This window comes from Methanococcoides sp. LMO-2 (assembly GCF_038432375.1).
Classification (GTDB): Archaea; Halobacteriota; Methanosarcinia; order Methanosarcinales; family Methanosarcinaceae; genus Methanococcoides; species Methanococcoides cohabitans.
The window spans coordinates 57,672-102,046 of the sequence record NZ_JBCAUS010000005.1 but is presented as its reverse complement, the minus strand read 5'-3'; the positions used below and the strand labels follow the sequence as shown (position 1 = coordinate 102,046).

Sequence of the window (44,375 nt, the reverse complement as noted above, 5' to 3'; positions counted from 1 at the left end):
GGAAAATCAAAAATCACAAGGCTTCGTCCTAAAAAGGATATCGAGTATCCGTTAATCCGCCTGCCACAATCACACGCACATTTGGCGGGAGAAACCGCCTTCATCTTTGAAACAGAACATAATGGGAAGCCTTTATTCATAGTTTCTTTGGATGATGATTTCGATGGAGATATAAAAGTTATACAAAAAAGTGATAATTTATCCCTTGAAACAAGAGTTAAAGCATTAGAAGAACAACTCAATTCCCTGCAAAAAACGCTATCAGAAGGGGATGCGACTGCCGTGATTCGAACACGGGTCCCAAGCTTGGGAAGCTCAGATCATAGCCCCTAAACCACAGCCGCACTCTGTAACCCTATCTTCTTTTATTCTTTTTAGAATTTAGCTGTTTTGGTCTTCTGTTAGTGCTTTAGGCAGTGTTGCAACTAACACCTAGTTGAAAATAGAAAGGAAAGAGAAAGTGAGGCTAACCTCACTCGTATTTCTGGATGATCTCATCGAAGGAGTCTGCGATGAAGGAGAGATTCTCCCTGCCGACTCCGAAGGTGCTGAGCTTGAAGAATTTTGTGAGGCCGGCCTTGATACCGTGGATCTTGCGGGCCTTGAGCTCTTTGTAGAGGAAGTATCTTCCTTTTTTGACCTTTGTGGAGATCTCGTAGAGGTTGGGGGCCTCGAAGAACATGAGGTCGTGGTTGTGGGGTCTGTCTCCCATCTGGATGAGGCCGAGGTCTTCGAGCTTTCCGGAGAACCAGCGGGCGTCTGCTACCTCGTTGTCCCAGTTGCGGGTACGTTTGACGACCTCAGGGAATGATCCGATCATGGTCATCAGGGTGGCACTGCGGGCTGTGCAGCCCAGAAGCTCTATTTCCTTGTTCTTGTTAGTTGGGGATTTCCTGAACACTGTCTCGGCATAGTCGCCGTTGACACCCAGGACTCCGATAGGTCCGCAGCTTGCCATTGACTTGTGTCCGCTTCCTGCGATGAAATCCACGCCCAGTTCCTTGGCATTTACAGGCATTCTTCCCACGGAATATGCACAGTTGAGCAGGATAGGGACGTCATACTCGTGGCAGATGGATGCGATCTTCTTGGCATCTGCGAGGTTTCCGTAATTGCCGTCCGGGTATGTCAGGAGTGCCAGTGCAGGAGCCTTGCCGGTTTCACTGATGGTTTCCTCGATTGCAGTGCCGTAGCCTTCAGGATCGATGTAGTAGTCCGGGCGCTCGGTGGATGGGACCTTTTTGATCTCCATGCCCACACGCTGTGCAGCCACCACTGAGGAGTAGTGTGCAAGGCCGTCCATTACGATGGTATCTCCTTCCTAGCCCACGGCATGCATCACAGCGAACTTTGACTCACGAGCGCCGTGGGTGACACGTGCCTCGTCCACTCCCAGGAACTCCGGGAGGGCGTTGTGCACGAATTCCTGTACCGGGGGCTTCTTGATCAGGTCAAGGACGCCGCCACAGTTGTCGCAGATGGAGTAGCCGTCTCCCCATTCCACAAGGGCACGTCTGGCATCCTCTGTCAGTATTCCTCCGGTCTGCAGGGGGTCGATATTGATCAGACCCTTCGCAGGGCGTTCGATAAATCCAAATTTCTGTAATGATGCATCATCAAGTGTCATATATTCACATCAGCTTCATGCTGTTAGTACAGCAGTATTTTTTATAAAGTCTCAACTAACGCTGTAAGTTACCAAAAAATAAAAAAGGTTCATTCTACAGCCTTGTTAAAGACTGAGATGAACTCGTCGCACTCTGCGATCAGTACTGCAACAGCATCCTTGATAACATCTATAGGATCAGCGTTCTCTGTCTTGATGAACAGGACAGGCTCACTGATTGTAACGTGTTTCATGTCATATGATGCTGTGTGGACACGCTCGTCTTCCAGAAGAATGCTCTTGAGCATGTTCAGGAGAGTGTGACTCTCCCCTGCGATCTCAAGTTTCATTTCATCGTCTGATTTCTCTAAGATCTTAAGTTCCATTTAATGATCTCCTGTGATGATTATGTGATCCTCAAATAATTCCTGTGCCATAGCCTGAAGACAGCTTGCGTGATTCAACATGTCCGCATTCAGGGCACTTTAGTCTCTTATCATCGAGCTTAAGTGTTGCTCCACAGTTGGAACAGCTTGCAGACATTACTCCAAGTTCATCTCCAGCTGTGGTCATCCTCATGTTATCGGTGCTGATCACCTTTGCCTTAACGACATCTGAAACAGAGAACTCCTGTGACATTTCCTTCACGTATGATTCCTTGACATTGGATACGTGGATAGCAGCGATGCCCGGATTGATGAACTCACGTCCGTCGTTTCCTTTAATGCCGCCGATCTGGACAAGTGCCATGGAGTCGCGCACGTTCATTATCGTTCCGACAATGACATCTCCCCTATCAATGGTTGGAGGTGTGCTGGTGACCGGCTTTACAGAAACCTTCCTGCGCTTCTTGTTGACCATCACATGTCCGGTAGCCAGTGAGTGGATGTCTCCCCTGACCGTAAATGTGTTGTCGCCTGCTTCGAACTCCTCTGTGGTTCCGATAAGGTCTCCCGGCAGTACAAAGGTCTTCTCTTCAGGGGATATGTGCTCGAGTTCCTCGACCTCAGGCTCCGGTTCTGGTTCCTGCTTTTGTCTAGGCCTGCCCCTGTTGTCTTTCCTGGAGTCCCTTTTATCTCTTCTTTGGCCTCTGCCGTCCTTTCTGGAATCTCTGGAGTCTCTGTTATCTTTCCTTGGGGCGTTCTCTCTCTTAGGAGCCCTGTTGTTTTCCCTGCCCCCGGTCTTCTTTTCTGCCACTTCTTCCTTTTCACTGGCAACTTTTACTGTTTCTTCTTCGACCTTTGTTTCTTCTTCCTTTGAAGATTTAATGTTCCTTCTGGTCGTTTTCTTTCGGTTTCTTATTCTAATAGGAATCCCTCGTGTAGATTAGATATGCCAGGTTATTTTCTCATTCACCCTGGTCATTCTCCTTTATAATCCTGTATATTTCTACCTCAATTCTTTCTACATCTTTTTTATGGAATTTAAAGGTTCGTTTTATCGGGAACCCTGTATTATACCATTCAGTAATAATTGCGGGTTCTATAAATTTTTTAATAAAGGCCAGACTTCCGCTGTTATGTATGGAATACGTGACATCCCCTACCTTCAGGGCGGTCTTAAGGAATGGCCTGTCACTTCCCTTCACCTGTGCACCAAAGGGCGGGTTCATCACAACGGTATGTGCATGTCCCCGGACCTGCCTGATATCCATGCACTCAAACTCTACCTCCACACCAAGTTTTTCGGCGTTCTCCTTCGCTATCTTGAGTGCGGCAGGATCGGAATCAAAGCCGACGACCCTCTCGGCCCCCAGGATCTTGGCACCAATTGCCAGCATCCCTGTGCCGCAGCCCAGGTCGTAAACGGTGTCCGTAAGGTCACCTTTCATGTACGCAAAATGAAGCAGTTCCGCAGCAAGTAACGCCGGTGTGGGATACTGTTCCAGCGTAACATCTGGGGAATCAAAACCTCTTACCTTCTCAAGAAGGATCTCCAGCTTGCGTTGCTTCATATCTTCCTTACTCTCCCCTTATCTCATCAAAGGTCAGTTCTTCCCACTCGCGCTCTCCGATCACGATCTCGAACTCAGGCGGGGTAAGCATAGGTGCGGAGAACCTGCCAACCTCATCAATTGCAAGTCTCGGGCAGGCGGTGCTCACAAAAGCATCCACCCTGAACTGCAACATCTGGTCAGGTGTTATCAGGTCCATTGTAAGTATGTAAGCCGTCTTGCCATGTTTTTCAGCAAGTTCCTTCAACTGCCTGGCAAGCTCCATCCTGTACTGCCCGGGTTTAGTGGATACAAGTATCCCGAAGGTCTCGGCATCCAGTGAGTTTGCAATGACCGCACTGCGCTGTTTCATTATCTTCCTTGGATCTACCTCGCGAACCTCGTTTGAGAACGGATCCGCTATCAATACCCTCTTTCCAGTGGCAAGGGATACTCCCAGAGGGTGGAACTGTCCGCTTCCGATGTAGAGGTACTCGTCACAGTCGAGCCCGTCGGCAACCGAGAAATTGCATCCCAGAACCTGTCCCGGGTAAGCTATCTTGCTATCCCCACGTCCTATCAGGCATTCCTTACCTTCGGCCTCGAGGATCTCACAGGCATCAGGCAGTTTTCCTATATGCTGCACGGTGGTCATCACACCGATGCGCTTGCCGGTGATCTCAGGGATCGCTTTCCTGACAACCTCCGTCACGTCCGTATCGGAACGGGTCTCAATAAAAATGACCTTCTCACTGTATTTATTATCATCAAGTTGTGCATGCCCGAAGTGGAAAAGTATGTCAACATTGTCAAGGATGGCAACATCGAGGTCGCATGCACCATAACATGGATTTGCAGATATCAGTATTTCAACGCCGGTGGCTTCACTTATCCGGTCTGCGATAGCTGTTCCCCTTCTCTTAAAACCTTCAGGGAACTGCAACCCTACAACAGAGGGCTGTGCATCCTTTATTGTATCAATGATGTATTCGATCCTGAAATCGAAAGGTTCACTGCTGCTCACCAGCCACCTCCAGGATGGAGACTCCGTCGTGGTCGACATCTATTTTCACAAGTGTATCGACCTCGTAGCCCATGTCCCTCATCTTTGCAGCGCCATCTCCCCTGCTGATCACAACGATCACGTTGGTTATCTGTGCTCCCATCTTCTCAAGGGCAGGCAGGAGTGCTTTCAATGTACCGCCTGTGCTGATAACGTCATCCACCACAAGGACTTTCTCGCCCTTGTTCACTCCATTGATGAAAAGTTCTCCCTTTGAGTATCCGGTGCTCTGGGACAGTATCATCTCTCCCTCAAGACCGTACTGCCTCTTCCTGACAATGGAGACTGGAACACCTGTCTTCAAGGACAGTGCAGTCGCAAGAGGAATGCCCATAGCCTCGATGGAAACGATCCTGTCATAATCGGTACCTGCAATGTTTATCATATGCTCGGCGATCTCGTCGAGCAGTTCTGGTTCCAGCGAAGGTACACCGTCAGATATCGGGTGTATAAAATAAGGGTATTCGCCTCTGTTCACAATAGGTGCTTTCCGGAGTGATTCCTGAAGAACTTCTAACATATTATCTTGCCCTTTTGATTTAGGTCAGGCTGCATCAGCAGCCATGTTTCGTCACGATCATACAAAGATCAACCGGAAGAAGCAGAAGATGCGATATCCGTCAGATCGTCACGTTCCTCTTTTATTGCAGAATAAAGTGTTTCCTTACTTAAAAGTACTGGATGGTAATACCTGCCGCCTGCAACCTCTGCCAGCTCCCCGGCAAGTTCACTTCCATCGTTGCTGATATCAACGACCAGCATGTTGACCTTCTGGTCTGCGATCCTCTTGCACACCTGCATGAGTTCTCTTTTGATATTCCCTCCAAGACGCAGAGGCACATTTGCCGTTCCATCGGTGACAAGGATCATGATCGGGACAGCAGCAGGTTCACGCTTCAGTTCCTGTAGCAGTGTCTCAAGTCCTGTGAGCATTCCCGAGGCCATCGGGGTGGTTCCGCCGAAAGGTACCGTTTCCAGATACCTCTTCGCAGCTTCAACCGATGAAGTGAAAGGCAGCACAAGGCCTCCCTCCCTTCCGCTGTATGTGACCAGTGATACACGGTCCCTTCTCTGGTATGCGTCCTTCAGTAACGCAAGGACAACATCCGTCGTGACCTTTATCTTCTCGCTCTCATCCATGGACCCGGATGTGTCAAAGACGATGTTGATCAGCGTGGAGATCCTCCTCCTTCTGATCTTCTCCCTGATATCTCCCTTTGTTATCGTGATCTTCCCGTCCACAGCACGGTGTGCTGCAGCCCTTATGGTCGGAGCAATAGCAATGTCTGTGATCTTCTCCCCTGGCATCCTGTATCTCACATACCTGCCACGCTTGCTCTTGGTAAGCACTTCCGCACGCCTGCCTGATTTGAGCCTGCCTGATACCACCTTCTTTTTTTGCTTGTTCCTGGCAAAATCGGTGAGTATCTTGCTGACCACCTTTTCATCTTCTTGATGGTCTTTTTTCTCTGCAGCCACTGGCCTTTCTTCTTCGGGTTCGCTTTCCGCTTCAGAACTTTCTTCAGTTTCCGATGCCGGCTCGATCTGCTGCTCTTTCTCCACAGCGTCCTCTTCAGGTGATCTCACCTCAACATCCTGTGTATCATCCGTAACGGTTCGGACTTCTTTTTCAGGAGCCTGTTCAATTGATGTTTCTCCTGTCCGGGTATCGTCCTTTTTGATAAGTACCGGGGCATTTTTCCTTATCCTTCGGGGTCCGCTACCGACACAGGGTTCGTATTCCTTTGGAACGAGGTCCACCCGGATGTCCTCTTCAATGCACTCTGCAGCTTCTTCACCGACCTCTATGTTCATTACCGATATCGGGTCATCTGCAGTCAGAGGTGCAATTTCTATTTCTGCTTCAGGTTCCACTTCAACTTCCATTTCAGAAATTGTCGGGACATCAACCTCCTCTTCCATAGATGCAAAGAATGAGGCCGGGTCAACAACGACATGGTCATTGTCCGAGATGATGAAAACGTCTTCAATATCTTCATGACCCAGCTTTTCATTCCTGGAAAGAAGTATCTCATGCACAGCCTGTGTATCTTTCCCACTGATCTGTGAGAGTTCCTCTAATGGTAACCTTATACTGAGAACGAGCCTTCCGGGGTTGAAGACCTGTATGTCATAATCCCGGTCAAGGTTCCTTCGCATACGGGAAGCGGCAGATCTGTCCTTCATAGGTTATACCCTTGTCAGACCGTTCCGTTCACAACAGCACGCAACTGCTCTGCACTGAACTCCTCTTCTTCGAAAGGCTTCTTTCTCATCCTGTGCGGGAGCACCATCTCGGCTGCTTCGATAATATCCTCGTTGGTTATCCTTTCCCGGTTCTCGTAAGCAGCATTTGTGCGTGCAGTACGCTCGATCATGATGTCTGCCCTGTGGCCGTCCACATTGAATGCCATGCATATCTGTGCGATGGTCCTGAGGTTCTCACGGGTGGTGGTGATCCTTCCGAGGATTTGCTTTGCTTTTATGATCCTCGTACGGAGCTTTTCCTGCTCGCTCTCAAAGTCCCTCCTGAACTGCTGAGGGTCCTTGTTGAAGCGGTTTCTTCTTTCAATGATCTCCACACGTTGTTCGATGTCGGAAATTCCTTCAACTTCCACCTGCAGTGCTATCCTATCCAGAAGCTGCGGGCGCAGTTCTCCTTCTTCAGGGTTCATGCTTCCCACAATTATGAAGTTGGCAGGATGGCTGACACTGACACCTTCCCTCTCGACAGTGTTCACTCCCATTGCAGCTGCATCCAGCAGGGCATCCACAACGAAGTCGTCCAGCAGGTTGATCTCATCCACGTACAGGAGGTTCCGGTTGGCCTTTGCCAGTATACCGGGTTCAAATGCCTGTACGCCTTCCTTGACTGCCTTTTCGATGTCAAGGCTGCCCACTACCCTGTCCTCAGTGGCACCCACCGGCAGGTCCACCACTTTCATTGGTGACTTGTCGATCCTGATCATGCCTTTCTTCTGCTTGTCCCTGCACTCCCAGCAGAACTTCTCTGTGTCCAGTGGGTCACAGTTGTACTTGCACCCTTCAATTATATCGATCTCCGGAAGGATCTCTGCCAGTCCCCTTACAGCGGTTGATTTTGCAGTACCCTTCTGTCCTCTTATCAGCACTCCGCCAATTGAAGGATTGATGGCATTGAGGATAAGGGCGCGAAGCATCATCTCCTGTCCTACGATACCGGAGATCGGATACATTACCCTCTTTGTTCTTGTTTCTGTTCTCTGTATGTCCTCAAAGCTGGCCCTCTTCTCCTCTTTAGGCTTCGGGACTTCCTTTATGCTGCCTGTGATATTGGTAAAGCTCATGATATCCTTGTCCTGTGAATTTTAGCATAGTCGTCTCATTGGTCACATGTATCTCAGGATCAGGGCGGAGGTCAGTGCTATGAAAAGCAGTATAAGCCCGATGATGAACATTATGAAGACGATTCGTATCCTGGGATTCTTATTCGGTTTGTTCAATGCATTCAGTTCTATCAGGGAATAGAACATGGTTATCAGGAACACTATCGAAGAAAGTAGCAGCAATGACCCTGCCACGACAATGAATTCCGCGGTCCATGTAAGGTCGTTTGCATTTATCAGATCTAAAAAAAAGCTCTTTCCATGGCGTTCATAGGCGGAGGTGATCCACATCATCGTGTATGCGATCTCCGCAGCACCCAGTATCGCAGCACATATGGAGGTTGCCACAAGAGTGGCCATGGCCCCGATATCCGGTAGTTTCAGGTCGATCTCCCATTCATTTTCCACTTTTTCACCTTTCTCTCTTGTTGTAAATGAGCTCTTCATCCCCTGAGCCCTCATTATAATTATCAGTAAGTTACTTCATTTATATTGTTGAATTAATAAAACTTTATCCGTATATTGCCCAATTTTGCAGCTTGCACTACTTATTTATCCGTACGGACCTTTGGAACTACTGTGAGCATACCTGAAGATTTTTCCCTGTTAGAAAAGATCGAAAATATCAAAGGAGCGATAGCTGAAAAAGAAAAAGTGCTTGTCGCTTTCTCCGGGGGCGTGGATAGCACGACGCTTGCAGCCCTTACTTTTGATGTACTTGGGGATGATGCCCTTGCGGTGACGCTCAACTCCTGTGCGATCCCGCAGAGTGAACTGGATGATGCAAAGAGGATCGCTGAACAGATCGGTATCCGGCATATGGTGATGGAACACGACATGCTTTCCGATGATATGATCAGGCATAACCACAAGGATAGGTGCTATTTTTGTAAAAAGCTCGTAATGAGCACACTGAAAGACGTGATGGAAAGGGAAGGTCTGAACGTGATCGTAGAAGGCACCAATGCTTCCGAGATCACCGGCCGCAGGCCGGGCTGGGCTGCCATCAATGAGGCTCGAGGGATGGTAATGACACCTTATACGGAGTTTGGTGTAACAAAGAGCGAGGTCAGGCAGATTGCCCGCCATCTCGGTCTCGATGTCGCCGACAAGGTCTCAAATGCCTGTCTCCTATCAAGGTTACCCTATGATACGGAAGTAACCCCACAATCCCTCCGGAGGATCGAACAGGCCGAAGACTTCCTTTTCTCTCTTGGCATTAGCCATGTCAGGGTCAGGGATCATAACGGCATTGCACGTATCGAGGTGTTGCCGGCTGATTTCCCTGTCGTTAATGAGAACAGGAAAGAATTGCTGTCGCGTTTCATGGAACTGGGCTATTCCTATGTTACACTTGATATGGAAGGGTTCAGGAGTGGAAGTATGGATGAGGTACTATAATGTCTGAATACGTTGACGTGGCTATCAGGGAAGCGGATGAGGAAGACGGGGAGCATGTGCAGTGTCTTCTTTCAACTTATTTCCTCGATATGGATGAGGTTCCTATAGACGATTTCATTGTTGCGGAGGCCAACGGTAAGATCGTTGGTGTTGCAGCTCTAGCGGACAGGAACTGCTGTGAGATCCACTCCATTGCGGTACACCCCAATTATCGTGGTAATGGTATCGGTTCAAGGATGGTTTCCTCCATTTTTGAAACGGTGGATAAGGACAGGATCTATGTCAGGACCAGTTCTCCCATCTTCTTCAGGAAACTGGGATTCATAGAGCTTCCCATGGCCGAAAAGGCCAGCCTGTGGGAGGATTGCCGGGAATGCGACAGGTTTGAAGGATGTAAACAGCACGTTATGTGCATTCAACTGGATGAGAGGTCTGAATCTTGTTAACACTTGGTATTGTGAACACTTATGATAAAATAAAGGTGCTTGATGCCCATTACCGCGCGATCGCAAGGGCGGCACCAATTTGTTACGCTTATGGTTTTACACTTTGTCTTTTTGATTTTCCTTTCAAGATGACACCGGAAGAGCTCGTAGAATATGTGATGGACAAGACTACCATCGGTGAGTCTGGAAAATATCTGAAACTGCTTCACGAAAGCAATCGCCTGTTCGTCTTCGATCTCCCCAAGAAGGGCTTCCAGTCCCAGTTCGGCACTCCTGTGATCACCAGCTCAAAGCCGGAGGAGAAATATGTTGTAACTCCCGAGGAGATCGCAGACGGAGTGGAACGCAACAAGTCCTATCTTCTGCTTGTGGGACTTGGCAGGAAAGGTCTCCCTAAGAAATTGTTTTCATTCTCGGATCACCATCTTGACATTACATGCAACGGGATCTCTCTTGAGACCTGTACTGCTATCGGTACCATTCCATCATACATCATGGGGATCGTTGATACTAGGAAGAAAATAAAGAAAAACAGTAGGAACAGGAGCTATTAACAGGGATGAACCCCGGGAACAAAGTATCCATAGTCCGTTGTGAAGATTATTCGAATGCCAGGGAGGCGGTCAGGGAAGCAATTGACCTTATCGGTGGACTTGATTCCATCATTTTTCCCGGTGCAAGGGTACTTTTAAAGCCTAACTTACTTGCAGCTGAACCTCCCGATAATGCGGTCACCACACACCCTGCCATTGTATCTGCAATGTGTGAGCTTGTTTTGGAGGCAGGTGGAGTTCCCGTTGTAGGTGATGGGGCAGGTATTACACATCCGGGAGTTACCGATGAAGCCCTGGATATGTCCGGTATAAGGGAAGCTGCCCAAAAGACCGGTGCTGAGGTCCTGAGCTTTGAGACCTCGGGGTATGAGGTCGTAAATGTTCCTGATGCCTCTCATTTTTCTCAGCTTTACCTTGCGAAACCGGTGAGGTATGCGGATTTGGTTATATCCCTTCCAAAACTCAAGACCCATGAACTGACCCTTTTTACAGGTGCTGTCAAGAACATGTTCGGTGGCATCCCATTAAAGTTACGTAAAGAAGCACATCTGCTCGGAAAAAAGAACCTTTTCTCAGAGGCAGTAGTTGATATCTATTCCGCAAGGGTGCCTCATCTTGCATTAATGGATGGTGTTGTGGGGATGGAAGGCAATGGTCCGGCAAGGGGCACGCCTGTGAACGTGGGTGTGTTGATGGCAAGCTATGACTGCGTATCTCTGGATGTTGTAGCTTCAAAGCTGATCGGTCTTGATCCGATGCAGGTTCCTACAAATGAGGCAGCGATAGCGAGGGGCTATGGGACAAAGGATCCGGAAGTATGCGGGGTTCCTCTGAATGAGGTTACTGTGAAGTTCAGGCTTCCGGGTACGACACTCGTGGGAAGTGCACCACCTTTTCTTGTTAGCAGGCTCGGTAAGCTGTTCACAATCAGGCCAGTCATTAATACCGTACAGTGTACCATGTGTGGTGCCTGTGTTCTTAACTGCTCGGCACATGCCATTGAACAGAATGAAGGGATGCTGAAGATCAATGACAATAAATGTATTCTCTGCTATTGTTGCCGTGAGCTGTGTCCTTCAGGAGCTGTGAAAATGAAGCGTTCCCTTTTTGCAAGTATACTGATGAAGGTCCGTAACCGCGACTGATGTAAGATGTTTTATAAAGGACGAATCAAAAATAGGTTCAAGCGGCACAGAGGCCGCTCATGTAATGTGTTCTATTAATCTTTTAACTGGCAGACCTGACTCTTGCGCAGCCATTCGATGTCTGACTGGTAGAGTTCACGCAGGTCCTTGAGGCCGAGCTTGAGCATTGCTACACGGCTGACACCAAGACCCCATGCAAGCACAGGCTGCTTTATACCGAGAGGTTCGGTAACTTCCTTACGGAAAACTCCGGCTCCACCGAGCTCAACCCATCCGAGTCCGTCAATATATACCTCGGGTTCCACACTTGGTTCTGTGTATGGGAAGTATCCCGGCCTGAACCTGACGTCCTCGAATCCCATCCTGTGGTAGAACTCTTCAAGGCAGCCAAGCAGGTTTGCGAATGACATGTTCTCGTCCATGATCACACCTTCGAGCTGTTCGAACTCAGGGGTATGGGTAGGATCGATTGTCTCACGGCGGTATGCCCTGTCGATACAGAATGCCTTAAGCGGTGGATTTGGGTTGTCTGCAAGGTACTTGATGGTGACTGCGGTGGTGTGTGTCCTCAGTACATCGCGCTTTGCAATATCCTCGCTCCATTTGCCTCCCCAGCCAGTGGAATCGATATCTCCGCCACGCTCGTGCATGTCCTTGATGCCGTCCTTGTATTCCTCAGGGAGGTCTGAACGACTGGACAGGTGGAAGGTGTCCTGCATCTCTCTTGCAGGGTGGTCCTGTGGCTGGAACAGTGCATCGAAGTTCCAGAATGAGCTCTGCACGACATCGCCCTTGATCTCGGTGAATCCCATCTCAAGGAATATCTGGCGCATCTGGTCGATGAGGCGCTGGTATGGGTGTACCTTTGCACCGTACAATGGTTTTGGTGGTGTCTGGATATTGTAAGGCCTGAAGTTCTTGTTCTTCCATTCACCGCTCTTGAGTAATTGTGATGTGATCTGTGTGATCTCCTCTTCGATGGTGATGCCTGCTTTTACAAGCTCGGTACCTGCATCTGTAATGGAGACTATCCGGTCCTTTTCCTCGGTCTTTGAGACGAGCTTTCGTTTGATTAGGTCCTTTATGGTCTTGCCATCTGTCCCAAGCTCTTCAAGGGTGCTTGCTTTCTCTGTGAAGCTGGCAAGTACCTTCTCGTCCTCGGTTTCATCTGCATCTCCTGATGGCACCATCATTCCGTTCTCGATGCTTGCCCAGCCTTTCTTACGAAGCCATCCGGTTGCAATACCCACCATCTTTGGTGAAAGGTTCTCTTTGAGCTCATCGATAGCTGTTGGCTCGGAGAGCGCGCGGATCAGCTGGCGCTCGGGGAGTCCCTCTTTTGCATAGGTAAGACCTTCGTCTGTTAGTGAGTACAGTTCTGTAACGGTATCGTTCACTTCTGCCAAGCCGTTCTCTGAGAGCAAAAAAGCGGATTGCATTGCAGTTTCCACTTTCATGGATGCTTTTTCTGCAAGCTCTTCCGGGGTTGTGGATGCAAGTTCATCCAGTGCGAGCAGCACGTTTTTCTCATTCGTGGTAAGGTTATAGTTGCTCATGTCGGTCAGGGTCCTTTTAGGTTTATAATCCGTAATCGTCCAGCCGGTCCTTTGCCAGCTCACGCTTCTCCTGGTGTTCTGTCAGGAATTCGGTCATCAGTTCTGCAGCAAGGGATTTGCAGCTTCCGCACATGCGTTTTCCGCAGATACATTCATTGTAGATCTCTTCCAGTTCCTTATCGTCTTCCACGAGGTGGAACATAAGGAGCTCGAATGCGGAGCAGTTGTTCGGATCTCCTCCAAGCTTTTTCTGCTCCTCAAGTGTCATCCTGCCGCCGGTCTTGGCACGCTTGACCTTCTTTGCAGCGGCCTTTGGATCTTCCTTTAGTGAAATGATGCTCTCAGGAACACTGCTGGACATCTTTCCGCCCTGCAGTCCTGACATGAACCTGTGGTAGGTGGAAGATGGAGGTACAAATGCGTAGCCTCCATATTCGATCTCAACTTCCCTTACGGTGTTCAGGAGCTTGGTGTAGTTATCAGCACCAAAGACATCCACATGTCCTTCGAAAAGCTTCGTATCCCATGGGAGCCTCTCTGCGATATCCGCAAGTGCGCCTTCAGGGGCAGCTTTGCTACGAACGCTGAAGTACTTGTTATCGTTCTTGTCCTCACGGCCTTCGATCCTGAACATGTTCATCTTGTGTGCGATGCCACGTGTCAGGCGCATGTGTGGGTCCTGGTCTGCACCCACCGGGATTACCGTAGGCTTCGGTCCGCCAAACTCAGAAAGCTGGGGGTGAAGAATATCGGCACTCTGGGACAATGTGCTCACCATGTGGGATACACTGGTCTCTCCGCTGAACCCGTAGATAGCACTGAGCTCGGAGAAGTTCGTCTTTGACCCCAGTTCGAAGGTAAGTTCTTTGACGTTATCGGATTCTGACTGGAAGTATATGTGGCCGTCAGGTTCAAAACCAAGGGCTATCAGGCTTACAATGTAATCCTCAACACCGATCTGGCGGCATTTTTCCCATGAGACCCCTCTTACGGAGTATGCTTCACGGTCCGCAATTCCCACAAAGGCATCAGCACCCATCTTCTGGTGCCAGATGATCTCTTCCATGACCATTTTGTGCCCCAGATGCCCGCCTCCGGTAGGCATGAAGCCGCTCATGACCGAAAAAGGGTCTTTGTTCTTCATTGCATCTGTTATCAGGTCATAGCTCCTGTGGCCGAAGATTATCTTCCTTCGCATGTACCTGTGTGGGTCAGGGAGTTCAGAGCAAATGTCCTCGAATGGCAGGATGCCAAACTCGTCGAACAACTTTGAGTAATCGTCAATATTGACTGAACCCCAGGGGTCAAGTTTCGTATTCATGTGCTGCCTCTGTCAAATTCCGCTTAAAGATTGTTATTATCCTTGAATCACTTGAATGTATATATCGGTTACCTGATAAGGTCGAAGTCATAGGGGACCTCTGCATCATCAGGTATCTTCGATACCAGCTTCAGGTAATCCTTTTCCTGCATCAGGCAGGAGTGCCTCTCTCCCTTGAAATCGCTGACTTTGCGTATCCTTCCCCAGATGGTCCTGAGGGAGTCGGTATTGATATTACCGAAACTGAATGGTATGTAAGGGCATGGTTTTACCGACCCTTCCACGCAGACATGAAGCCAGCGCTGTCCGGCAAGACATCCCAGCATCTCACCTTCAAAGTAGGTATTTGCGAAGATCCTTGGTCCATCCTCTGAGGCATTTATCCTGTGGTACATATCCATGATTACTTCCCTGTCCTCATCGGTGATAATAGGGTCCTCAGGTTTCTTTGGTACTGATTCCCACAGTGAGAACTCGTGCACTCCAAGTTCTTTTGCAAGCTGGTACATGGATGTCAGCTTTTCCATGTTCTTCGGGGATACATGGGTGCACATGGTGACGAGTAGTCCTGCGTCAAGGCCGTACTTTATTGCACCGGTAGCCTTCTCAAAGGCACCTTCCAGTTTTCTCACATCATCGTGCTCTTCCGGAACCGTGGAATAGATGCTCACCAGGAGGTTATGGAGTCCGACCTCCTTTAGCCGTTGAGCGACCTCCGGTGTCATATCCGTGCCAGGGGTGTACATGTTAACGATGGCACGGTCCTTGTCAACGTAATCGATAAGTTCGAATATGTCCTCGCGAAGCAGTGGGTCCCCTTCGGTGAAAGTGATGACCACGGCACCCATGTCCAGAGCCTCGTCGATGGTCCTTTTTACGGTATCCACATCAAGGTCGCCTCCGCCACCGCTGATCAAACAGTGGTCGCATTTGCATTTGCAGTTCCTTGTGATCTCAAATGAGACTGTCTCAGGGATGTATTTCCCAAGTGCGATCTGGGTTTCTGCATAGAGTAGCCTTTTGAAGACCTTGCCGGGTATAGGGGGCAGCCATGTGGATGCTATGACCCTGTCCTTTTCGACCAGGGCGGGTTTCTCAGCTTCAAGGGTCGCATTGATCTTTTTCAGGAAAGGTGAGCAAACTCCTCGTAAATGTCCCTTCGCTTCCAGTTGCAAGAACCCGTTCAGATGCTTCAGGTCAATTGTAAGGCCTGGCAGGGAAAGTACTGTTATGTCCTCTTCAGGCTGGTCCGTATCTGTTTTTTCGTAAGTGTCAGGCATCTTAAAATCCTCTTTGATCAGGTCTTACAACCTCTGTCAGTTTATCTGTATAGGCCTCAGGCTCTGTGGTGTTGACATTTGTTCCATGTAAAAAATGAATTCCGAAACCGGATCTTGCCAGTTCCGTTCTCCCCTGTGGGGGCACCAGGTCATTGTTTGGGAAACCGCTTCCAATGAATCCAATAGCTTCTGGTCTTGAAATTGGTTCCCTGTACATCTAAACCCTCTTTTAAGATCGTTCTTTTCTTCAATATCTTCCCCTGTATAGGATCAGTCAGGGAAGATATTTCAGAAAGGGTGTAGACCAATGATCGAAATAAAGAACGCGGATCAAACGCGTTCTGCAAATGCAAGATTTCCGCTGATCCTCTTTATCTTGACCTTTACCACGTCACCCTTTGCAGCGCCAGGGACAAATATGGTGAATTTTGCAAGTTTGGCGATTCCGTCTCCTTTTGAACCAACGGCATCGATCCTTACCTCGTATTCCTCGCCTTCTTCAACTGCATCGCGTGGGGTTGCAATTGTGGTTCTCCTCTTCTTGACAGGACGGTGTGCACCACAGGCGGCGCATTTGAGAACCATTATCCTGCCTTCCTTTACAAGCTGGGTATCCGGACGGTTGCATTCGGAACAAATGACATATTCCTCAACGTAGGCGTCGATATTTGCTTTGATGCTCTCTTTTGGGAACTTACCCTGGAAGATTGCACGGCTCCCATCAAGTTTACCGGCTGTACCCATTTCCCTTGTGAGGTATTTCATAAGGTGGTCAGGTTCTCTGTTGAGTACGTCCGCAATGTTCCCAAAGTTATCCAGGACGGTGGTCTTACCTTCCACAAATATCTTGGGTTCGGGAATTACGAAACGAACATCCGTAGTTTCCACATCAGGGAGATTTTCAATTGCCCTTTCCAACAGCGCTTCGTAATCATCCATTTTGATACCCTCTTGTTTTGATCAATGTTTATCTTACTGTACCAGTTCCATACCCTGATCGACAACGATCCTTACAGGGGTTGGGAGTTTCTGGCCAGCTTTTCTCAGAGCATCTTTTGCCATTGGGAAATGCTCTTTGTTCACGGAGATGGTGAATACCTTTTGTCCTGCAGAAACTCTTGCTGCAGTACCTACATTCTTGCCCCATGCTGCTCTCATTCCACTTGAGACACGGTCTGCTCCTGCTCCAGTAGCCTGTTTGTTCTCCCTGAGGACCTCGTGAGGATATACCCTGAGCTTCATGTGGTAGCCGGTACGGCCTGCTCCTGATGTCATTGTTCTGTTTGCAGTGATACGTGCAGCTTCGAGAGCTTTGTGCTGGATCTGGCATTTCTCATCTGCAATCAGTGTGATCTTCACCGGGAATTCAGCTTTCTTGTTTCCATCATCGTAGTGGATTACGTGGCTACCTGGAACACCACCCATGTATTTTCTTCTTGTGTTTGAACGTGATTTTACGTTTCTGTACATACTTGCTGGTTTTCTTACCATGAGATTGAACCTCCTTAATATGATCAGTGTGATCTTAAGAACGCATTGTGTGTCCTGCTTTTTTGATCTGTTCAGCAGATCTCTTTTTCGGATCTGTTGGCAACGCGTCTTGAAAATCTTTACTTTGTAAATGTGTCAATGGTGCATCCCCCTACTACTTAGGGGTTTATAAGTCTTATCAGTAGAAAGTGAATTTTCATTTTTTATGTGAAGTTTTAACTTACACTTTATATATGTGATTTTTGGCAAGTCATCCTTTTCAATTTGTGGTCGCAATGCTCCAAAAACCAATATATACTGCATATCTATATTTCATACATGGACTCTGTTACGCAAAAACACAAGAAGGATGTAAAAAAGAGCCTTGGTTTTCATATTATTTCAATATCTTCTTCAAGGTTTGCCACATATGGTTCAGTCCGCTCTCCCTCAGATGCCGATGATGTGTCCGGTGAGCTGATGGAAGATCTTGTGAAAAAAAGTGGGCATAATGTCCTCGGATATGAGCTCGTCTCCGATGATCCGTCGACTATAAAGATGGCTGTAATGGATGCCCTCCAGAAGGAGGCAGATATTATTGTGACGACCGGCGGTACCGGACTGACTCCTGCCGATATAACCATTGAGACACTTGCTCCAATGTTTGAAAAGCAGATGCCGGGGTTTGGCGAACTTTTCAGGTATAAGAGCATTGATCAGATAGGTTCTGCAGTGATACTGACCCGTGCAGCTGCCGGGACTGTAGGGGATAAAGCTATCTTCTGTTTGCCCGGGTCTCCCGGTGCAGTGGAGCTTGCTCTCTCGGATATAATTCTCCCTGAGGCAGGGCATGTTATAAAGCACATAAGATAATTCCTAATAGGATGTAGGGGCATGCCTCCAATATATTTTGACAGTCACTACAAAAGATATATTATAATATGACTATCTTCTATATTGTGTCTATAATGTGGGTGAACCGGTGCGATATTATATTTATTTGATCACATCTGGTTGCATTTTGGTTCCCTGTAAATAAACAGGATAACTGACCCGTATTCATTGACAGGTCCCAATTCACTATAGGAAGGTTTACATGGCTGGATATTTGTTTGGTATCAAGGAACTTGATGATCTGATCGGAGGTGTCAAAGAGGGTACCAACCTGATGCTTATCGGTCCTCCTATGAGTGGGAAGGATGATCTTGTGAATGCCATTATATACAATGGTCTCAATGAGGGCGATTCATCCATTATAGTTTCCACCCGTGAGACAGGGGAACGCGTACTTGACTGGTTCTCCGATAACGGCCTGGAGGTCGATTCTTCTAATCTTGGTGTTGTGGATTGCGTGACTAAGACCCTTGGTATTCCAACATCTGATGATGCTCACATTAAAAGGGCCTCAAGTCCTGTTGACCTTACCGGGATAGGTGTAAGGATCGGTCAGTTCTTTGAGGAGTACCTTGTAGTGAAAAAGGCTCCGGGAATGAGGTTCTGTATCAATTCCCTTTCTACAATACTAATGTATTGCAATCTTCAGACCCTGTTCCGGTTCTTACATGTCTTTACAGGCCGTATCAAGGCATCCAATTCACTTGGGATCTTCATTGTGGAAGATGAAATGCATGATACGCAGACAATAGCAACCCTTAAGCAGCTTTTCGACGGCATGATCGAAATAAAGGAGACCGAATCCGGTCACTCTGTCAGGGTAGTGGGCATTACTCCAAAACCAACTCCATGGTACGACTTTGAGATCGATGGAAGTAATGTGACCATCGGGAAACCTGAATGAGCATTTTCTTCGGGTCACAGTAGTTGATAATGCAATATTTCCTGCGTATATGGCGCAAGGTATAATTGACATAAATTTTGTGTAGGTTCATATGGATAAAGAAAAGTTATACAAACTCAGATCAGAGGCAACTCACATAAAGCCTATGATCAATGTAGGCAAAAACGGGGTCACTGACCAGTTAATACTCGAACTAAAAAAGGCCATCAAGGACAACCATCTTGTAAAGGTCAAGGTCTTAAAGAGTGCTTCTTACGAGGATGAGGACGGTATCGACGGCATTGCTGAAAAGCTTGCATCTGCTACAAAGGCAACGGTCATCGATGTAAGGGGACATTCAGTGGTGCTTTACCGCTAAAGTCCGGGAACATTTTTAAGATTATTTTCAGATCTTCTCTCCTGAGATTATCTCGACCTGTTGCAGGGTGATGAGCTCTTTCGGTACCATCCTGCAAAGCTCAGGGAGGATCTCTCTTATCTTTTCTTCGGAATCGACTGCTTCTAGGATCATAGGCAGGCCTGTGCCCAGCCTCAGGACACTTGTCGTGTGTATCTTGCTGTGTACCCCGTATCCTTCAATACCATGGAGCACGGTTGCACCGGCGATCTTTGAATCTCTCATGAACTCAAGTATCACTTCGTGTGCAGGTCTGCCGTTGCAGCGATCGTTCTCACTGAGGTATATCCTGAGGACAGCTGATCTCATAAGTAAATCTCTCTTCTTTAAATTAGATTAAGCTTGCTATCTGCTGTCCGATAAATACGCCTGAAAGACAAAGAAGCAGGTTTAGTGCTATGTTGGATGCGAAAAGTAGTTTCTGTCCCTCTTCAAGCAACCTGAATGTCTCATAGGCAAAGGTCGAGAACGTTGTGAAGGAGCCAAGCATCCCTATATTGATAAGGTGAATACTTCCAAATGGTTCTGATAAGAATGTAAGTGTGGCCAATATGGTGCTCCCGATGACATTTACAAGAAGGGTTCCTGTGGGGATGCCTTTAAGCAGGGGAACGGTTCCTGATACCAGATACCTCAGGCAGGCTCCGATGGATCCTCCAAGTCCCACCAGCAGCATGGCTTCAAGACCTGCTGGCATCTTAGCTCCTCCTCGAAATGTGGATGATCATGCCTCTTCCGACAAAAACAGCCAACAGGGTGAGTGTCAGGTTTGTTCCGATGTTATATATGGAAGAGTTTCCTCCAAGCGTGTAGCTCTCAACGGCAAAAGTGGAAAAGGTGGTGAATGATCCCATGAAGCCTGTCCCGAAGGTAAGTCGTGTCCTCTGGCTTATGTGTCCAAGGTAGTCGTAATCATACATCATCATTCCCAGAAGGAGGCTTCCGATCACATTCACAATAAGCGTCCCATTGGGCGATATGGTGCTGGATGAAACTGCATATCTGGATACAGCACCGAGGAATCCGCCGAATGCAATGCCTGCCAGATCCTGTGTTCTTTCCGGGAATATCATCTCTGGTTCCGATGTTCAGAGGCAACAATTGTTGCCTTATTGCTTTAAAATAGTTCAGCCACCTGATACAGGCGGGAATATTGCTATCTCGTCGTCATCATTGACGATGGTGTCAAGGCCTTCAAGATGCATGACATTATCCCCGTTTATGAGGATGTTGATGTAGCTTCGGAGTTCCTTCTTTCCGTCGATCTCGTTGAAGACCATCTCCTGAAGCTGAGGGAACTTTGAGAGAAGAGCATCAAGGATCTCCTGTACGGTCTTTCCCTGTACCTCCAGTTCCGACTCACCTGCAGATTCCCTGAGATTTGCAAATAACTTTATTTTTGCCATAGTCATGGGAATTTGTGAGTACTGCATATTTAATAAAACTATCCAAATAGCTAAAGAACTGCTCTTTTGCAGTTAGCTTTGCTTAATATGTGTGAAAACAGATCAGAAAAGTTAATTGTGGTGGGATAGCGCGGATTTGAACCGCAGTCCAAGCGTCCCAAACGCTCGAGGATCGACCAGGCTACCCTACTATCCCATCATGTTAATCGCATGCAAAAGACCTCGCATGCAGTGCCTTTGGAAGCACGTTCCCCTAAATAGAAGTTATAGTAGATATACTTATCTGTTAGGCTGTTGGTCTTTGGGAATTAATCGCTTGATTTTCCGTCGTTTTTGGGCATACACCGAACAGTTTATCCATAAAATTGATCTGGCTTATATACTATTCTCCGGAAGATCGCCCTGGATTCGTTTGATGGCGGCGCATGGAAGTGTGGACTATCTCATTCCCAGCGCTTGTAAGCATCATTTTTGACCTTCATCAGGTCAAGTGCCCTGCCTGCCATGAAGTTGATGAGGTCATCGATGGATTCCGGCCTGTTGTAATATGCCGGGGAGGCTGGCAGTAGTATGGCTCCTGCATTGTGTGCTTTCAGCATGTTCTCAATATGGATGCCGCTTAAAGGCGTTTCACGGGTCATGAGGACAAGTTTTCTCCTGTCTTTCAGGCACACATCCGCTGTGCGTCCGAGGAGGTTGTCAGAGGTTCCATTTGCCACTGATGCGAGCGTTTTCATACTGCAGGGTGCTATGATCATTCCTTCGAAGGGATGAGATCCGCTTGCTATTGCCGCGGTGAAGTCCTTTTCGTCATGGACATACGTTGCCAGGTCCTTTATGTCTTCAGGCGTAAGGTCTGTCTCCACTTCGATTATCTTCTCAGCAGCCTTTGTGAGTATAAGGTGCGTGTCTATGTCCATATCTGCCAGAAGCTCAAGAAGGCGAATTCCATATTGTGCACCTGAGGCTCCGCTTATACCGATGACTATCTCCATTCTTAATTCTCCTTCAGTGATCTTACGAATTCATCTATCAGTTCTTTTGATGCGGATAATACTTCCTCTATCTCTTCACCTGTGATGTTCTCGAAATGTATCCCTGCTGTAAACACCGTTGTGCTGTGTGTGACCGAACTGATAAGCCTTGCAGCATCAAGTGCTATGGCATCGTCCCTGTGTGATGGAAGGGTGATGACCGATGAGGATGCATGTCCTGGTATCCTGTCATAGTAGCCCACAGCTACGGCTCCTACATGGGCATTTCCTCCTGTGAGGGTCACCACAAGGTCCTCTCCCATGATCCTGTGCTCGAGTACAAGGTCTCCCCTGCTTGTCTGTTTTCTCATTTCCGGCAAAGTATCACCTCATAGGTCTGTAAGTCTGAACTGCTTCGTCTTTTTCTTTGTTTCAAAGAAATCTTCTGCAGCTTTCCTGACCTTATCCCTGTGTTCTTTAATTGTATAGACTCCCATCCTCCAGTTATCCTGGTGGGCATTCTCTATGGTTGCCACAATGTTGGACGCTTCATCAAGCCTCAGCATCTTTCCGTCGACCTTGATCAGTGCCTTCATTTCTGCGATCTCAGGCCTCTTCGGGATATCGATCAGTATTTCCTGGCTGTCGATGCCGATCATCTCAGCGATCTCATTTTCCACGCGCTCGACCTTTCCCCTGTAACGCAGGACATTCTCTCCCACAACATCGATCCCTGTATGGAGGGCACGTTTGTACAGTCTTCTCTCGTCAAGTCGCTTTGCAAGTTCTCCTGCATACCCGTTGTCAGCCCGGATCATCTCGAATAACCTGGCATCTTCCATCTGGCGCAGTTTGAAGGGGTCGAGAGTACCCTTGTTGATAAGGTCCTGTACAGCTCTTGTGAACATTGTTTCGGCTATCCTTGATACATGGTGGTAATAGACCGAAGGGTGCATGAGGAAACGTGAGACCAGAAGGGATTCCGCGGCTTTCAGGCCACCCAGGCCGACCACCAGGTTATCCTCATAGAACTGCATCTCATGTATCAGGCGTGCATGGTCCACAAGTCCGAAAGCAACTCCTGTGTAGTGTGCATCCCTTACCAGGTAGTCCATGCGGTCAACGTCGATCTCGCTGTTCACGATCTTTCCAAGAGAGGTCTCACCTTTTATGTGGTCAGCAATGTTGACAGGGTCAAGGCCGTGGTCTTCCAGGATCTCTGCGATCTCACCTTTTTTGAGGATCGGTTTGACATCCTCATGCCTCTGGCGGGTGTATTCCTTTATGATATTCTCTGTTACATGTGATAGTGGCCCGTGTCCTACATCATGAAGGAGTGCAGCGGCACGGATCTCATCTTTCTGGTCCTTTTCGATGGAGTCCAGTTGGGATGTCAGGGTGGTTGCAAGGTGCATTACTCCCAGGGAATGTTCAAAACGGGTGTGGTTAGCTCCGGGATATACAAGATTGGACAGGCCTAATTGCTGTATCCTTCTCAGGCGCTGCATCTGGGGAGTGTCTATCAGTGACAATACCAGTTGGTCCAGTTCTATATACCCGTGTACCGGATCCCGTATTACTTTCATATGGTTTAAATAGTCTTCATGGTATAATGATGTTCCGTTATTTCAAGAAATAAGAGGCTTTGTATGATCGTATTATCAGGTGGAACAGGAACTCCCAAATTGCTCGATGGTCTAAGACACGTCATTCCTGAAGAGGATATCACTGTGGTCGTAAACACGGCGGAGGATCTCCGGGTTTCGGGAAATCTGATAACGCCTGATATTGATACCGTGCTCTATCTGTTCTCTGAAAGGATCGATAAGGGTAAATGGTGGGGTGTCAGGGACGATACCTTTGCCACGCATGAAGCAATGAAGCTTGCAGGTCATGACGAGGGTATGATGATAGGTGATCTTGACAGGGCTACTCACATCATGCGTTCTGAGCTCTTAAGAAATGGTATGACCCTTACAGAAGCTATCCAAAGCATGACTTCTTCATTTGGGATCCGTTCCTGTGTACTGCCAATGTCCGACGATGCTGTATCTACCATGATAACAATACCTTCCGGGAGGATCCATTTTCAGGATTTCTGGGTAAAACAGCATGGTGAACCTGAGGTGCTGGAAGTGTCACAGGATGGGATAGATGAAGCATCCATCTCTCCAGTTGTCCTCGAAGCTCTCGAGGAAGAGGATGAGGTGTTGATAGGTCCCAGCAATCCTATCACAAGTATCGGTCCGATAATTTCCCTGCCCGGTATGCGTGAGATCCTCAAAAAGAAGAAAGTGATTGCAGTAAGCCCTATCATAGGAAAGGAGCCCATAAGTGGACCTGCAGGAAAACTGATGGATGCACGTGGGTTCGATGTTTCCTCTGTTGGTGTTGCAGAATGCTACAATGATATCCTTGATGCGATGGTCATCGATGTACGTGATGAATCTGCAGGAGATGCCATTATGGATATGGGTATAGAGGTATTTTTTAAGGATACTCTGATGAGATCGGTTGATATTAGTATCGATCTTGCAGAATATGTTACTGGTATTTTCAATACTATATGATATTTGTATAAATGTGTAATATACAACAATACCCACACGTAACAACGTTAACATTTATCAAAAAACAATAATTAGTTCTAAATCGCTATGAAAAGTGGTATGAGCGGGTTGGGGAGTGGGGGTACTTGAAAAGAAATTAGGGTCCCGCTCATTACACAAAGAGTACTATTTTGTAATTGTATATACAGGTTACGGCAGAAATGTGAATCTACTCGCGTTTTCCTTTATACACTCCTCATTTTAAGAAGAAGTAATAGCTGAAATAACCGCAATAATTTATTTTTCCCGAATGTGTTGAAATTGCCTCTTCCAGACTAGTTTGGATGCGCGCTGAGTAGGATTTATCCCTCTTAATAGATAGAGTATGAATACACATACAACTGTTAGTATTATGTGTGATATGTATTCACAATTTTCAGAGCAGGTCACTCAGTTGTTGCAATTGCTGTTGTTGTGAAGTAGATTGGGGGTATGTAGATGGCAGTTTGCTTATTTCCTCTCCTATGTTGTTTCTCCTTGTTACTTATTAAAAAAGGATCTCCTAACAAAATTTAAAAAGCATCCACACTAACTCTTATGTACGATTCAATGGGAGTTGTTCTTGTGGGTACAACAGAAGAAAACTACGAAAGCATTATCGTGAAACTGGAGGAGTTGAGCGATCCTGAGGCTATAGAAGGAATGGCACATTTCTGGATCACTCCTGAGAAGTGCTACGGCGTCTCGATCCCTGAGCTGCGAAAGATCGCAAAGGAGATCGGAAAAGATCACAAGCTGGCTCTCATGCTGTGGGACAAGGGGTACAGGGAGACCATGATCCTTGCTTCCATGGTGGACGACCCAAAACAAGTCTCTGAAAAGCAGATGGAAATGTGGGTCTCTGATTTTGACTACTGGGAGATATGTGACCAGTGCTGCATGAACCTCTTCCAAAAGACCCAATTCTCCCGAAGGAAGGCCATCGAATGGAGTTCTAGGAAAGAGGAGTTCGTGAAACGCTCCGGTTTTGTTCTCATGGCGAGGATGGCCGTGGCAGACAAGAAGGCCGAAGACTCTGTATTTGAGGAATTCTTCCCCCTGATCGAAAAGGGGTCGGTCGATGCCCGTAATTTTGTGAAAAAGGCCGTCAACTGGGCATTGAGGCAGATCGGCAAGCGCAACCCGGAGTTGAACAGGAAGGCCATTGAAGTTTCAGAGAAGCTGACCGGATCGAATGTTGCAAGTGCCAGGTGGATCGGAACCGATGCACTGAAAGAGCTTACCAGTGAAGCTGTCCGGAAGCGACTTAATAAATGATATTTTGCATCAGATCTGCATAAAATCGGTGTTAGTAGACTTCAAATCAATTCGTAGTTTAAGTAATGGATATATATCTGCGAGTCATTCATCTGAATAGATATAGGAGGTAAATTATCATGTCAAAATATACGGGTATGGGCATAATGGTCCTGATCACCATTGTGGTAGTGACCGTAGCTGCCTTTTCCATGGGTTGTACTGAAAATGGCGATACGGATCTAACAGATGATGTAAATATAGTGGAATCGGGATCAGTTTTCACAGAAAACGAGAATGGCAATGAGATCTCAATAGAACAGAACGGTCTTATTGTGATCAAACTGGAAGAGAATCCGACAACAGGCTATTCCTGGAACCTCACGATCCCTGAGGGTCTGACACTGGTAGGCGATGAGTTTGTGACCGATCAGGGGGATGAAGAAATTGTAGGCGCAGGTGGAATCCACGAATGGGAACTTCAGGCAGATTCTGAGGGTGCCTATGAGATCTCTGCTATCTACAAGAGGCCCTGGGAAAACACCACTGGTGAAGAGGATACTTTCAGCATGACCGTAACTGTGCTCGCTTCAGGCGAACAGGATGTTGTCGATGGTAATGGTGCAGATAGCATCACTGACGGAGATGACAATGAATACATCATCCGTGATGCTGCTGTCGATGACATAGAGATCCTGATGATGGAATCATTCCCATTGCAGGTCAGTGTGGTTGCAACGGGCTATGTACCCGATGGATGCACTGTTATCGATGAGGACAACATCGAGGTAATAAGGGACGGGAACACCTTCGATGTATCACTGAAGACCAAAAGACCGGCAGATGCCATATGCACCCAGGCACTTGAGCCTTATGAGGTGAACATCCCTCTGGATGTGTATGGTCTTGAAGCAGGAGTCTATACGGTGGATGTGAACGGTGTGACGGACACGTTCGAGTTCACCATGGACAATGTGATGGAGTGAGGTTTTAAGAAACCTCCCTCTTTTTTAGTAAGATCCTTTCCTTTCTGATTTTCCATTTATTTTTTTCTTTTGCACTTCATTCATCTTCCGGGAATATTCCCAGTCTTACCCTGATGAAATCGTACATCTCCTGTGCAATGTCTACATCACAGCAGCTTTCCACTCCTTCAAAACCAGGGGATGAGTTCGCTTCACAGACCTTGAAGTGTTCCCCGTCAAAGAGGAGGTCAATTCCTGCGATTTCCAGTCCGAAGACATTTGCAGTCTCAGTGGCCAGCCATTCGATCTCCGGTGTCATTTCAAAGGACCGGACCATTCCTCCCCTTGAAAAATTGGCCTTAAAATCCCCTTCAGGTGCTACCCTTTCCATGCAGGCAACAGCACGCCCTCCGATGATCATTACGCGAAGGTCACGACCCATGCTTGACTTGACGAATTCCTGAATGATGAAGTTAACATTGCTCCTTGTTGAACGTATGAGTTCCATAAGGTCGATGAAGTTTGATTTGCTCTCGGAAAGGAACACTCCACTCCCCATGGATCCTGAAAGTGCCTTTACGACCAGTGGGAATCCAAATTTTTCCTCAACAAGGTTTACGTCGATGGGATGTTTTGCAAGCATGGTCTTTGGGAATGCAATATCCGCTTCTGCGAGTATCTGCTGGGAGTACAGTTTGTCCTTTACCGTGTCAATACTGTGGGATGAGTTGAACGTATGGACCCCAAGCCTTTCCAGATGCCTTATAATGGCCAGTGCATAATAAGATGTTTCTGCACCCATTCTGGGAAGCAGGAAATCAGGCAGTGACACCGTTTCTCCATCCAGAAGAACACTTTTCCGGTCATCCCTTGTGACAATAAGCTCGAACTGCTCAGGCCTGATAACTCTCATCTCAATATTGTTCTTTTCAGCAACTTCAAGAAGATGGTTTATTTCGTAAGTTTCAGGTTTTAGCTCCAGTTCGGAATGTTTGTATAATATCCATCCTTTCACTTTCTTCGCCTCGTTTTTTATTAGAAAGTAGCCTTTAGGGATATCAGGGATATAAGGCATTTGGCTGTACCGTGGTCGGAAATCTATTAATGATCATAATTTTAAATAATTGAATTACTGATGGTGTGGGGTCAAGAGGAGTAAAGGTCAATGACTGTAATCGAGATTGGTTGTTGTGGTGCCTATTGCAAGACCTATCGTGAATTTAAGAACAAGAAATGTCGCGGGTGCAGGCAATTCATCGAGTTTATTCAAAAGGAAGGGTATGAGGAGTTCATCAAAAGGGCGGATAAGTGGAAGAACTATTATGGAAAGCTTGGTTGAATTTCATTTTTGGATGCTTGTTCTTAATCTATTTATGTTGAAATTTACGGGTTTATTCCCCTTCTTTTTTTAGGTGGTTGAGTGAATTTAAAACATCAAAAATGTAGATTTTGATTTATGGAATTTGTACCTAGATATTATATATCTTTAGGATAACTGGTTATAAGTTTTTATAGTAAACCAATAAATTGGGATATGGTAATCATTTATGAGTAAACTAAAAGCGAAATCATCAGACTTTAGAATTGAAGATACTTTTGATGATGATGCTGATATTTATACAAAATATAAACTAGTTTGTGCTGAATTAGAAGAATTAAAGTCACAAAAAGAGCCAATAATACAAAAAAAATTGAATGCTTCATACAATATTGAGGAGCAAAAACCACAAAACATTGAAGAATACAAAAAATGGGTAAAAGAAAAGTTTGGAATAGATATCTCAAGTAGGACAGAAACTCACTATCATTCAGTAAGAGGAATAATTAGTGATGATTTTAAAAAATCTTCATTATGGACTGAGCTATCTCAAAATATTAAGGAATATGATGAAGAGTATAATCTGAAAACAAGCGGATATAAACTTTTTAGTCCTAATTTTGTCCCTGTATTAAACAATAAACCTTATGATTCATTCATATTGAAATCCTTTAGGAAAAATGTTGTTAATAATAACAATTGGCCCGAAGAACCTGATATGGGTTGGGTTCTTCCCGATAACTGGTTTGAAAAAACAGGAGACATTGTTAGAACGCTATTTGTCGTTAAATACTTAGATGGTATTGAATTTTTGGTTAGCAAAATCGAAGAGATTTGTAAAAAACATGGTTCAGAATGTAGAATATCTTTAGAAGCAAAAGATGAAGGATATTATGCAGCTCATATGGATGTAAAACAAACCTTTGAAATTCCCAAATATGATTGGGATACAAAAAAAATAGAAATTTTTATTGAAATTCAAATAACAACACAATTGCAAGAAGTTATACGTAAATTATTACATACATACTATGAAGATAAAAGAGTAAGTAGTGTAAGACAGCCAGATACATGGAAATGGGATTATAAAAGTGATGAGTTCGCTGCAAATTATGTGGGTCACATACTTCACTATATGGAAGGAATGATTATGGATATAAGAGACAGAAAAAATTGATCCCTTTTCAAACTGGAAACAAATTTGCAGATGAGAATTATAGTGTTTAGAATTTATTAGAATTTATGAAGGATGGTTCCATATGAGTGAAAATGTAGAATTCAACCAACATGCCAAATTTATAGAATATCTTGAAAAGATAGGAATTGGAGATACTCTTCAAAAAAAGATTAACTATATCTACGATTTTTATCGGGAAGTATGCAATGAAGAAATTAAAGATATTTTTATAAATGAATATTTAACAGAAGACGGAGAACGCGTTTACGAAAATCTTTTTTTATTCTCTGATACTTTCATAATGGAAGCTAAAAATATTATGAAAGAAGATGATTTTGACATGACTCCTTTAAAGAATCGTATAACATATTGGCAAATCAGAAAAGTGGAATATGATTTTATAGAGTCTAACGAAAAATCAAGAATGTATCTACAAGTTTTATTTGATAAAAAAATAGAAGGGGCATTTAAAGCATCGAAAGAAAATTGTGATGCACTTAAGAATATAATAATGACTTATATTGTAACGAATCTACAAACAGAATGAATTCACAGTGTATCTAAAATTATCAGCCTTACTTTTGATTTTTAATATTTAGATTGTTTTTTAAACCACTTTTTATTTTTAACAGAACTAAAACTTAGGAGATTTTTAGGTATCTTTGGACATTATTATAGGCACTATGATACATTGCCCATAATCAGAAAATTACCACAATTACAATATCCTAAATTGTAATGATAAAATTAAACATAAAATAAGACGCCGGGGTTGGGATTTGAACCCAAGCACTCCGTTAGGAGAAACAGGTCTCGAGCCTGCCGCGTATAGACTCCGCGGCTGTTAATTCACCGTTGGATTAGTCCGCTCTGCCACCCCGGCATTGTTGTTTCTGAAGGCGTTTATGGCTTATATAGGTGTCGAAAAAGTGGTTCAGAAGTCGAAAAGGGAGCTCTGGTTCTTTGGTTTTGGTGGATCTGCTTTTGGTTTGTGTTCGGAATCCGGCAGTTCTATCCAGCCATACTGGCCTCCGCCTCCGGGGTGGATGATGACCTCGCCGTTTCGGAATGCCAATATTGCATCAACTATTTTTGGGCTGACGATGTCGAGCTGGTCAGGTTCTGCATCCAGCAGGACTGCAACCTCGTTGCCGAACTTTTCCACAAGGCTTTCCCATGCGGTCTTTACGCCTTTGGTGGTGATGCTTGCATGTCCCAGTGCCATCATAATGATCTCTGCAAGGGGTGCTAGGTGCAGGTAGTCCGGGCGGTGGTTTGGGTGCACCGGTTCTTCCAGGTCTGCCAGTTCGTTGATCCTGTCGCACACTCCTTTCTTTACCTGTCCCCTGCACTGGGGGCAGCGCCAGTTGTTCTGGACGGCTTGCTCAAGGGTGTAGTGGGTAAAGCACTTGATGCACGCGGATTCGTTGTATTTCCCCTCTTCGGGGAAGAACCCTACGTTCAGTGTTGCTTTGTAGCCTTCCTTGCGGAGGATGGCTTTTTCCAGTCCCTCGAAATCGATTGATGGGACCTCGAAACGGGTAAACTCGCGTGCCAGTTTGTTGGACCAGGGGGAGTGTGCATCAGAGTTGGTCAGGAAGGTCAGTCTGTGAAGCTCGCTGATGCGGTCCGCGTAATCGGTATCCGCGCTTAAGCCCAGCTCCACGAAGGAGATATAGTCTGTGAGGTCACCGTAGCAGCTTTGGAGTGAGTCATGATATGCATACAGGGCTGTCCAGGGGGTAAACGCATGGCAGGGCCCGATGAGTGCACCGATGTCCCTTGCTATCTGTGCTATCTCACTGCCGTTCAGCCGTACTGTTGGTCTGCCATCGATTGCCAGGTCAGTGTATTTTGACATGGTCTCTGCCAGCTCCTCGGCCTTTGAGATGGATGGCAGTATCAGGAGATGGTGGACGCGGTTCTTGTCCTCGATCTCTGTGGTAGGTATAAAATGAGTATCATTGATGAGTATGGTCTCATCATCGGTGGCTGCGGACTTGATGTCAGCTAGCCATTTTGGATGGATACAATCGCCTGTGGCCACAAGGTCGATGCCTTTTTTCCTGGCCTCTACAGCAATTGTCGGCAGCTCCATCTTATTGGAGCATGCCATTGAGTATTTAGAATGGAGGTGGAGATCAGCATTGATCTGCATGTTCCCACCTTAGCCGATGTATCTTAAGTCTTCTTCAACGGCAGTATCTCTCAATACTCCCTGTTGTTGCTGTTTTGCTTCCATGAGGTTAGCAACGATCTTCTCCATGTCCTTTGCACGCTCTTCAAGTTCGGCCACGTCGACCTCGATGTTTATGAGCTTGCTGAGTATGGCAAGGAGTGATTGTGCGCTCTTCGGGTCAACAAGGTATCCTGAGGTAAGTCCCATAAGACACGCAGCTTTCATATTTGTGAACTTGCTGAGTCCGAGTAAAAGGCCGGATGCACCTACGATACCTCCTCCTGGCTCGCTGGCCTTGAAGGTAACTCCGTGCTCTTTCAGCTCTTCCACAAGTTCCGCGTCATTTGCAGCACCCATTACCTCATCGATGTGCTCCAGCTTGCCTGTTGGGTATCCTCCCAGGGTGTAGATCTTTGAAACGCCCAGTTCTTCGGCAAGTTTGAGGTAAATGCCTGCAAGTTCGTAGTGACCGTCGGTAGTTGTGCTCTGGTGGTCTCCTCCAAGGAGGACAAGGTCTGTCTCACCAGCGCTGTAAATGTGAATCTCGTTATTGACGAGCTTGACTGTGCTGTCCTCGTTCACCATGACCTGTGGTGGGAAATGAGGAGAATAGATCTCAAAAACTTTTTCTGCTTCCAGCTTTTCGACCAGATGGTCGACAACAAGTTTACCAACATGCCCGACCCCTGGAAGTCCTACAAGAAGTATTGGGTCGTTCAGCTGGATTTCATCTTCATTAAGGCGAACCACAGTTGTTTCACGCATGTTCCATTTCTCTCCTTTTGGATATTCGGCGGTATTTACCATATGGGTCAAGCGGTGAAAAACGTGCCGGAAGTGGATTTCTGGAAGGTTCACCACATTCCGGGCAGTTTTCTTTCAATGTGTAAATATTGCATTGAGTACACTTTCTTATCTTGTAGCCCAATGTAACATCACGCCTTTGCTGTTTCGATATGTCGGTGGAAAATTCCTTTTCCTCCCTTTTTCTCGATGTAATCAATAGCCTTGTCAGAAGCTTTCTTCAAAACAGATTCTGCAGTCTTGTAGTCTGGTGCAATGATCTTAATCCTGTATCTTGGTGCACCTGTATATGTGACATTGATCCTGACATCATCTTCTTTGATCTTTGTAGCTGACTTCAATGCTTTCTTGATTACCTCGATGCCGTCAGGGCCATTGGAGGTAAGGTCTACGTATCCTGCGATGTCTACGAATGGAAGTTTTATGTTCTCTTGAGCGATCTCTGCTATCTTTGCTGCGAGCTTTTTACTGATGCCGATACCGTCAAAAGCTTCCTTTCCGCTGATTGCAGCTTCTTCAAAGCCTGTGTAGCAGCTTCCGAACTCTTCCATAAGAATGGATCTGACCTCTTCCATCTTCTTCGGGTTGGTCTTTGTGTCCTCAGCTACGAACTGGAGCCACTTCTCAGCTTTCTGTTCGTTCTTCCAGTCCTGGATCTTTGCACGCTTCTGGTGCTCGTTTACATCCTTTAAGGACAGGTCGATATGGCGTCGGTTCGGGTCTACGTCCAGTACTTTGCAGACGATCTTCTGGCCTTCCCTGACGTAATCACGGACGTATTTGACCCATCCAGCCTTGATCTCGGAGATATGGATGAAACCTTCCTTTCCTCCATATTCCTCAAGAGTGGTATAGGCCCCAAAGTCGACCACGTTCTTTACAGTACAAACTACGAAGTCGCCGCTTTCTGGCCAGTTGTTGTTATCCATTCTACACCACTTTATTCAAGTACTTCCAGGATATGTGTTGTGATTGTTGACTTTCCGCCGGTTGATTCTGCGAGTGTCCTTCCGCATACAAGGCATGTGACCTTGCGGCTTGCACTGCCGAAGATGACCTGCTCGTTGGAGCAGTCGTTGCATTTTACGCGTAAGAATCTGCTTTTTGGTTGTGTCATTGTTATCATTCCTTAAACTCGAATTTCTTTGCTCTGAAGCATGGCCTCTGGTGTGACTTGTTGCACTCGGCGCAGCGGTATTTGAGCTGTACTCTCTTGGTTGGTTTGTCTCCTCCAGGAACCTTTGAGAATTTACCACTGTTTCCGATGCCTGATTGCCTCTTCTTCTGCCTTGCAATGTGTGTCATGGACGATGCTTTGCCTTTCTTGACTCTCTCTGCAATGTGTTCAGTGTGTTTTTTGCAGGATGGGCAATATGTTCTGAACCTCTTTGGGATTTTCATGATTTTCACCTTTATATTAATTTGAATCGTTTATTTTTGTGATAAGATGAGCAGCACCTCGTTTTACCAGAACATTTGCGTTCATTGCCGGTAAAACAACAACATCCTCTGCCCTGGTAGTATAATTTCGATTATCTACGGCATTGAATGTCGGTAGGTCTTTCAATATTCGGACAACAAAGTACTCTTCATTTATATTCCTTTTGGGTATCTCTGTCTCATCTCTATTGTTATCATTGGTAGGGGCCGGGGGTACTGATGCTTCTTGTGCAGTTTCTTCTACATCCTTGTCTCCGGTGATTTCCTGCGTGGTCATCTCTTGTTCTGCAGGTTCCTTTTCCTTTGCAGGGGATGATGCTGATGTGGGGTCGAGTATCGGTTCCAGCAGCTGGTTTCTTGCAACCTGTATTGCTGAAAGCGTTGCCTGGTATACATCCTGTTCTGCAGGAAGGAGCTTGTCAAGGTCCTGTCTTGGTGAACTGCTTGAGAACGCATTGGAAGTGGCCCTTGAGGTAACTTTTCGTACCCTGCGGATGAATATTGTCTCCACATCATTGATGGCGCTCTGGAGCTCGTCCTCCAGTATCTTCGATTCAGCAGAACGCGGATTGTTTATCTTCCTGATCTCTTCCTCAAGCTCATGGATATACTCGTCCACAAGTCCGTAGAATCCGGGAGGCAATGACCTTAAAGCCGAACTGTTCTCTTCTCTGAGTATATTTTTAAGCTCATTACGGTCCATATTCTGCTGCACCTCTGCACATCAGGTACACGGCTGCGTATTCAGGTAATTCCTGTGTACCCTCCTCAACATAGAGGTCATTACCCTTCATTTGTACTGCAAAAGGTCTTATCACTTTTAATTTTACCGGCTTGTCCGAGAAAATCACCGCATCGGTCAGCGGCTCGAACTTCTCCAGCTCGGATATGGAAAGCGTTGTGACACGCATGCCTGACTTCCCGTGGAGGGATCCCCCAAGGCGTATTAGCCTCTTTATATCTCCTGTCACAGGTTCATCCACGCTTGCTGACATGTCGTTGACCGCCTGCAGTGCAAGGGTCTGTATAATGTCCTTATTGACCTTTGAAAGGGCTTCCATATTGCCTTTCTTAAGCAGTTCCACCTGTGTCTCGTCCCTTAATATATCTACCATCTTCTGTGCTGTCTTTTTGCCTATTCCCTTAAATCCGGTGAAAAGGTCCACAGCATCTTCCTTTGTCGCAAGGTCGGTAAGGTAGGATACCAGGTATTTGTTGATCCTGCCTCCCCAGCCGCCTTCGCTTTCCGAGGACAGCATGTTCATCCTTGCGTTCTCACTGCCGGCATCACCGCTGACGGCTTTCTTGTAGAATATCTTGTCAAGGCTGAGCCCGCGCCCGCTGATATAATCCACGATCTCCCTTCTCTCGGCACTTTCAAGGGAGCGGACACGCGGGTCTGCTATGTGGAAATGGTATCCTCTTCCTCCTGAGAACACTGCCCTTATATCATCTTCATTGAATCCGAAGTCATCCACCAGGAAATCATAGAGCTTCAATGTCTCTTTCTTGACATGGTCAAGCATTTCAGAATACGAGTTAGGCGCACCGGGGATGTGGTCTGCATCAAGGTCAAAGATGAGGTCGGCTTCCTGCCAGTGCTTCTCCTTCATGGTGGGTGCACTGGGGTAGGTATAGTATGCAACGGAATGGTATGCATGTGCAGGTGCCATGCCTGCAAGGTATTCTTCGACTTCTCCGGGTGAGCCGAATGATTTGTGCCTTCTCATTACAGTTTCCGGCATCTCGTCAAAAGAGATGAATCCCCATTCACGGGCTTCCAGCCTGGAAGGTATGTGTATCTGTGCCGTCCTGTAATATTCCTGGAACTTCGATTTGAGGAAATATTTTGTCTTAAAGTTCATTGCATGTTTCCTGATGATATTGTCTGCTTATCGCAACTCCAGTTATTTGATGTGTTAATCCTATTTCTTTATTACTTAAATTTGAGTTTTATCAATATGGATAAACCTTAAGTCAGGTCGAACGCTATAGGCATCTATGAAACAGGAGATGACGAGCGCAGACGTGGCTGCTCTTGTATCCGAACTTGGTAATGTTGATATTGAAGGCTCTCTTATCGATGCAAAGATCGGTAAGATATACCAGCCTGTTCCCGGTGAGATCCGGATCAATCTTTTCATATTCGGAAAAGGGCGTGACAATCTGGTGATAGAGGCCGGCAAGAGAGCACACATGAGCCAGTATGTGCGTCCAAGCCCCAAGATCCCTCACGCATTCCCTATGTTGCTGAGGAAGCATATACTGGGTGGCAGGATCACTTCTGTTGATCAGTATGACTTTGACAGGATAATTGAGATCGGTGTGATCCGTGGTGGTATTGAGACAATACTTGTATGTGAACTGTTCTCAAGAGGCAATATCGTTCTTCTTGACAGCGATCGTAAGATCATTCTCCCGATGAACCCGGTGACCTTCAGGGGAAGGAGGGTTCGCAGTGGTGAGATATATGAATACCCTGAAGCACAGCTAAGTCCACTTGATGTGGATGAGGCTGGTATGGCAGAAGTGTTCGCATCATCAACTTCCGATATTGTAAGGACCATAGCCACAAGATACAACCTTGGTGGTGTCCTCGCAGAAGAGGTCTGCCTGAGGGCGGAGGTTGACAAAAGCACTCCTGCAAAGGATGCCACTCCTGAAAATTTGAAGGCACTTTGTGAAGCAGTAAAGCTCGTATTTTCCCCGATCGTGGAACACAGGCTGAAGCCGTGTATCGTCAAAAAGGATATTAAAGGCGAACTGGAAGCTGTCGATGTCATTCCTCTGGAACTCGACCAGTATTCTTCCAATGAGAAGGAATTCTTCCCTTCCTTCAACAAGGCCCTTGACGAATTCTTCGGGAAAAAGGCTTCTGAAGAAGTTATCGAAGAGGTAGTCGCTAAAAAGAAGGAAAAGGTGGATGTCTTTGAAAGGAGGCTTCGCAAACAGGAGGAAGCCATCAAAAAGTTCGAGAAGGACACGGACAAGTTCACCACCATTGCAGAGAAGATCTATGAGCATTACCAGAACATCGAAGAGTTGCTTTCGATCCTGGGGAATGCACGTGATAAGGGGTATTCCTGGGATGAGATCCGTTCGATCCTGAAAAAAGCAAAAGACGACCTTCCTGCAGCCCGTGCGATCGTAAGTATCGATTCGGCAGAAGGTACCATTGTCGTTGATCTCGATGGTATAAAAGCGAACATCAATATTCGTAAGACCGTTCCTCAGAATGCACAGACCTATTACGAGAAGGCCAAGAAGCTGACCAAAAAACGTGATGGTGCCCTGCGTGCAATCGAGGATACCAAGGTTGCAATGCAGAAGAGGGAAAAGAAAGTATCCAAAAGAAGAAAGGCATTCTTCAAGAAGCACTGGTACGACCGGTTCAGGTGGTTCTTCTCATCCGACGGTTTCCTTGTTGTTGGCGGAAGGGATGCGGATACCAATGAGGAGCTTGTGAAAAAGTATATGGAAAAACGTGACCTCGTTTTCCACACACAGGTCCCGGGTGCACCTATCACCATCATCAAGACCGAAGGGAAGGATATTCCTGAAACGACACTTGAGGAAGCTGCAAGGTTCGTGGTGTCCTATTCAAGTGTCTGGAAATCCGGCCAGTTCAGCGGGGATTGCTACTGGGTAAAACCAGAGCAGGTCTCAAAGACCCCTGAATCCGGTGAATACCTGAAAAAAGGTTCCTTCATCATTCGCGGGGAACGTAATTATTACAGGGATGTTCCTGTAGGCGTGGCTGTAGGTCTGGAGCTTGGAGCCGAGACCCGTGTTATCGGAGGTCCGGTATCTGCCATACAAAGCTCCGGCAAGTATGTGGTAGAACTGGTCCCGGGCAAGTTCAACCAGAACGATATTGCGAAGAAGGTCTATCGTATCTATGTGGATGAACTGAAGGACCCGTCCTTTGTCAAGCAGATAGCTTCTCCTGACATCATCGCAAAGAGGCTTCCTCCGGGAGAATCGGATATCAAGAAGTGATGTCTGGTGTTATGGATGGCATCTGTGGATGGCAGGTATGGATATATGATCGTGTAAATCGTTGGTGTAATCATGAGAGTAACAAAAAGAGACCTGAGGGGAAATAAGGAGGGTGAGATAGCCCTTACTCCGGAGACGCTGGATGATCTGTGGCACCTTAAATATATCATCGAGAAAGGTGATCTCGTATTTGCTCTTACTAAACGGAAAGCCGAGGCTGCCAGCGATAAGCTCAGGCCGGAGAAGGTCGAGAAGAAGAACGTGAGGCTTGGTATCAGGGTGGATGACCTCGAGTTCCATAAGTTCTCCAATCGTCTCAGGGTTCACGGTCTTATAGAACACGGGATGGATGCCGGTTATCACCATACTCTTAATCTTGAGGGAGGAACTGCCCTCTCTATTATAAAGCACTGGAAAAAGGACCAGGTCGAGCGTGTGAACGAAGCAGAAGCTGCATCAAAAAAGCCCAAGGTTATTATTGTGGCCATTGAAGAAGGGGATGCAGACATTGGTTTTGTGAGGCACTATGGAATTGAGCTTTATTCACATATCCGCCAGTCTTCCGGGAAAGGCGAGGGAACGCTTCGTGAGGTCTTCTTCGATAACATACTGGAGCAATTGAAGCATGCCATGTGCGGGACTGAGTCTGTTGTGGTTGCAGGACCGGGTTTTACAAAGGATGACCTGATGAAATACATCTCTTCGAAGGACCAGGAACTGGCATCGGGTATTCTTGTTGAGGACACATCGTCCATAGGCATGTCCGGGTTTCAGGAAGTGCTTAGAAGGGGTGCTGTTGACAGGATCATGGAAGAGTCCAGGATCGCAAGGGAATCCTCTCTGATGGATGAGCTCTTAAAGGAAATGGCTCTTGGGGGTAAGGTCGCCTATGGTATGGATGAAGTGAAAAAGGCCATCGATTATGGTGCCGTGGAAACACTTCTGATAGCTGATGAGCTGCTCCGGCTGGAGCGGGAAGAGGGCAACATCGATGCTATGATACAGGAGGTAGAACATGCGCAGGGGACCATGGTAGTGTTCAGCACAGAGTTCGAGCCAGGTGAGAAGCTGCACTCTCTTGGTGGCATTGCAGCCATGTTGAGATTCAAGATCTGATAGAATCAGCTATCATCGAAGTCTTTGTCTGGCACTGCCCAATGCAGGCCTTTCGATGTAGTCCAGGCAAAGCAGTTCTTTTCCATCCATATATACTCTGACAGTACCACCGGATTCGGATATTGTCACAGCTATTGCGAAAGTGTCCCTTGTGATGGCAGCGGCTGATACATGCCTTCCACCCAGGCCCTTTTCAATGTCGACATCTTTTGCATCAACATCAAGGTACCTGCCAGCAGCATGGACAAGACCCTCTTTGGATATTACAAAAATCCCGTCAAGAAGGGCAAATTCCTTGATCGACTCCCAGTTCTTTTTTACCAGTATGTTCCTGTGCTCGTCCTTGTGACCTGCATATGGGTTGAGTATCATCTGGTGGGAACGCTCCATTACCTCCTCGGTATCACCCAGGATAAAAGCAGTTCCGATCTTGTGACCTTCCCTTCCACTTGCAGCAATATCAAATGCTATGGTGAGTGCCGCACGCATGACCTCGGGTTCGATCCTTTCTTCACATTCCTGAAGTATCCTGATAAGGGGGCTCTGGGATATTTCGTGGATCACTATTGCGCTTGATTCCTTTGTCTGGATCAATCCGACGATGGTACCTTCTCTAAGCTCCCCTATGATATGTTCAATAGCTGCTGCCTCTTCGATATACTGGACATTTCCTGATGTTTCCCTGTTAATGGGTTCGATTATCTTCTTCAGGTGGTCGCCCTCATCGACAGTGTCGGAGATCAGGTTATCGATTATGCTTTTCTGACGTCTGGTTACATAATATATGGGAATGTCTGTTTCAAAATCCTCAAGTTCAATGTCCCCGGATACTATTATGGCAGGAGCTCCAAGTTCTTCAGCGATCCGGACCGCATGTCCTGCCAGTACTTTTGCTGTAGTGTTAGTATCCATCCATTCCCTCATATATTCTGTATTATTAATTATGGAAATTATCGATTATATATATTATCTATAATGTATCCCATATGGCACAACAGTATTCTTTAACAGGTATACTATCTATTTTGTTAATATGGCCAGAATATTTGTTGCAGTCGATCTGCCGGAGGAGTTCCGTGATGAGGTCCGTAGCATACAATCACGTTTTTCCGGTCTGAAATTGAAACTGGTGGACCCGGAACTTGTACATGTGACCATGAAGTTCATCGGGGAAGTAAAGGAGTCCGCTGTACCGGAGGTTGCGGAAGCATTGGGGAATGTTAGGTGCAGGTCATTCGATGCACTTATAGGGGGCATCGGGGTTTTTCCAAAACCTAAAGCTCCAAGGGTTCTATGGTTGGGTGCGGAAGGTAACTTTGAGCTTCTTCATGATGAGGTCGAATCAAGCCTCTCAAAGTTCAGGTTCAAGAAGGATAAGAAGAAGTTCACTGCACATGCTACACTGGCAAGAATAAAATTTATGCCTGCAGGCCAGAAGGATGAATTCCTGGAACTGCTTGACGAGCTAGGCGATGTTGAGCTTGGTAAAATGGTGGTTGACAGGATAAGTTTGAAGAAGAGCACTCTGACCCCTCAGGGTCCTATATATGAAACCCTTCATGAGGTCATGCTGGAATGACCAGGTCATGCACCATTTCGCATAAATGCCGTAAAAATGTGCAGGAGCATGGCTTTTTGGCCACCACTCCTACAATCTCTCAAACTCCTTATTGTTCAATTATTGTTTCGTATTCTGCAAAGCCTTCTGAGCGAAGTATCCTTTTGTCCGATGTGATGATCAGGCATTCCACTCCTTCAAGGGATTCGATCAGCTGCATGCCTTCCTCTTCTCCGAGGACGAATACGGTGGTTGCAAGGGCATCGGCATCCATTGTGCTTCCTGCAATTACCGTTGCACTGATAAGTTCTTTAACTGAGTAACCGGTCCTTGGGTCGGAAATGTGTGAGACCTTTGCAGCATCACTGAAATAGCGTTCATAGTTGCCGCTTGTTGCAACGGCCATATCTTCAAGCTTCATGACGGTGATGAAATCTCCCTGCTTGTCGGGATTCTGGAGTCCAACTGTCCACTGGCTTCCGTCTGGTTTTGTGCCAATGTACCTTCCGTCTCCTCCGGCATCAACAAAACAACTGGTTATGCCTTCTGAGAGCAACACTTCTATGGCCTGGTCAACAGCATATCCTTTTGCTATTCCTCCAAGGGCGATCTTCATGCCTGGTTCCATGTATATATTGTCACCTTCGATGGTGATCATTCTGTAATCAACAAGCTCAAGGGTGGTGTCTATCTCTTCCTGTGTGGGCGGCTTGTATGTTCCACCGGGGCTGAACTTGCTTGCCCAGAGATCGAGTATCGGCATGACCGTGATATCAAATGCACCATTGCTTATCTCTGAATAATATAGTGAGCGCTCAACAACATAGATCAGGTCAGGTGAAGCTCCTTCAAGCTTTGAATGTTCATTAAGGGCACTTGCCTGGCTTTCATTCTTGTAAGTGCTCATGATGCCATCGACGTTCTCAACTCTTTCAAAAGCCTTGTCTATGGTCTGTCCCGCGTGTTCCCCGTCAGAATCATAGATCGAAATTGTAACTGTTGTATCCATTATGCTGCGGGAATCTGTGTTAAATATTTCATTCTGTATTGGAAAACTGCTCTCCTGCTCTTCATATAATGCGCTGAATGAAACGGTAACTATAACGATTAATACTAGCAATAGAACTGTTTTTTTGTCCATGCCTTAGGGATATATGTGCTTAATATTAAGCTTATTTCGAAACCTATAAATATTCACAATCAATGATTCTGGCAATTATAATAGTCGACGGATGTTAATTATTATTCATGATAGGATGTGTAAGAATGAGTGATTCTAGTGCAGGAATTGCGTCGGGAGGAAATACAGGGAAGGATAAGTATCTCGCCGTTGCAATTCATCAGATCATAGAGGAATATGGTTGGAAAGGCATCGAAAAACAATTTGGTGCCGATCATCACATGATCTATGTAAAATCCGGTTCTCCGCTGGATAAGATCGAAGTGAAAGCACACAAGGTCGGAAAACGCCTTGATGTTAATTTTTTGGGCATAACGCCAAAGAAAGGTCTTCTGGACAAGGTCTTTGATTTTAATGTAAGGGAAATACCCAAGAGCTTCGACCTTCACAAATATGTATCTGATAACATGACCGTTCTGGAAGAACAGCATCTTACTACAATTATCGGTGTTGTCCTCAAGGAATTGGAGGACGTAGCAGAGGATTAAGAGGGGATCAGATGGCAAGATTAGAAGTTATATTACTGGCAGCCGCCATTTTCATCTTCGCATTTGCAGGAGTTTTCGCTAGCCTGGGTTACAGTGGCAATGACGCGATCGCTCATCACTATATGACCGAAGGGGAATGGTCGGACTCAAGTTGTGGAGGATGTCACTTCACAGTAGCTGATCATGTGGATACCAATACCCATATTCAGAGGGATATTGATGAATGGGATCCACTTACAAACTTTGACATTGAGACAGAAGGAGAAGAAGAGTGGCTCGAACTCTATGGTGCTTATCATCCGGGTGGAGGAGCACTAGAAGAGTATGGCGTAGATGTGGATTGTATGGTCTGCCATGAGCAATATGGCATGTATGATTTTGAAGCACGTGCTATGAAGTTCAGCGAAGGGGACTTTGAGAATGCAAATGAAGCAGCAATGATCGATGCAAATGCTGCAGTGCAGAAAGATAATATCAGGAAATTCACCTATTTCTCAAATGCTGTTACTCCACTTCCACTGTTACTATTGTTCCACGACACCGTAAACGGTGCACCTACGAAGGAATCATGTTCTGATAACTGCCATGTGGCAAATGTTCCTACAACAGCTGTAATGTGGTCTGCACCTGATTATGAGGAGTTCGATGTACATGCTGAGGTTGAATGTGCTGAGTGTCATGAGATATCGCATTCAAGTCTTTTCGTAAAGTCAGATGTTGAAGATATCCATGAACTGGAAGCTGAAACTCGCAGCTGCGATGATGCAGAATGCCACGCAGGTATTTCACATGGACCTATTGCAGATGCTCACCTTGAGGCCGTAGAATGTGAAACATGTCACATTCCTGCACTTCCGGGAGGAGAACTTCCAGCTGGAACTACCCTTGAGTCCTTTGATTGGTCAAACGGCGAACGTGTTGATTCCTACAAGATGGACACGATCAAACCTGTGGTCGCATGGTCCAATGGTGTCGGAGAAGATGAACTGAGGATCCCTGATGAGAAGGATGATCCGGACGTGAAACTCGCACCTTTCAATGTTGTGACAGGTATCTGGTGGGACGAAGGTGTAAACCCTGAGGTCGCAGAAGCACCAGACACCAGCAAGGAATCTGGTGATGCGATACCTGTGGCACACGTGAAAGCCGCTGATGCAGATCAGGACGGTGCTGTTACTGTAGAAGAAATGAGAAGCTATGATGGAAATGCTGATGGTGAAGCTGATTATCCGAATGCTGTTCTCAGGACAGTTGACCTTCATTACAGGCTGAGTCACAATATCGCAGGTTCAGAGGTTGGAATGGCAGACCCATTGGAGTGTGCTGATTGCCACGGTTCAACTGCAACAGCGATCGACTGGGAGGTTATTGGCTACGATTCCGATCCTGCAGAGACAGATCCGCCAACAGATTTCACAACAAAGACGATCGGTGTGACCATACCGGGAGCAAAGCCTCCTGAAGTTGAAAGGGAGCCTGCGTTCTAAGGAGTTGGTGTTTGTGACAAAGGTCAATATAATGAAAAATATACCTGAAAAGGTCATTATTCCCTTAAAGCAACATGACGGCACTGCATGTGAACCGCTTGTGAAGAAAGGGGATATGGTCTGTGAAGGGCAGAAGATAGGCGAATGCGGAGCTTATAATTCCGCATCTGTCCATTCAAGCGTATCCGGGGAAGTTCTTTCCGTTGAGGAAGCACCTCATCCAAACGGAAACAAGGTAAACAGCGTTATAATTCAGCCATCTGAAGAGGCTGAATGTGCCGATCTCAAGCCAAAGGAAGTTCCATCCGGTGAACTTGCAGATCTCATAAAGGAAGCCGGTATCGTTGAGCATTATGGGTGCCCTACACATATGGTACTCAGGCCGGAAGGCAAAAAGGTAGATATCGTACTGGTAAATGCCACTTCATCTGAATGGATCGGTGGTCATTATGATACACCTTCCCAGTATTCATCACAGATGCTTGATGCACTGAAGTTATTGATGAAGGCTTCAGGTGCCTCAAAGGGTGCTATTGTACTAAGGAACGATGACCTTGAATCCATCAATTCTTTTGACGGATTGAACTATGATGGAAAGCCAATAACTGTTGCTCCACTTGTCGGCAAGAGGAAGGTCAGCTATTACTTCAAGGATATGGCATCTGACATTGTGGTCGTATCACAGGAACACATCTACGGTAAGAAGATCCTTGATTTGTTCACCTTTAATGTTACAGGAAGGAAGGTTTCTTTTGGTTGTGTGCCTACTGATGTTGGTGTTGCGATATGCAGTGTAAAATCTGCAAAAGCACTTTATGATGCAGTAAATGCAGGGAAACCATATATCGAGACCGTGGTCTCTGTTTCCGGAAAAGTGAATAACCCACAGAAGATCCTTGTGAAGATCGGAACTACATTCAAAGATGTAATTGAGGCATGTGGTGGGTACATCGGTGAACCTGGCAAGCTCATTGCAAATGGTTCTATCACAGGTGTTGCACAGTATACCGATGAAGTGCCGGTGAGCAAGACAACGACATCCATATACGTCCAGTCGGCTGATGAGGTTGTAAGAGGCGAATCCGTTGACTGTACTCATTGTGC

General features: G+C 46.4%; 51 protein-coding genes, 3 tRNA genes and 1 pseudogene (1 of these 55 only partly in view). 19 read left to right on the top strand and 36 right to left on the bottom strand.

Annotated elements, in window-relative coordinates; all coding sequences use genetic code 11:
• Positions 1–272: 272 nt before the first annotated feature.
• The 10 genes and pseudogenes from WOA13_RS07595 to WOA13_RS07550 all read right to left on the bottom strand — a co-directional run bounded on the left by WOA13_RS07595 (position 273) and on the right by WOA13_RS07550 (position 8,414).
• Positions 273–344: transfer RNA gene (locus tag WOA13_RS07595), tRNA-Gly, on the bottom strand.
• Between the two features lie 128 nt (positions 345–472).
• Positions 473–1,627: pseudogene (gene pscS, locus WOA13_RS07590) on the bottom strand (O-phospho-L-seryl-tRNA:Cys-tRNA synthase).
• An 89-nt stretch (positions 1,628–1,716) separates the two neighbouring features.
• Positions 1,717–1,992, bottom strand: coding sequence for a DNA-directed RNA polymerase subunit L (locus tag WOA13_RS07585; RefSeq protein WP_342127328.1), 276 nt, complete (start codon positions 1,990–1,992; stop codon positions 1,717–1,719).
• A gap of 31 nt (positions 1,993–2,023) precedes the next feature.
• Positions 2,024–2,803: an exosome complex RNA-binding protein Csl4 gene (locus WOA13_RS07580; RefSeq protein ID WP_342127327.1), complete on the bottom strand. Its 780-nt coding sequence runs from the start codon at positions 2,801–2,803 to the stop codon at positions 2,024–2,026.
• Between the two features lie 151 nt (positions 2,804–2,954).
• On the bottom strand, positions 2,955–3,560 hold the full coding sequence (locus WOA13_RS07575) for an METTL5 family protein (RefSeq protein ID WP_342127325.1): 606 nt from the start codon (positions 3,558–3,560) through the stop codon (positions 2,955–2,957).
• 7 nt (positions 3,561–3,567) lie between these two features.
• The gene (dph2, locus tag WOA13_RS07570) at positions 3,568–4,563 is read right to left on the bottom strand and encodes a diphthamide biosynthesis enzyme Dph2 (RefSeq protein ID WP_342127323.1); all 996 of its coding nucleotides are present in this window, start codon (positions 4,561–4,563) and stop codon (positions 3,568–3,570) included.
• The gene (gene hpt, locus WOA13_RS07565) at positions 4,550–5,122 is read right to left on the bottom strand and encodes a hypoxanthine/guanine phosphoribosyltransferase (RefSeq protein WP_342127322.1); all 573 of its coding nucleotides are present in this window, start codon (positions 5,120–5,122) and stop codon (positions 4,550–4,552) included. Before hpt ends, dph2 begins: the two co-directional genes overlap by 14 nt.
• A 68-nt stretch (positions 5,123–5,190) precedes the next feature.
• Positions 5,191–6,789 carry a VWA domain-containing protein gene (locus tag WOA13_RS07560; RefSeq protein ID WP_342127320.1) on the bottom strand — a complete coding sequence of 533 codons (1,599 nt, stop codon included), beginning with the start codon at positions 6,787–6,789 and terminating at the stop codon, positions 5,191–5,193.
• Positions 6,790–6,803: 14 nt separating this feature from the next.
• Complete coding sequence (locus tag WOA13_RS07555) at positions 6,804–7,928, bottom strand: magnesium chelatase ATPase subunit I (protein WP_342127319.1); 1,125 nt, start codon at positions 7,926–7,928, stop codon at positions 6,804–6,806.
• 42 nt (positions 7,929–7,970) lie between these two features.
• Positions 7,971–8,414 (bottom strand): hypothetical protein, encoded by a 444-nt coding sequence (locus WOA13_RS07550; RefSeq protein ID WP_342127318.1) that lies wholly within the window; start codon positions 8,412–8,414, stop codon positions 7,971–7,973.
• 132 nt (positions 8,415–8,546) lie between these two features.
• Here WOA13_RS07550 and larE point away from each other — a divergent pair, with 132 nt between their 5' ends.
• Genes larE through WOA13_RS07530 form a run of 4 tightly spaced genes read left to right on the top strand, consistent with a single transcriptional unit; the run spans position 8,547 to position 11,513 of the window.
• Positions 8,547–9,368 carry an ATP-dependent sacrificial sulfur transferase LarE gene (larE, locus tag WOA13_RS07545; RefSeq protein WP_342127317.1) on the top strand — a complete coding sequence of 274 codons (822 nt, stop codon included), beginning with the start codon at positions 8,547–8,549 and terminating at the stop codon, positions 9,366–9,368.
• Complete coding sequence (locus WOA13_RS07540; RefSeq protein ID WP_342127316.1) at positions 9,368–9,814, top strand: GNAT family N-acetyltransferase; 447 nt, start codon at positions 9,368–9,370, stop codon at positions 9,812–9,814. The genes larE and WOA13_RS07540 overlap by 1 nt, the downstream gene beginning before the upstream one ends.
• Complete coding sequence (locus tag WOA13_RS07535; RefSeq protein WP_342127315.1) at positions 9,808–10,368, top strand: DUF531 domain-containing protein; 561 nt, start codon at positions 9,808–9,810, stop codon at positions 10,366–10,368. Before WOA13_RS07540 ends, WOA13_RS07535 begins: the two co-directional genes overlap by 7 nt.
• Before the next feature lie 5 nt (positions 10,369–10,373).
• On the top strand, positions 10,374–11,513 hold the full coding sequence (locus WOA13_RS07530) for a DUF362 domain-containing protein (protein WP_342127314.1): 1,140 nt from the start codon (positions 10,374–10,376) through the stop codon (positions 11,511–11,513).
• Between the two features lie 74 nt (positions 11,514–11,587).
• Here WOA13_RS07530 and pheS read toward each other — a convergent pair whose 3' ends face one another.
• From pheS to WOA13_RS07500, 6 genes are all read right to left on the bottom strand, one after another.
• On the bottom strand, positions 11,588–13,069 hold the full coding sequence (gene pheS, locus WOA13_RS07525; protein WP_342127332.1) for a phenylalanine--tRNA ligase subunit alpha: 1,482 nt from the start codon (positions 13,067–13,069) through the stop codon (positions 11,588–11,590).
• A 22-nt stretch (positions 13,070–13,091) separates the two neighbouring features.
• A complete protein-coding gene (locus tag WOA13_RS07520) occupies positions 13,092–14,390 on the bottom strand; it encodes a tryptophan--tRNA ligase (RefSeq protein ID WP_342127313.1) in 1,299 nt (432 codons plus the stop codon).
• A 68-nt stretch (positions 14,391–14,458) separates the two neighbouring features.
• The gene (locus WOA13_RS07515) at positions 14,459–15,670 is read right to left on the bottom strand and encodes a radical SAM/SPASM domain-containing protein (RefSeq protein ID WP_342127312.1); all 1,212 of its coding nucleotides are present in this window, start codon (positions 15,668–15,670) and stop codon (positions 14,459–14,461) included.
• A 1-nt stretch (position 15,671) separates the two neighbouring features.
• The gene (locus WOA13_RS07510; RefSeq protein ID WP_342127311.1) at positions 15,672–15,887 is read right to left on the bottom strand and encodes a hypothetical protein; all 216 of its coding nucleotides are present in this window, start codon (positions 15,885–15,887) and stop codon (positions 15,672–15,674) included.
• A 113-nt stretch (positions 15,888–16,000) separates the two neighbouring features.
• Positions 16,001–16,609 carry a translation initiation factor IF-2 subunit beta gene (locus tag WOA13_RS07505; RefSeq protein WP_048205987.1) on the bottom strand — a complete coding sequence of 203 codons (609 nt, stop codon included), beginning with the start codon at positions 16,607–16,609 and terminating at the stop codon, positions 16,001–16,003.
• A gap of 33 nt (positions 16,610–16,642) precedes the next feature.
• On the bottom strand, positions 16,643–17,161 hold the full coding sequence (locus tag WOA13_RS07500; protein WP_342127310.1) for a 50S ribosomal protein L16: 519 nt from the start codon (positions 17,159–17,161) through the stop codon (positions 16,643–16,645).
• 318 nt (positions 17,162–17,479) lie between these two features.
• On the opposite strand from WOA13_RS07500, the gene WOA13_RS07495 reads away from it, so the two are divergent.
• The 3 genes from WOA13_RS07495 to WOA13_RS07485 all read left to right on the top strand — a co-directional run bounded on the left by WOA13_RS07495 (position 17,480) and on the right by WOA13_RS07485 (position 19,296).
• Complete coding sequence (locus WOA13_RS07495; protein ID WP_342127309.1) at positions 17,480–18,013, top strand: MogA/MoaB family molybdenum cofactor biosynthesis protein; 534 nt, start codon at positions 17,480–17,482, stop codon at positions 18,011–18,013.
• A 223-nt stretch (positions 18,014–18,236) separates the two neighbouring features.
• On the top strand, positions 18,237–18,938 hold the full coding sequence (locus tag WOA13_RS07490; RefSeq protein WP_342127308.1) for an RAD55 family ATPase: 702 nt from the start codon (positions 18,237–18,239) through the stop codon (positions 18,936–18,938).
• Between the two features lie 91 nt (positions 18,939–19,029).
• The gene (locus WOA13_RS07485; RefSeq protein ID WP_342127307.1) at positions 19,030–19,296 is read left to right on the top strand and encodes a YhbY family RNA-binding protein; all 267 of its coding nucleotides are present in this window, start codon (positions 19,030–19,032) and stop codon (positions 19,294–19,296) included.
• Positions 19,297–19,323: 27 nt separating this feature from the next.
• Here WOA13_RS07485 and WOA13_RS07480 read toward each other — a convergent pair whose 3' ends face one another.
• From WOA13_RS07480 to WOA13_RS07445, 8 genes are all read right to left on the bottom strand, one after another.
• Positions 19,324–19,644: a DUF190 domain-containing protein gene (locus WOA13_RS07480; protein WP_342127306.1), complete on the bottom strand. Its 321-nt coding sequence runs from the start codon at positions 19,642–19,644 to the stop codon at positions 19,324–19,326.
• A gap of 22 nt (positions 19,645–19,666) precedes the next feature.
• Complete coding sequence (gene crcB, locus WOA13_RS07475) at positions 19,667–20,032, bottom strand: fluoride efflux transporter CrcB (protein ID WP_342127305.1); 366 nt, start codon at positions 20,030–20,032, stop codon at positions 19,667–19,669.
• Between the two features lies 1 nt (position 20,033).
• Positions 20,034–20,408, bottom strand: a complete 375-nt coding sequence (gene crcB, locus WOA13_RS07470) for a fluoride efflux transporter CrcB (protein WP_342127304.1) — start codon at positions 20,406–20,408, stop codon at positions 20,034–20,036.
• Between the two features lie 54 nt (positions 20,409–20,462).
• Positions 20,463–20,747 carry a ubiquitin-like small modifier protein 1 gene (locus WOA13_RS07465; protein WP_342127303.1) on the bottom strand — a complete coding sequence of 95 codons (285 nt, stop codon included), beginning with the start codon at positions 20,745–20,747 and terminating at the stop codon, positions 20,463–20,465.
• Between the two features lie 112 nt (positions 20,748–20,859).
• Positions 20,860–20,937: transfer RNA gene (locus tag WOA13_RS07460), tRNA-Pro, on the bottom strand.
• A 247-nt stretch (positions 20,938–21,184) separates the two neighbouring features.
• Complete coding sequence (locus WOA13_RS07455) at positions 21,185–21,736, bottom strand: UbiX family flavin prenyltransferase (protein ID WP_342127301.1); 552 nt, start codon at positions 21,734–21,736, stop codon at positions 21,185–21,187.
• Positions 21,737–21,738: 2 nt separating this feature from the next.
• Entirely contained in the window at positions 21,739–22,086 is a 348-nt protein-coding gene (gene lpdD, locus WOA13_RS07450) for a prenylated flavin chaperone LpdD (RefSeq protein WP_342127300.1), read from the bottom strand.
• Positions 22,087–22,104: 18 nt separating this feature from the next.
• Positions 22,105–23,301, bottom strand: a complete 1,197-nt coding sequence (locus tag WOA13_RS07445; protein ID WP_342127299.1) for an HD domain-containing protein — start codon at positions 23,299–23,301, stop codon at positions 22,105–22,107.
• Between the two features lie 63 nt (positions 23,302–23,364).
• On the opposite strand from WOA13_RS07445, the gene cofD reads away from it, so the two are divergent.
• The 3 genes from cofD (at position 23,365) to WOA13_RS07430 (ending at position 26,546) form a co-directional block, all read left to right on the top strand.
• Positions 23,365–24,285 (top strand): 2-phospho-L-lactate transferase, encoded by a 921-nt coding sequence (gene cofD / locus WOA13_RS07440; protein WP_342127297.1) that lies wholly within the window; start codon positions 23,365–23,367, stop codon positions 24,283–24,285.
• Positions 24,286–24,861: 576 nt separating this feature from the next.
• Positions 24,862–25,581, top strand: coding sequence for a DNA alkylation repair protein (locus WOA13_RS07435; protein ID WP_342127296.1), 720 nt, complete (start codon positions 24,862–24,864; stop codon positions 25,579–25,581).
• A 119-nt stretch (positions 25,582–25,700) separates the two neighbouring features.
• A complete protein-coding gene (locus tag WOA13_RS07430) occupies positions 25,701–26,546 on the top strand; it encodes a protease inhibitor I42 family protein (protein ID WP_342127295.1) in 846 nt (281 codons plus the stop codon).
• A 76-nt stretch (positions 26,547–26,622) separates the two neighbouring features.
• Here WOA13_RS07430 and WOA13_RS07425 read toward each other — a convergent pair whose 3' ends face one another.
• Positions 26,623–27,540 carry an ATP-grasp domain-containing protein gene (locus tag WOA13_RS07425; RefSeq protein ID WP_342127294.1) on the bottom strand — a complete coding sequence of 306 codons (918 nt, stop codon included), beginning with the start codon at positions 27,538–27,540 and terminating at the stop codon, positions 26,623–26,625.
• A gap of 150 nt (positions 27,541–27,690) precedes the next feature.
• On the opposite strand from WOA13_RS07425, the gene WOA13_RS07420 reads away from it, so the two are divergent.
• From WOA13_RS07420 to WOA13_RS07410, 3 genes are all read left to right on the top strand, one after another.
• The gene (locus tag WOA13_RS07420; protein WP_342127293.1) at positions 27,691–27,864 is read left to right on the top strand and encodes a hypothetical protein; all 174 of its coding nucleotides are present in this window, start codon (positions 27,691–27,693) and stop codon (positions 27,862–27,864) included.
• A 208-nt stretch (positions 27,865–28,072) separates the two neighbouring features.
• Positions 28,073–29,020, top strand: coding sequence for a hypothetical protein (locus WOA13_RS07415; protein WP_342127292.1), 948 nt, complete (start codon positions 28,073–28,075; stop codon positions 29,018–29,020).
• Positions 29,021–29,102: 82 nt separating this feature from the next.
• Positions 29,103–29,567, top strand: a complete 465-nt coding sequence (locus WOA13_RS07410) for a hypothetical protein (protein WP_342127291.1) — start codon at positions 29,103–29,105, stop codon at positions 29,565–29,567.
• A gap of 217 nt (positions 29,568–29,784) precedes the next feature.
• Here the strand turns inward: WOA13_RS07410 and WOA13_RS07405 are convergent.
• From WOA13_RS07405 to priS, 9 genes are all read right to left on the bottom strand, one after another.
• A tRNA-Ser gene (locus WOA13_RS07405) sits at positions 29,785–29,903 on the bottom strand.
• A 51-nt stretch (positions 29,904–29,954) separates the two neighbouring features.
• The gene (locus WOA13_RS07400) at positions 29,955–31,178 is read right to left on the bottom strand and encodes a TIGR00375 family protein (protein WP_342127290.1); all 1,224 of its coding nucleotides are present in this window, start codon (positions 31,176–31,178) and stop codon (positions 29,955–29,957) included.
• 9 nt (positions 31,179–31,187) lie between these two features.
• Entirely contained in the window at positions 31,188–31,964 is a 777-nt protein-coding gene (locus WOA13_RS07395; RefSeq protein ID WP_342127289.1) for a proteasome assembly chaperone family protein, read from the bottom strand.
• Positions 31,957–32,127, bottom strand: coding sequence for an RNA-protein complex protein Nop10 (locus WOA13_RS07390; protein WP_082087327.1), 171 nt, complete (start codon positions 32,125–32,127; stop codon positions 31,957–31,959). The genes WOA13_RS07395 and WOA13_RS07390 overlap by 8 nt, the downstream gene beginning before the upstream one ends.
• A 7-nt stretch (positions 32,128–32,134) precedes the next feature.
• Positions 32,135–32,932 (bottom strand): translation initiation factor IF-2 subunit alpha, encoded by a 798-nt coding sequence (locus WOA13_RS07385; RefSeq protein ID WP_342127288.1) that lies wholly within the window; start codon positions 32,930–32,932, stop codon positions 32,135–32,137.
• Positions 32,933–32,943: 11 nt separating this feature from the next.
• On the bottom strand, positions 32,944–33,129 hold the full coding sequence (locus tag WOA13_RS07380) for a 30S ribosomal protein S27e (protein WP_048195503.1): 186 nt from the start codon (positions 33,127–33,129) through the stop codon (positions 32,944–32,946).
• Entirely contained in the window at positions 33,126–33,404 is a 279-nt protein-coding gene (locus tag WOA13_RS07375; protein ID WP_048205968.1) for a 50S ribosomal protein L44e, read from the bottom strand. The genes WOA13_RS07380 and WOA13_RS07375 overlap by 4 nt, the downstream gene beginning before the upstream one ends.
• A 16-nt stretch (positions 33,405–33,420) precedes the next feature.
• The gene (locus WOA13_RS07370; RefSeq protein WP_342127287.1) at positions 33,421–34,146 is read right to left on the bottom strand and encodes a hypothetical protein; all 726 of its coding nucleotides are present in this window, start codon (positions 34,144–34,146) and stop codon (positions 33,421–33,423) included.
• Complete coding sequence (gene priS, locus WOA13_RS07365; protein ID WP_342127286.1) at positions 34,136–35,308, bottom strand: DNA primase catalytic subunit PriS; 1,173 nt, start codon at positions 35,306–35,308, stop codon at positions 34,136–34,138. Before priS ends, WOA13_RS07370 begins: the two co-directional genes overlap by 11 nt.
• A gap of 136 nt (positions 35,309–35,444) precedes the next feature.
• On the opposite strand from priS, the gene rqcH reads away from it, so the two are divergent.
• Positions 35,445–37,442, top strand: coding sequence for a ribosome rescue protein RqcH (rqcH, locus tag WOA13_RS07360; protein WP_342127285.1), 1,998 nt, complete (start codon positions 35,445–35,447; stop codon positions 37,440–37,442).
• A gap of 72 nt (positions 37,443–37,514) precedes the next feature.
• A complete protein-coding gene (locus WOA13_RS07355) occupies positions 37,515–38,558 on the top strand; it encodes an mRNA surveillance protein pelota (protein ID WP_342127284.1) in 1,044 nt (347 codons plus the stop codon).
• Positions 38,559–38,570: 12 nt separating this feature from the next.
• On the opposite strand, the gene WOA13_RS07350 is transcribed toward WOA13_RS07355, so the two are convergent.
• The gene (locus WOA13_RS07350; protein WP_342127283.1) at positions 38,571–39,470 is read right to left on the bottom strand and encodes a DNA integrity scanning protein DisA nucleotide-binding domain protein; all 900 of its coding nucleotides are present in this window, start codon (positions 39,468–39,470) and stop codon (positions 38,571–38,573) included.
• Between the two features lie 121 nt (positions 39,471–39,591).
• On the opposite strand from WOA13_RS07350, the gene thpR reads away from it, so the two are divergent.
• Positions 39,592–40,137 (top strand): RNA 2',3'-cyclic phosphodiesterase, encoded by a 546-nt coding sequence (gene thpR, locus WOA13_RS07345; protein ID WP_342127282.1) that lies wholly within the window; start codon positions 39,592–39,594, stop codon positions 40,135–40,137.
• An 88-nt stretch (positions 40,138–40,225) separates the two neighbouring features.
• Here the strand turns inward: thpR and WOA13_RS07340 are convergent, their stop codons facing one another.
• Positions 40,226–41,125, bottom strand: a complete 900-nt coding sequence (locus tag WOA13_RS07340) for an FAD:protein FMN transferase (protein ID WP_342127281.1) — start codon at positions 41,123–41,125, stop codon at positions 40,226–40,228.
• Positions 41,126–41,382: 257 nt separating this feature from the next.
• Between WOA13_RS07340 and WOA13_RS07335 the strand changes: the two genes are divergently transcribed.
• The 3 genes in view from WOA13_RS07335 to rnfC are tightly spaced (at most 31 nt apart) and all read left to right on the top strand, a layout consistent with a single transcriptional unit that may run on beyond the window.
• Positions 41,383–41,784, top strand: a complete 402-nt coding sequence (locus WOA13_RS07335; protein WP_342127280.1) for a hypothetical protein — start codon at positions 41,383–41,385, stop codon at positions 41,782–41,784.
• 11 nt (positions 41,785–41,795) lie between these two features.
• Complete coding sequence (gene mmcA / locus WOA13_RS07330; RefSeq protein ID WP_342127279.1) at positions 41,796–43,271, top strand: methanogenesis multiheme c-type cytochrome; 1,476 nt, start codon at positions 41,796–41,798, stop codon at positions 43,269–43,271.
• Between the two features lie 31 nt (positions 43,272–43,302).
• Positions 43,303–44,375 carry the 5' portion of an Rnf electron transport complex subunit RnfC gene (rnfC, locus tag WOA13_RS07325; protein ID WP_342127278.1) on the top strand. It continues 268 nt past the right edge of the window, so the window shows 1,073 of its 1,341 coding nt (coding positions 1–1,073); its start codon is at positions 43,303–43,305; its stop codon lies off the right edge, out of view.

Bases quoted from the DNA above. Each gene is read 5' to 3' on its own strand.
- WOA13_RS07585 (WP_342127328.1), bottom strand. From the start codon at position 1,992: ATGGAACTTAAGATCTTAGAGAAATCAGACGATGAAATGAAACTTGAG.
- WOA13_RS07575 (WP_342127325.1), bottom strand. From the start codon at position 3,560: ATGAAGCAACGCAAGCTGGAGATCCTTCTTGAGAAGGTAAGAGGTTTT.
- hpt (WP_342127322.1), bottom strand. From the start codon at position 5,122: ATGTTAGAAGTTCTTCAGGAATCACTCCGGAAAGCACCTATTGTGAAC.
- WOA13_RS07560 (WP_342127320.1), bottom strand. From the start codon at position 6,789: ATGAAGGACAGATCTGCCGCTTCCCGTATGCGAAGGAACCTTGACCGG.
- WOA13_RS07555 (WP_342127319.1), bottom strand. From the start codon at position 7,928: ATGAGCTTTACCAATATCACAGGCAGCATAAAGGAAGTCCCGAAGCCT.
- WOA13_RS07550 (WP_342127318.1), bottom strand. From the start codon at position 8,414: ATGAAGAGCTCATTTACAACAAGAGAGAAAGGTGAAAAAGTGGAAAAT.
- WOA13_RS07540 (WP_342127316.1), top strand. From the start codon at position 9,368: ATGTCTGAATACGTTGACGTGGCTATCAGGGAAGCGGATGAGGAAGAC.
- WOA13_RS07530 (WP_342127314.1), top strand. From the start codon at position 10,374: ATGAACCCCGGGAACAAAGTATCCATAGTCCGTTGTGAAGATTATTCG.
- pheS (WP_342127332.1), bottom strand. From the start codon at position 13,069: ATGAGCAACTATAACCTTACCACGAATGAGAAAAACGTGCTGCTCGCA.
- WOA13_RS07520 (WP_342127313.1), bottom strand. From the start codon at position 14,390: ATGAATACGAAACTTGACCCCTGGGGTTCAGTCAATATTGACGATTAC.
- WOA13_RS07515 (WP_342127312.1), bottom strand. From the start codon at position 15,670: ATGCCTGACACTTACGAAAAAACAGATACGGACCAGCCTGAAGAGGAC.
- WOA13_RS07510 (WP_342127311.1), bottom strand. From the start codon at position 15,887: ATGTACAGGGAACCAATTTCAAGACCAGAAGCTATTGGATTCATTGGA.
- WOA13_RS07505 (WP_048205987.1), bottom strand. From the start codon at position 16,609: ATGGATGATTACGAAGCGCTGTTGGAAAGGGCAATTGAAAATCTCCCT.
- WOA13_RS07500 (WP_342127310.1), bottom strand. From the start codon at position 17,161: ATGGTAAGAAAACCAGCAAGTATGTACAGAAACGTAAAATCACGTTCA.
- WOA13_RS07495 (WP_342127309.1), top strand. From the start codon at position 17,480: ATGGACTCTGTTACGCAAAAACACAAGAAGGATGTAAAAAAGAGCCTT.
- WOA13_RS07490 (WP_342127308.1), top strand. From the start codon at position 18,237: ATGGCTGGATATTTGTTTGGTATCAAGGAACTTGATGATCTGATCGGA.
- WOA13_RS07485 (WP_342127307.1), top strand. From the start codon at position 19,030: ATGGATAAAGAAAAGTTATACAAACTCAGATCAGAGGCAACTCACATA.
- WOA13_RS07480 (WP_342127306.1), bottom strand. From the start codon at position 19,644: ATGAGATCAGCTGTCCTCAGGATATACCTCAGTGAGAACGATCGCTGC.
- crcB (WP_342127305.1), bottom strand. From the start codon at position 20,032: ATGCCAGCAGGTCTTGAAGCCATGCTGCTGGTGGGACTTGGAGGATCC.
- crcB (WP_342127304.1), bottom strand. From the start codon at position 20,408: ATGATATTCCCGGAAAGAACACAGGATCTGGCAGGCATTGCATTCGGC.
- WOA13_RS07465 (WP_342127303.1), bottom strand. From the start codon at position 20,747: ATGACTATGGCAAAAATAAAGTTATTTGCAAATCTCAGGGAATCTGCA.
- WOA13_RS07455 (WP_342127301.1), bottom strand. From the start codon at position 21,736: ATGGAGATAGTCATCGGTATAAGCGGAGCCTCAGGTGCACAATATGGA.
- lpdD (WP_342127300.1), bottom strand. From the start codon at position 22,086: ATGAGAAAACAGACAAGCAGGGGAGACCTTGTACTCGAGCACAGGATC.
- WOA13_RS07445 (WP_342127299.1), bottom strand. From the start codon at position 23,301: ATGAAAGTAATACGGGATCCGGTACACGGGTATATAGAACTGGACCAA.
- cofD (WP_342127297.1), top strand. From the start codon at position 23,365: ATGATCGTATTATCAGGTGGAACAGGAACTCCCAAATTGCTCGATGGT.
- WOA13_RS07435 (WP_342127296.1), top strand. From the start codon at position 24,862: ATGTACGATTCAATGGGAGTTGTTCTTGTGGGTACAACAGAAGAAAAC.
- WOA13_RS07430 (WP_342127295.1), top strand. From the start codon at position 25,701: ATGTCAAAATATACGGGTATGGGCATAATGGTCCTGATCACCATTGTG.
- WOA13_RS07420 (WP_342127293.1), top strand. From the start codon at position 27,691: ATGACTGTAATCGAGATTGGTTGTTGTGGTGCCTATTGCAAGACCTAT.
- WOA13_RS07415 (WP_342127292.1), top strand. From the start codon at position 28,073: ATGAGTAAACTAAAAGCGAAATCATCAGACTTTAGAATTGAAGATACT.
- WOA13_RS07410 (WP_342127291.1), top strand. From the start codon at position 29,103: ATGAGTGAAAATGTAGAATTCAACCAACATGCCAAATTTATAGAATAT.
- WOA13_RS07400 (WP_342127290.1), bottom strand. From the start codon at position 31,178: ATGCAGATCAATGCTGATCTCCACCTCCATTCTAAATACTCAATGGCA.
- WOA13_RS07395 (WP_342127289.1), bottom strand. From the start codon at position 31,964: ATGCGTGAAACAACTGTGGTTCGCCTTAATGAAGATGAAATCCAGCTG.
- WOA13_RS07385 (WP_342127288.1), bottom strand. From the start codon at position 32,932: ATGGATAACAACAACTGGCCAGAAAGCGGCGACTTCGTAGTTTGTACT.
- WOA13_RS07380 (WP_048195503.1), bottom strand. From the start codon at position 33,129: ATGATAACAATGACACAACCAAAAAGCAGATTCTTACGCGTAAAATGC.
- WOA13_RS07375 (WP_048205968.1), bottom strand. From the start codon at position 33,404: ATGAAAATCCCAAAGAGGTTCAGAACATATTGCCCATCCTGCAAAAAA.
- WOA13_RS07370 (WP_342127287.1), bottom strand. From the start codon at position 34,146: ATGGACCGTAATGAGCTTAAAAATATACTCAGAGAAGAGAACAGTTCG.
- priS (WP_342127286.1), bottom strand. From the start codon at position 35,308: ATGAACTTTAAGACAAAATATTTCCTCAAATCGAAGTTCCAGGAATAT.
- rqcH (WP_342127285.1), top strand. From the start codon at position 35,445: ATGAAACAGGAGATGACGAGCGCAGACGTGGCTGCTCTTGTATCCGAA.
- WOA13_RS07355 (WP_342127284.1), top strand. From the start codon at position 37,515: ATGAGAGTAACAAAAAGAGACCTGAGGGGAAATAAGGAGGGTGAGATA.
- WOA13_RS07350 (WP_342127283.1), bottom strand. From the start codon at position 39,470: ATGGATACTAACACTACAGCAAAAGTACTGGCAGGACATGCGGTCCGG.
- thpR (WP_342127282.1), top strand. From the start codon at position 39,592: ATGGCCAGAATATTTGTTGCAGTCGATCTGCCGGAGGAGTTCCGTGAT.
- WOA13_RS07340 (WP_342127281.1), bottom strand. From the start codon at position 41,125: ATGGATACAACAGTTACAATTTCGATCTATGATTCTGACGGGGAACAC.
- WOA13_RS07335 (WP_342127280.1), top strand. From the start codon at position 41,383: ATGAGTGATTCTAGTGCAGGAATTGCGTCGGGAGGAAATACAGGGAAG.
- mmcA (WP_342127279.1), top strand. From the start codon at position 41,796: ATGGCAAGATTAGAAGTTATATTACTGGCAGCCGCCATTTTCATCTTC.